This window comes from Paralcaligenes ginsengisoli, assembly GCF_054781135.1.
Genome location: NZ_BAAGUZ010000011.1, coordinates 114,166 through 170,571, shown reverse-complemented (window position 1 = coordinate 170,571; position 56,406 = coordinate 114,166). Strand labels below are relative to the sequence as shown.

At 57.3% G+C, this 56,406-nt stretch carries 54 protein-coding genes and 1 other RNA gene (2 of these 55 cut by a window edge); 43 read left to right on the top strand and 12 right to left on the bottom strand.

What is annotated here, in order from left to right; all coding sequences use genetic code 11:
* Window positions 1-729 carry the 5' portion of an AEC family transporter gene (locus tag ACYVIS_RS08140; RefSeq protein WP_232744116.1) on the bottom strand. The gene continues 168 nt to the left of window position 1, outside the view, so only the first 729 of its 897 coding nucleotides appear in the window; it begins with the start codon at window positions 727-729; its stop codon lies beyond the left edge, outside the window.
* A gap of 151 nt (window positions 730-880) precedes the next feature.
* Here ACYVIS_RS08140 and ACYVIS_RS08135 point away from each other — a divergent pair, with 151 nt between their 5' ends.
* From ACYVIS_RS08135 to ACYVIS_RS08095, 9 genes are all read left to right on the top strand, one after another.
* Window positions 881-1,870: a tripartite tricarboxylate transporter substrate binding protein BugE gene (locus tag ACYVIS_RS08135; protein WP_232744115.1), complete on the top strand. Its 990-nt coding sequence runs from the start codon at window positions 881-883 to the stop codon at window positions 1,868-1,870.
* Window positions 1,871-2,769: 899 nt separating this feature from the next.
* Window positions 2,770-3,537, top strand: coding sequence for a GntR family transcriptional regulator (locus ACYVIS_RS08130; RefSeq protein WP_232744109.1), 768 nt, complete (start codon window positions 2,770-2,772; stop codon window positions 3,535-3,537).
* On the top strand, window positions 3,530-4,297 hold the full coding sequence (locus tag ACYVIS_RS08125; protein ID WP_460873723.1) for an SDR family NAD(P)-dependent oxidoreductase: 768 nt from the start codon (window positions 3,530-3,532) through the stop codon (window positions 4,295-4,297). Before ACYVIS_RS08130 ends, ACYVIS_RS08125 begins: the two co-directional genes overlap by 8 nt.
* 78 nt (window positions 4,298-4,375) lie before the next feature.
* Entirely contained in the window at window positions 4,376-5,308 is a 933-nt protein-coding gene (locus ACYVIS_RS08120; RefSeq protein WP_460873722.1) for a beta-keto acid cleavage family enzyme, read from the top strand.
* Between the two features lie 51 nt (window positions 5,309-5,359).
* Entirely contained in the window at window positions 5,360-6,259 is a 900-nt protein-coding gene (locus tag ACYVIS_RS08115) for a TauD/TfdA dioxygenase family protein (protein WP_460873721.1), read from the top strand.
* 130 nt (window positions 6,260-6,389) lie between these two features.
* A complete protein-coding gene (locus ACYVIS_RS08110; protein ID WP_232744105.1) occupies window positions 6,390-7,376 on the top strand; it encodes a Bug family tripartite tricarboxylate transporter substrate binding protein in 987 nt (328 codons plus the stop codon).
* A gap of 75 nt (window positions 7,377-7,451) precedes the next feature.
* Window positions 7,452-7,838: a carboxymuconolactone decarboxylase family protein gene (locus ACYVIS_RS08105; RefSeq protein ID WP_232744104.1), complete on the top strand. Its 387-nt coding sequence runs from the start codon at window positions 7,452-7,454 to the stop codon at window positions 7,836-7,838.
* A 34-nt stretch (window positions 7,839-7,872) separates the two neighbouring features.
* Window positions 7,873-8,856, top strand: a complete 984-nt coding sequence (locus tag ACYVIS_RS08100) for a Bug family tripartite tricarboxylate transporter substrate binding protein (RefSeq protein ID WP_460873720.1) — start codon at window positions 7,873-7,875, stop codon at window positions 8,854-8,856.
* Between the two features lie 491 nt (window positions 8,857-9,347).
* Window positions 9,348-9,800 (top strand): hypothetical protein, encoded by a 453-nt coding sequence (locus ACYVIS_RS08095; RefSeq protein WP_460873719.1) that lies wholly within the window; start codon window positions 9,348-9,350, stop codon window positions 9,798-9,800.
* 34 nt (window positions 9,801-9,834) lie between these two features.
* On the opposite strand, the gene ACYVIS_RS08090 is transcribed toward ACYVIS_RS08095, so the two are convergent.
* Window positions 9,835-10,581 carry an IclR family transcriptional regulator gene (locus ACYVIS_RS08090; protein ID WP_460873718.1) on the bottom strand — a complete coding sequence of 249 codons (747 nt, stop codon included), beginning with the start codon at window positions 10,579-10,581 and terminating at the stop codon, window positions 9,835-9,837.
* A 143-nt stretch (window positions 10,582-10,724) separates the two neighbouring features.
* Here ACYVIS_RS08090 and ACYVIS_RS08085 point away from each other — a divergent pair, with 143 nt between their 5' ends.
* The 5 genes from ACYVIS_RS08085 to ACYVIS_RS08065 all read left to right on the top strand — a co-directional run bounded on the left by ACYVIS_RS08085 (window position 10,725) and on the right by ACYVIS_RS08065 (window position 15,371).
* On the top strand, window positions 10,725-11,687 hold the full coding sequence (locus tag ACYVIS_RS08085; RefSeq protein ID WP_460873717.1) for a Bug family tripartite tricarboxylate transporter substrate binding protein: 963 nt from the start codon (window positions 10,725-10,727) through the stop codon (window positions 11,685-11,687).
* Window positions 11,688-11,742: 55 nt separating this feature from the next.
* The gene (locus ACYVIS_RS08080; protein WP_460873716.1) at window positions 11,743-12,420 is read left to right on the top strand and encodes an RraA family protein; all 678 of its coding nucleotides are present in this window, start codon (window positions 11,743-11,745) and stop codon (window positions 12,418-12,420) included.
* Window positions 12,421-12,516: 96 nt separating this feature from the next.
* The gene (locus ACYVIS_RS08075) at window positions 12,517-13,557 is read left to right on the top strand and encodes an amidohydrolase family protein (protein WP_232744098.1); all 1,041 of its coding nucleotides are present in this window, start codon (window positions 12,517-12,519) and stop codon (window positions 13,555-13,557) included.
* A 126-nt stretch (window positions 13,558-13,683) separates the two neighbouring features.
* Entirely contained in the window at window positions 13,684-14,004 is a 321-nt protein-coding gene (locus ACYVIS_RS08070) for a helix-turn-helix domain-containing protein (protein WP_232744097.1), read from the top strand.
* The gene (locus ACYVIS_RS08065) at window positions 14,001-15,371 is read left to right on the top strand and encodes a type II toxin-antitoxin system HipA family toxin (RefSeq protein ID WP_232744096.1); all 1,371 of its coding nucleotides are present in this window, start codon (window positions 14,001-14,003) and stop codon (window positions 15,369-15,371) included. The genes ACYVIS_RS08070 and ACYVIS_RS08065 overlap by 4 nt, the downstream gene beginning before the upstream one ends.
* Here ACYVIS_RS08065 and ACYVIS_RS08060 read toward each other — a convergent pair.
* The 3 genes from ACYVIS_RS08060 to ACYVIS_RS08050 form a co-directional block, all read right to left on the bottom strand.
* Window positions 15,322-15,891: a DUF2569 family protein gene (locus ACYVIS_RS08060; protein WP_460873715.1), complete on the bottom strand. Its 570-nt coding sequence runs from the start codon at window positions 15,889-15,891 to the stop codon at window positions 15,322-15,324. The two genes, ACYVIS_RS08065 and ACYVIS_RS08060, sit on opposite strands and share 50 nt — an antisense overlap.
* 36 nt (window positions 15,892-15,927) lie before the next feature.
* A complete protein-coding gene (locus ACYVIS_RS08055) occupies window positions 15,928-16,263 on the bottom strand; it encodes a hypothetical protein (protein WP_460873714.1) in 336 nt (111 codons plus the stop codon).
* 148 nt (window positions 16,264-16,411) lie between these two features.
* On the bottom strand, window positions 16,412-16,843 hold the full coding sequence (locus tag ACYVIS_RS08050) for a DUF6693 family protein (RefSeq protein ID WP_460873712.1): 432 nt from the start codon (window positions 16,841-16,843) through the stop codon (window positions 16,412-16,414).
* 112 nt (window positions 16,844-16,955) lie between these two features.
* On the opposite strand from ACYVIS_RS08050, the gene ACYVIS_RS08045 reads away from it, so the two are divergent.
* Complete coding sequence (locus tag ACYVIS_RS08045) at window positions 16,956-17,159, top strand: hypothetical protein (RefSeq protein ID WP_460873711.1); 204 nt, start codon at window positions 16,956-16,958, stop codon at window positions 17,157-17,159.
* A gap of 82 nt (window positions 17,160-17,241) precedes the next feature.
* On the opposite strand, the gene ACYVIS_RS08040 is transcribed toward ACYVIS_RS08045, so the two are convergent.
* On the bottom strand, window positions 17,242-18,165 hold the full coding sequence (locus tag ACYVIS_RS08040; RefSeq protein ID WP_460873710.1) for a LysR family transcriptional regulator: 924 nt from the start codon (window positions 18,163-18,165) through the stop codon (window positions 17,242-17,244).
* A 110-nt stretch (window positions 18,166-18,275) separates the two neighbouring features.
* On the opposite strand from ACYVIS_RS08040, the gene ACYVIS_RS08035 reads away from it, so the two are divergent.
* From ACYVIS_RS08035 to ACYVIS_RS07995, 9 genes are all read left to right on the top strand, one after another.
* Window positions 18,276-19,793: a CoA-acylating methylmalonate-semialdehyde dehydrogenase gene (locus tag ACYVIS_RS08035; protein ID WP_460873708.1), complete on the top strand. Its 1,518-nt coding sequence runs from the start codon at window positions 18,276-18,278 to the stop codon at window positions 19,791-19,793.
* Window positions 19,794-20,041: 248 nt separating this feature from the next.
* Entirely contained in the window at window positions 20,042-20,884 is an 843-nt protein-coding gene (locus ACYVIS_RS08030; protein WP_460873707.1) for an IclR family transcriptional regulator, read from the top strand.
* Between the two features lie 45 nt (window positions 20,885-20,929).
* Window positions 20,930-21,871, top strand: a complete 942-nt coding sequence (locus tag ACYVIS_RS08025; protein ID WP_370635970.1) for a dihydrodipicolinate synthase family protein — start codon at window positions 20,930-20,932, stop codon at window positions 21,869-21,871.
* 77 nt (window positions 21,872-21,948) lie between these two features.
* On the top strand, window positions 21,949-22,773 hold the full coding sequence (locus ACYVIS_RS08020; RefSeq protein ID WP_232744088.1) for an ABC transporter ATP-binding protein: 825 nt from the start codon (window positions 21,949-21,951) through the stop codon (window positions 22,771-22,773).
* Window positions 22,770-23,675, top strand: coding sequence for an ABC transporter permease (locus ACYVIS_RS08015; RefSeq protein WP_460873706.1), 906 nt, complete (start codon window positions 22,770-22,772; stop codon window positions 23,673-23,675). The genes ACYVIS_RS08020 and ACYVIS_RS08015 overlap by 4 nt, the downstream gene beginning before the upstream one ends.
* A gap of 22 nt (window positions 23,676-23,697) precedes the next feature.
* Complete coding sequence (locus tag ACYVIS_RS08010) at window positions 23,698-24,771, top strand: ABC transporter substrate-binding protein (RefSeq protein ID WP_460873705.1); 1,074 nt, start codon at window positions 23,698-23,700, stop codon at window positions 24,769-24,771.
* A complete protein-coding gene (locus ACYVIS_RS08005) occupies window positions 24,771-25,496 on the top strand; it encodes an SDR family NAD(P)-dependent oxidoreductase (RefSeq protein ID WP_460873704.1) in 726 nt (241 codons plus the stop codon). Before ACYVIS_RS08010 ends, ACYVIS_RS08005 begins: the two co-directional genes overlap by 1 nt.
* A gap of 64 nt (window positions 25,497-25,560) precedes the next feature.
* Entirely contained in the window at window positions 25,561-26,724 is a 1,164-nt protein-coding gene (locus ACYVIS_RS08000; protein WP_232744084.1) for a mandelate racemase/muconate lactonizing enzyme family protein, read from the top strand.
* A 230-nt stretch (window positions 26,725-26,954) separates the two neighbouring features.
* On the top strand, window positions 26,955-27,140 hold the full coding sequence (locus tag ACYVIS_RS07995) for a hypothetical protein (RefSeq protein WP_232744083.1): 186 nt from the start codon (window positions 26,955-26,957) through the stop codon (window positions 27,138-27,140).
* A 15-nt stretch (window positions 27,141-27,155) separates the two neighbouring features.
* Here the strand turns inward: ACYVIS_RS07995 and ACYVIS_RS07990 are convergent, their stop codons facing one another.
* Entirely contained in the window at window positions 27,156-27,650 is a 495-nt protein-coding gene (locus tag ACYVIS_RS07990) for an aminoacyl-tRNA deacylase (RefSeq protein WP_460873703.1), read from the bottom strand.
* 27 nt (window positions 27,651-27,677) lie between these two features.
* Window positions 27,678-28,589 carry a site-specific tyrosine recombinase XerD gene (xerD, locus tag ACYVIS_RS07985; RefSeq protein WP_460873730.1) on the bottom strand — a complete coding sequence of 304 codons (912 nt, stop codon included), beginning with the start codon at window positions 28,587-28,589 and terminating at the stop codon, window positions 27,678-27,680.
* A 271-nt stretch (window positions 28,590-28,860) separates the two neighbouring features.
* On the opposite strand from xerD, the gene modA reads away from it, so the two are divergent.
* The 3 genes from modA to ACYVIS_RS07970 all read left to right on the top strand — a co-directional run bounded on the left by modA (window position 28,861) and on the right by ACYVIS_RS07970 (window position 31,051).
* The gene (gene modA, locus ACYVIS_RS07980) at window positions 28,861-29,589 is read left to right on the top strand and encodes a molybdate ABC transporter substrate-binding protein (protein WP_460873729.1); all 729 of its coding nucleotides are present in this window, start codon (window positions 28,861-28,863) and stop codon (window positions 29,587-29,589) included.
* Between the two features lie 77 nt (window positions 29,590-29,666).
* The gene (modB, locus tag ACYVIS_RS07975; protein ID WP_460873702.1) at window positions 29,667-30,353 is read left to right on the top strand and encodes a molybdate ABC transporter permease subunit; all 687 of its coding nucleotides are present in this window, start codon (window positions 29,667-29,669) and stop codon (window positions 30,351-30,353) included.
* Entirely contained in the window at window positions 30,350-31,051 is a 702-nt protein-coding gene (locus ACYVIS_RS07970) for a sulfate/molybdate ABC transporter ATP-binding protein (protein WP_232744079.1), read from the top strand. Before modB ends, ACYVIS_RS07970 begins: the two co-directional genes overlap by 4 nt.
* A gap of 904 nt (window positions 31,052-31,955) precedes the next feature.
* Here ACYVIS_RS07970 and ACYVIS_RS07965 read toward each other — a convergent pair.
* Window positions 31,956-32,786, bottom strand: coding sequence for a TOBE domain-containing protein (locus tag ACYVIS_RS07965; protein WP_460873701.1), 831 nt, complete (start codon window positions 32,784-32,786; stop codon window positions 31,956-31,958).
* A gap of 136 nt (window positions 32,787-32,922) precedes the next feature.
* Here ACYVIS_RS07965 and ACYVIS_RS07960 point away from each other — a divergent pair, with 136 nt between their 5' ends.
* The 9 genes from ACYVIS_RS07960 (at window position 32,923) to ACYVIS_RS07920 (ending at window position 44,924) form a co-directional block, all read left to right on the top strand.
* Window positions 32,923-35,580: a PD-(D/E)XK nuclease family protein gene (locus tag ACYVIS_RS07960; RefSeq protein ID WP_460873700.1), complete on the top strand. Its 2,658-nt coding sequence runs from the start codon at window positions 32,923-32,925 to the stop codon at window positions 35,578-35,580.
* On the top strand, window positions 35,570-38,902 hold the full coding sequence (locus ACYVIS_RS07955; protein WP_460873699.1) for a UvrD-helicase domain-containing protein: 3,333 nt from the start codon (window positions 35,570-35,572) through the stop codon (window positions 38,900-38,902). Before ACYVIS_RS07960 ends, ACYVIS_RS07955 begins: the two co-directional genes overlap by 11 nt.
* 82 nt (window positions 38,903-38,984) lie before the next feature.
* Window positions 38,985-39,082: signal recognition particle sRNA small type (gene ffs / locus ACYVIS_RS07950), an RNA gene on the top strand.
* A 102-nt stretch (window positions 39,083-39,184) separates the two neighbouring features.
* A complete protein-coding gene (dnaX, locus tag ACYVIS_RS07945) occupies window positions 39,185-41,086 on the top strand; it encodes a DNA polymerase III subunit gamma/tau (RefSeq protein WP_460873698.1) in 1,902 nt (633 codons plus the stop codon).
* Between the two features lie 35 nt (window positions 41,087-41,121).
* Complete coding sequence (locus ACYVIS_RS07940) at window positions 41,122-41,448, top strand: YbaB/EbfC family nucleoid-associated protein (RefSeq protein ID WP_232744074.1); 327 nt, start codon at window positions 41,122-41,124, stop codon at window positions 41,446-41,448.
* On the top strand, window positions 41,448-42,056 hold the full coding sequence (recR, locus tag ACYVIS_RS07935) for a recombination mediator RecR (protein WP_232744073.1): 609 nt from the start codon (window positions 41,448-41,450) through the stop codon (window positions 42,054-42,056). The genes ACYVIS_RS07940 and recR overlap by 1 nt, the downstream gene beginning before the upstream one ends.
* Window positions 42,057-42,285: 229 nt before the next feature.
* On the top strand, window positions 42,286-43,326 hold the full coding sequence (locus ACYVIS_RS07930) for a substrate-binding domain-containing protein (protein ID WP_232744072.1): 1,041 nt from the start codon (window positions 42,286-42,288) through the stop codon (window positions 43,324-43,326).
* Window positions 43,319-44,128 (top strand): ABC transporter ATP-binding protein, encoded by an 810-nt coding sequence (locus ACYVIS_RS07925; protein WP_232744071.1) that lies wholly within the window; start codon window positions 43,319-43,321, stop codon window positions 44,126-44,128. The genes ACYVIS_RS07930 and ACYVIS_RS07925 overlap by 8 nt, the downstream gene beginning before the upstream one ends.
* 1 nt (window position 44,129) lies before the next feature.
* Window positions 44,130-44,924: an ABC transporter permease gene (locus tag ACYVIS_RS07920; protein WP_232744070.1), complete on the top strand. Its 795-nt coding sequence runs from the start codon at window positions 44,130-44,132 to the stop codon at window positions 44,922-44,924.
* 167 nt (window positions 44,925-45,091) lie between these two features.
* Here ACYVIS_RS07920 and tal read toward each other — a convergent pair whose 3' ends face one another.
* Window positions 45,092-46,054 carry a transaldolase gene (gene tal / locus ACYVIS_RS07915; RefSeq protein WP_232744069.1) on the bottom strand — a complete coding sequence of 321 codons (963 nt, stop codon included), beginning with the start codon at window positions 46,052-46,054 and terminating at the stop codon, window positions 45,092-45,094.
* Between the two features lie 166 nt (window positions 46,055-46,220).
* Between tal and carA the strand changes: the two genes are divergently transcribed.
* The 3 genes from carA to ACYVIS_RS07900 are packed head-to-tail and all read left to right on the top strand — an operon-like array spanning window position 46,221 to window position 51,430.
* Window positions 46,221-47,381 (top strand): glutamine-hydrolyzing carbamoyl-phosphate synthase small subunit, encoded by a 1,161-nt coding sequence (gene carA / locus ACYVIS_RS07910; protein ID WP_232744068.1) that lies wholly within the window; start codon window positions 46,221-46,223, stop codon window positions 47,379-47,381.
* Window positions 47,382-47,385: 4 nt separating this feature from the next.
* A complete protein-coding gene (gene carB / locus ACYVIS_RS07905; protein WP_232744067.1) occupies window positions 47,386-50,628 on the top strand; it encodes a carbamoyl-phosphate synthase large subunit in 3,243 nt (1,080 codons plus the stop codon).
* Between the two features lie 43 nt (window positions 50,629-50,671).
* Window positions 50,672-51,430 carry an SDR family oxidoreductase gene (locus ACYVIS_RS07900; RefSeq protein WP_460873697.1) on the top strand — a complete coding sequence of 253 codons (759 nt, stop codon included), beginning with the start codon at window positions 50,672-50,674 and terminating at the stop codon, window positions 51,428-51,430.
* 73 nt (window positions 51,431-51,503) lie between these two features.
* Here the strand turns inward: ACYVIS_RS07900 and ACYVIS_RS07895 are convergent, their stop codons facing one another.
* Complete coding sequence (locus tag ACYVIS_RS07895) at window positions 51,504-51,944, bottom strand: YchJ family protein (RefSeq protein WP_460873696.1); 441 nt, start codon at window positions 51,942-51,944, stop codon at window positions 51,504-51,506.
* Window positions 51,945-52,075: 131 nt separating this feature from the next.
* On the opposite strand from ACYVIS_RS07895, the gene ACYVIS_RS07890 reads away from it, so the two are divergent.
* Entirely contained in the window at window positions 52,076-53,407 is a 1,332-nt protein-coding gene (locus ACYVIS_RS07890) for a solute carrier family 23 protein (RefSeq protein ID WP_460873695.1), read from the top strand.
* Between the two features lie 282 nt (window positions 53,408-53,689).
* Complete coding sequence (greA, locus tag ACYVIS_RS07885; protein ID WP_232744063.1) at window positions 53,690-54,166, top strand: transcription elongation factor GreA; 477 nt, start codon at window positions 53,690-53,692, stop codon at window positions 54,164-54,166.
* A 57-nt stretch (window positions 54,167-54,223) separates the two neighbouring features.
* On the opposite strand, the gene ACYVIS_RS07880 is transcribed toward greA, so the two are convergent.
* Entirely contained in the window at window positions 54,224-54,802 is a 579-nt protein-coding gene (locus tag ACYVIS_RS07880; protein WP_232744062.1) for a YhbY family RNA-binding protein, read from the bottom strand.
* Window positions 54,803-54,819: 17 nt separating this feature from the next.
* Between ACYVIS_RS07880 and ACYVIS_RS07875 the strand changes: the two genes are divergently transcribed.
* Both ACYVIS_RS07875 and ftsH read left to right on the top strand, forming a co-directional pair.
* Complete coding sequence (locus tag ACYVIS_RS07875) at window positions 54,820-55,455, top strand: RlmE family RNA methyltransferase (protein WP_232744061.1); 636 nt, start codon at window positions 54,820-54,822, stop codon at window positions 55,453-55,455.
* Window positions 55,456-55,570: 115 nt separating this feature from the next.
* A protein-coding gene (gene ftsH / locus ACYVIS_RS07870) for an ATP-dependent zinc metalloprotease FtsH (RefSeq protein ID WP_232744060.1) crosses the window boundary here: on the top strand, window positions 55,571-56,406 show its 5' portion. It continues 1,066 nt past the right edge of the window; 836 of the gene's 1,902 nt are visible here — the first part of the coding sequence; its start codon is at window positions 55,571-55,573; its stop codon lies beyond the right edge, outside the window.

The window sequence follows — 56,406 nt, the reverse complement described above, 5'->3', positions numbered from 1 at the left end:
CGCGGGAGGCATATGCAGCACCCAGCCAATAAAAATGGCCGCTATCGGCGTCAGCAGCAGGCGTACGGCGACCATCCAGCCGATCAGTTTCTCCTGGCCCCGGCCGCTGGACAGCGAAAGCGTAGCGCCGACACACATGAGCCCGACCGCAATCGCGCATGCGCCCAGTCTGCCCAGGGTGACGTCTATCGGCTTGGGAATGGGTACGCCCAGCATATTGGCCAGCAGCCCCAGGACGGTGGCAATGATGAATGGGTTGCGAAGAATTTCCTTGAATACCTTGCCGCCATTTTGCCGTGCCAGGGCATGGACCGCAGCCATATTGCTGAACGGCACGGCAATCCCGACGATGACCGCCATAGTGGTCTGGCCTGCTGCGCCGCCCAGGCCGCCCGCCAGCGAAAGCCCTATGAAGGTGTTGAAACGAAAGGCGCACTGCGTGGCCGACGCGTGCGCGACGGGATCGGGGCGCAGCAGCGGAACAGCAAGCCAGGCCATGGCTACGCCAAAGGCCATCACGCTTATCGTGGCCTGGAATAGCAGAGAGGCGCTGCCCAGGCTGAGGGGCGTCTGTGTGATGGAATGGAATAGCAAAGCTGGGAAAAGTACGAAGTAAACAAGCTTTTCGGCATTCTGGAAGAATTCACGCGAGAAATTCAGCTTGTGAAGCAGGGTCCAGCCCAGCGCAATAAGCAGGAAATCGGGCAGTACAAGCGGGATAACGGACATTGAAAGTGGCGTATCTGATGGGTTCTTAGGGTAATTGCGGCGTATCAATATGCATCAATGATGGTATCCTGCTGCCTTTGCTGCCGGGCGCAAGGCAAGAATTTTAACTGCTCGGCAGAATTATAAATATCTACCTTTAGGAGAGCGTTTAATGACTTTGTATTCCTCGAAATTCGCGGCTTTGGCTATCGTAGCCGGATGCGCCTCGGCATTTGCCGCCCCATCCGTCCATGCCGCTGGTTTCCCCGAACACTCCATACGAGTCATCGTGCCCTTTGCTCCCGGCGGCTCAACCGACATCGTCGCACGAATCGTGTCGCAACGCATGAGCCAGGTGCTGGGCCAACCCATGGTGGTAGAAAACAAGGGCGGCGCGGGCGGCGCAATTGGCGCGACCGAAGCCGCGCGTGCCAAACCCGACGGATACACGCTGTCGATCGCCACCGTGTCGACCATGGCGGTCAACCCTGCCTGCCGTCCCAAGGACCTTACCTACAATCCGCTTACCGACTTCCTGCCCGTCACCAATTTTGCCAATGTGCCGAACGTGATCGAAGTCAATCCGAAATTCCCGGCACAAAACTTCAAGGACTTTGTTGCCGTCCTGAAGAAGAACCCAGGCAAATATTCCTTCGGCAGCTCGGGTACATGCGGTGTTCTGCACCTGTTCGGCGAGGCCTTCAAGATGGCTACCGGTACTGACATCGTTCACGTTCCATACAAAGGTTCGGGCCCGGCTGTAACCGATGCCGTCGGCGGCCAGATCGAAATCCTGTTCGACAACATGCCTTCTTCCATGCCGCAAATCCAGGCAGGCCATTTGCGTGCCCTGGCCGTGGCGTGGCCTGAGCGCCTTACTGCGCTCAAAGATGTGCCGACATTGGCCGAATTGGGCTACCCCCAGTTGAATCAGCCAGCCTGGTACGGCTTGCTGGCTCCCAAGGGAACTCCGGTGGAAATCATCAATAAATTGCATGATGCCGCGGTCGTTGCCCTGAAAGACCCCAAAGTCATCGATGCTCTTGAAAAGCAGGGTGCAAAACCCTCGGGCAATACTCCCGCCGAGTTCGCCAAGGAAATCAAAGAGCAATACGATTGGGCCAAAGGTGTGGTCACCAAAGGCCATATCAGCATGAAGTAACACCTGTGCTGCCTGCGGGCCTTGCAAGATCCGGCGTTTTGGCGCCGATTTCGAGGTCCGGTTTTCAGGCTGCCGACAAGCCCCGCTGGTTTCTTGCCGCGGGGCTTGTTTTTGATGGTCTGTTTGGCACCAGCCCAAGACAGCATGCGCTTCTTGCTATACTTCCGCTTTGCATACGTCTCCATAGTTAAATGGATATAACTTTCCCCTCCTGAAATTTTGGGCACCTGGCAGCGAAAGGGCCAGCGTGAATGCGCTTAACGTCGGTGAACCCCCTGTGCAAACGAGGCAATACCGAGCGAAGCCTGCCATGCAGGAACGTGTAGAGACTCGACAGGCGCAACCTGCGGCCAAGGCCATGGTTAAGATAGAGTCCAGACCACAAACCAGACGGGCGATGAAAATCGTAGTGGTATGAAGGGAAGATTGCAGGTTCGATTCCTGCTGGAGACGCCAGATATCGATGTACAGACATCTGCAACCCTATACGAAACCCGCATGCTTATTGGCATGGCGGGTTTTTTATTGTCTGTGATCGTCTGTTTGAATGGGTAGTCGGTGCTGGCATTTAGACGGTACTTTTGGCGGTATCTTCATATAACAGCCGCTAATAGCCTGTCTGTGTGATGGATGTGATCTGAATTTTGTTATAACAATAAAAATCGTTTTTACATGACATTATTTACGATATTTTCTGGATAATGAAATAATTTTTTGGGTTTTTCACAATTATTGTGATACCAATTTAATTTTTAATTATCTAAAATCTTCCTAAATACCCTTAAATTAGAATTTAATTTTTAAATTAATATATTTTTGAAATAAAAATGCATTAAAAGGCCTTGTTTTTGGTCTTTTAGTTCTGTTAGTATTGTTATAACAAAATAAATGGAATTCCTTTGAAGCCCGACTCCAATCCCGTATTTGATCGCAGTCCAGTACTTGGCAGACTGAGCATTACCGAGGGCAACAACACAGAACATGCTCCTGAGTCTCCTGCGCTCGACCGCGAAGGCAATCTCGAAGATGCCGCATACGAGAACATGCGCGAGGCGCTGATGGAAGGTCGCTTTAAGCCCGGCCAGACCTTCACTATTCGTGGCCTCGCTCAAGTATTCGGCACCAGCGTAATGCCGGTGCGAGACGCTTTGAAACGGCTCGTCGCCGAGCGTGCCCTGACACTGCTGCCGAATCGTTCCGTCATCCTGCCGCTGATGTCGCGCGAACGCTTTCAAGAGATTTTGCAGATTAGGCTCAGTCTCGAAACCATGATCACCGAGCGAGCCGCGTTGCTTATCGGCCCCGACATCATCGAAGCCATGGCTCGCGATCACGAAGACATGTGCCGCGCGGCAGCTTCTGGCGAAAAAGAGCTATACCTCTCCGCTAATCGCCGTTTCCACTTCCGTCTCTATGAATCGGCCAAAAGCCTGGTCATGCTGCCTTTCATCGAGAGCCTGTGGATGCAGATCGGCCCATATCTCAACCAGATATTCAAACCTGGCGAGCGCAGCATCGATATCGCCGACCACCACCATACCGACGTGCTGCGCGCACTGCGGCGCCGCGATGGCGCCGCAGCTGCCCAGGCCATATGGCATGACCTATCCGATGCCGCTGATTCGATTCTCGTCACCAACTTGTTTTCTGAGGATTTGCATGGCTAACATTAAGCCCGAAGGCCGGGTCGCCCTGGTAACCGGAGCCGCGCGCGGAATCGGCGCCGCCACGGCCGTGGCATTGGCTCGGCGCGGTATAGCATCTGTGCTCGCTGTGCGAAAACCCGAAGCGGCTCATGGCACCGCCGACGCCGTCGGAAAATTCGGCATTGCATGCCGGGTCGAAACCTGCGATGTAGCCGACCATGCCTCAGTCAAGCGCTGCATCGCCAGCACGCTTGAGGCCTGGGGTAGGCTCGACATAGTCATCAACAACGCAGGCCAGGTCGAACCTCAGGCGCCACTGGCGCAGACCGACCCCGCCGAATGGGAACAGGCCATTTCGGTCAATCTTGTCGGCCCGTATAACGTCATTCACGCCGCACTGCCCGAATTGCTCCGACGTCAGGGCACCATCGTGAATATTTCGACCGGCGCGGCGCACGCACCCCGCGACGGATGGTCAGCCTACTGCAGTGCGAAAGCCGGGCTTTATATGCTGAGCCGCTCGTTGCTCAATGAATATGGCAAACAGGGCCTTTCGGTCTACAGCCTACAACCGGGGCTGGTCGATACCGAAATGCAAGTGCGCATCCGCAACGTGGGTATCAACGAAATCAGCCGCGTGCCGCGGGAAAAGCTGGCGCCGCCGGAGTTGTCGGCCGGTGTGATCGCGTGGCTTGCCGCGACCTCCCCGCACGACCTGATGGGCAGCGACCTGTCAACTGGCGACTCGACGCTGCTCGAACGCGCTTGTGTCGCGGGCTGACTGAGGCATCGAATCTCCAACTATCGTCAATTTCCCTCACGACAATCTCTTCTGCCGGCAACCTATACAGGACATTTCATGGCTAAAAGACGCAAAGTCATCATCAGTTGCGCCGTCACCGGTTCGATCAATACACCTTCGATGTCGCCCCATCTACCAGTGACCCCGGAGGAAATCGCAGCGGCATCCGTTGGGGCCGCTGCCGCCGGCGCCGCTATCATCCATTTGCATGCGCGTGATCCCATCGACGGGCATCCGGTCCAGGAGCCGGAAATGTTTATGCGCTTCCTGCCAATCATACGCGAGTCGTGCGACGCAGTGGTCAACATCACCACCGGCGGCGCGCCGACAATGACTGTTGAGGAAAGACTGCAGCCCGCTTTGCAGTTGAAACCCGAAGTGGCATCGCTGAACATGGGCTCGATGAATTTCGGCCTGTATGAGGTTCTCGATCGCTACAAGACCTTCAAGCATGATTGGGAACGCCCATATCTGGCCGATAGCGATGATCGCGTCTTCAAAAATACCTTCAGAGATATCGCCTATGTGCTCCAGTCATGCAGCGGCAACGGAACTCGTTTCGAGTTTGAATGCTACGACATCAGCCATCTTTATACGGTCGCGCATTTTCTCGACCGCGGACTGATCAACGGGCCGCTGTTCATCCAATCGGTGTTCGGCATACGCGGCGGCATCGGTCCGCATCCGGAAGATGTGCTGCACATGAAGCGCACTGCGGACCGTCTGTTTGGCGATGAGCTGGTCTGGTCGGTGCTGGGGGCCGGACGCAACCAGATGTTCGTCGCCGCGCAGTCAGCTGTCATGGGGGGCAATGTGCGGGTCGGTCTGGAGGATAGCTTGTGGCTCGGACCTGGCACGCTGGCACAAAGCAATGCCGAACAGGTCTCCAAAATCAGGCGCATCCTGGAAGAACTTGGCCTGTCTATCGCTACGCCCGAAGAGGCACGCGACATGCTGGAACTGAAAGGCGCCAGCCATGTCGCCTTTTGATTGGCCCAACTTTCGGGCCCACCCAACTCACGTAGAAAACGAGGTGTTTTGATGAGCAATAGCAACGTGGCCGACCGCGTCGGCGTCGACAAGATCACCACCTATATCGGTGCCGAAATCTCTGGTGTCGATCTATCCAAGCCGCTCGATGACCCAACCTTCCAGGCCATCCATAATGCGCTAATGGACAATCTGGTCATTTTTTTCCGGGACCAGGTGATGGCTCCGGAACAGCAAAAGGCATTCGGCCGTAGATTCGGCGAACTGCATATCCACCCGGGCGCACCCATTTTGCATGAGGAAGAAGAGGGCCGGCCACGCCTAGGCGAACTGACCCATATTCCCTATGCATATGGCATAGAAGGGCACCCCGAGGTGCTTGCCATCTATGCCGATGAGAACTCCAAGCGCATCGCGGGCGAGGAATGGCATTCCGACGTTTCCTGCGAAGCCGAGCCGCCGATGGGAAGCATCTTGCGTCTTACCCAGGTACCGCCTAGCGGAGGCGACACACTGTTCTCCAGTATGTATGCCGCCTACGATGCGCTGTCCGAGCGTATGAAGGATTTCCTTGGCGGACTTACGGCCTCGCACGATGGCGCAACTTATGGCAAGAATTTCGAAAACCGGGCGGGTAAAACGCATCCGCACGCCGAGCATCCCATCGTTCGCACACATCCCGTGACGGGACGCAAGGCCTTGTTCGTGAACCGAACTTTCACCACACGCATCGTTGAGTTGAACAATGCGGAAAGTGACGCCTTGCTGCAGATGCTGTTCCGCCATTGCGAAAACCCGGTATTCCAGTGCCGTTTCCGCTGGAGACCGAATTCGGTCGCATTCTGGGATAACCGCTGCGCCATGCACAACGCCATGTGGGACTACTACCCGAACCGTCGCCATGGTTATCGCGTGACCATTCAGGGGGATCGCCCGTTCTACAGAGCGTAGAAGATAGAACAGTACAAGGTGCGCACCCTATGGTCAATCCATGTGCCACGGCTGGATTGGAATGCAAGCCACTACTAGTAAAGGTCTGCGCTCGAGACGGGCTTGGTGGCTATAAAAAAGGAGATAAGGCATGAAGAAATCGTTATTCTGTTCCATCGCCACCGCAGCCATAATTGGCGGTGCTTTTGTTCCAGCACACGCCGAAAGCGCCTATCCCGTCAGGCCAATTCGCCTCCTTGTCGGATTTGCGGCGGGCGGTCCGACAGACGTCATAGCCCGAGTCCTGGCCAAGGATATGTCAGTAACCTTGAAACAAAACATTTATGTTGAAAACAAGGTGGGCGCAACGGGCATGATTGCGATCCGGGAGGTAAAAAATGCCGCTCCAGACGGCTACACACTGCTTTTTTCAGCTCCCGGGCTGAATGTCGATCCACTCATCATGGGCAAGAAAGCAGGGTTCGACCCGAAGACTGATTTTGCTCCAATTTCCAATGCCGCCACGCTGCCTATGGTGATAATCAATGCGTATAGTTCGCCGATCAAGACTCTACCGGAGCTGCTCGAGCAAGCGCGCACGAAACCGGGGACAGTCAGTTTTGGCTCTTCAGGCATAGGCGGCCCCGGGCATCTTGCGGGCGAATTGCTTGCCACGCGGGCCAAAGTCAAAATGATGCATGTGCCGTTCAAAGGCAATGGGCCCGCATTATTGGAAGTAATGGCTGGACGGGTGGATTTCATCTTCTACCCGATGCTCGGCATTCCCAGCAATGTTGCCGCCAAGCGTATCAAGATCCTGGCGGTCGGTACCCCAAAAAGGCTTCCTCAGTTCCCCGATGTGCCGACGATGTCGGAAGCGGGCTTTCCTGGTTTTGAGGAAACCGCGCCATGGGTCGGCATGCTCGCTCCGGCCCACACTCCTCCGGCCATTATCAATCGTCTGAACGAGGCCATGGTGAAGGCGCTGGCCAAACCAGATGTGAAGGCGCAGCTGGAAAATCTGGGCGCTGTGATCGTGGGAGATACACCGGCCGAATTCGCTTCCTACCTCAAGCGCGACTATAGCCGTTGGGAAAGCGTCATCAAGGCGGCGGCAATCAAGCCAGAAGACCACTGAGCCCACCTTGTTCCAAACTCCATCCAAGCTGGCCGGTGCTATTGAAATAATCCATGCTGAAAAAAGGAAGCCCACATGAAAACGCAAAGAACCTCTGATTCAACCCCGCTATCCGATGACCATATGGCGCGCGGCGATTGGAATCCGCTATGGGACCAGTTACGCGCGCTTGATCCGGAATTCATGGAGGCCTATCTGGCCCTGCGCAGCGTGCCGATTCGCAACGGTCCGCTGCCAGCCAAGTTCAAAGAGTTGATCCTGGTTGCCATCAATGCGGCAACCACTCACCTGTATGCCCCGGGTGTACGCCGACATATGCGCAATGCATTGAAACTTGGCGCTACGCCGGAGGAAGTGCTGGAAGTGATCCAGTTAACCACTTTGCTGGGCGTCCATTCTTGTAATCTGGCCATTCCAATCCTGATGGAAGAAGTAGCCAGCAATTCAAAAGAAAATAGATAAAACATAGCGCTATATAGTAGCCAGGAGACATATCATGACTGTCCGCCGTACTTTGCTGAAATCAGCCGTATTCTTTTTTGCCTTCCCTGCTCTGGCGCTTGCGGGGAACCCGGAGCCGAGCTATCCGTCGCGGTCCGTCACCATCATCGTGCCTTTCGCGCCGGGGCAATCCGGCGATATTCTTGCCCGCGTGCTTGGCGAATGGCTGGGCAAACTGTGGGGCAAGCCTGTGCTGGTCGAGAACAAGGGCGGCGTGGGCGGCTCAATCGGCAGCATAGCCGCAGCGCATGCCGCAGCCGATGGCTATACCTTATTGATGGGCTCCACAGGCCCGACCGTGATCTCGCCGCAGCTGTTGAAAAGCGCCCACTACGATTCACGCAAGGACTTCACGCCTATCATCGCCGTAGCGGGTGTACCGCAGATGATGCTGGTTGCCGCCAAGTCGAAATACAAAACCATGCAGGATGTGATTGATGATGCAAAGAAAAATCCCGGCAAGCTCAGCTACGGCTCAGGAGGCAACGGCTCGCTGGCACAATTGACCATGGAAATTTTCAAGCATCGCGCCGGGGTTGATATTACCCATATTCCATACAAAGGTGCGGCCCCGGCTTATACCGATCTGCTCGCCGGGCGCCTTCAAGTTATGTTCGATACCACTCCAGCCGCGATCGGCTTTGTCAAATCTGGGCAACTGCGATTTTTGGCCGCATCGACGTCGAAGCGGACACCTGCGGCTCCGGATGTTCCAACAGTCAGCGAAGCCGGCCTGCCCGGTTTCAATGTGCTCGGATGGCTAGGAATTCTGGCGCCCGCCGGTTTAAAGCCGGAACTACAGCAGCGGCTGAATCATGATTTCCAGAAGGCGCTGGATGATCCGGGGGTCAGGCAGAGGCTGCACACTCTGGGGATGACACCGATAGGAGGCAGCGCGAACGAGTTCAAGAAGTTTATCGATGATGAATATGAGAAGTTTGGCAGTGCGATCAAGGCTGCGAACATACGACTCGAGTAATGTGGCAATTGGGTGAGCGTTTATCGGCTCGATCAGTTCAGGGGCTGCCGAAAAACTCGCCCGGCGTCGCGGCTAAGTGCTCGCGAAAAGATGCCATGCCATTTACGGATGAGGGCATGCGCACGACGTGCAGATCGTGGAATATTACTGAGGGAGTTGATGATGGTTCGTGAAATTGCTTCAGTGACCCCGGGGAGCTGTTGCAAGAAGAGTTTTTGACTCCGATGGGCATCAGTCAGTACCAACTGGCCAAAGAGATTGGCGTGTCGGCGCGGCGCATGACACAGAGATCGCCAAGGACGCGCTGGCCGATGTGCTGGCCAAGATTCGACCGCTGGAGCATGCCTAAGCAAAGAAAGACCCGCCGGAGCGGGTGTCGGTTTGATTATGGTTGCAATTGGCTATAAGCATAATTGAGTTAATCGAAGAACGTTTAGACGGCCGCACATTGCCTCGAGTAAACTAGCGCTTCTGCTTTCCGAGGAGCTCGCATGAAAAAGACAGGATGGTTCGAGGCGCAAGAGAAACCTTGCCATGTGGGCTTTTATGAAGCCAAATATCCGGATGGGCGCGTCAAGCGCATCCGGTTTTCCAAAAATAAATGGGCGAGTAGCGGATTCACGCATTGGCGCGGCCGAACAGTGATATTGGCTGATGAAAAAAGAGATGAACTTCGGGCGCGATTGAGCCCAGCCCCGGACTCGGTACGATCCAAAAAGGTTGCCAGCGCTGCTAAACGGCTGGCCCGCCATTACGTAGGAATTGAAAGCAAGGGTATTGATGTTGTCTTTTTCTATCAAATAGCCCTGGCGCGAGGCGCAAAATTATTGCTTGCGGACAAAAAGGCGCTTAAGCGAGCGGTGGAAAAGCTTACAAGTAATGACAGAATGAACGTAGAGAAAAAATTAAGCGGGCTAGGTATAAGTTCGTTGAAAGCATCTTAAAACCAATTCATAGTTCGCCGTCTGCCGGCTTGGCCTACGGATGCCAGGTTGCCCGTGCCTTGATAAGCCGCTGTGCCGCCCCATCACTTTCATAGCTCAGCGCGGCCGACAGTGCTTGGGCTGCACGCTTAAGCTGTGGCGCAAAGCCGGCAAGCTTGGTCTCGACGCCGGCTTCCGCCGGCGCGCCTATGCATAGTGCCCCGATTATCCGCCACCGACTCCCAAAAACGGGTACTCCAATACTTGCGGAGGTCACTTTCGCCTCGCCGACGGTGACGTGATAGCCACGAGCCCGGATCTCGTCATAAAGCTTTCCCTGCTGTCCCGCCGCGGCGAGTATCACTTTTCCCGCCGCGCCCCGATCCAGCGGCATTGATTCACCCACTGTCGCACGATTATGTTGAGCGTCCGGATACTGAACCTTGACCAATCGAATGCGCCGGCCGCCGTCTCGCACGAAGAAGGAAGTGTCCTCTCCAATTGAGTCGGAAAGCCTGCGCAGCGCAGGCTCGATGTTTTCTCGAATGTCGAATGCTATTTGATAGCGGGCGCCAAGCGATGCCGTGGCTGGACCCAGCCGCCACTGTGCGTTGTCGTTCTGGACGGCATAGCCGCTGGACTCCAGGGTTTTGAGCAGCCGTAGCGTTGTTGATTTCGCAAGCCTGACCCGCCGTGCAATTTCGCTTAGCCCGAGATGAGGTTCTTCCATCGTGAAAATATCGAGGATGGCCAGAGCGCGTGTTGCGGCAGTAACCAGGGTTGATTCAGGGTTTGCACTCATTTCCAGATACCTATCGGTCCATCAGACGGAACGATATTGTAATGCCTTGGCCTCGGCCCTAAGCTTCGTTTTCAGAGCAAGGGTCGGAAGGATTGCTTGCTTTAAAGAGCCTGGCATCAAGGTTTAATTATCAAGGAGACAATATGAATCGACGTTTTGTACGACTGGCGCTTGCCGCCGTTGGGCTTTGGGGGGCCCTTATTGGTACCGCGGCTGCCAAATATCCGGACAAACCCCTGCGTATGATTGTTCCCTATGCCGCGGGCGGCGGAGTGGACAATATAACGCGAGTCGTGGCCAAAGGACTGGGCACTCGACTTGATCAGTCTATTGTCGTGGATAATCGCCCCGGTGCAAGTGCGAATATCGGCGCCAATATGGTTGCCAAGGCCTCTGCGGATGGCTACACCTTGCTGATCGGCGCCACGTTTCTTGCGTTCAACCGGGCTACGACGACAAACTTGCCCTATGACGCGGCCAAGGATCTCATCCCAGTGGCGCGTTTGGGCAAAGCGCCTTTTGTGCTCGTAGTTCCTGCTGTCTTGCCGATCAAGACGGTGGCGGAACTCGTGGCATATATGAAAGCGAATCCGAACAAAGCCTCGTATGGCGCTGTGGGCGCCGGTTCTCCGACGAACTTGATTTTCCCGAAGAATACGAACACCCAGCCCATTCAGATTCTTTACAAGGGAGGTGCTGCCGCCATGCCTGACCTGATCGCGGGCCGGCTTACTTTCATGATTCAAACCGCGAGCGAGGTGTTGCCGCTTATCCGCAGCGGGAAGCTGCGCGCCTTGGCTGTTACTGGTTTGACGCGCTTCAATCAACTTCCCGACGTTCCGACCATGAAGGAGGCGGGTGTTCCCGATCTGGAGAGCACGGGCTGGTGGGGTGTGTTTGCTCCCGCGAAGACGCCCGCGGCTATCGTTAAACGGCTTTCAGACGAGGTTCAACTCGTCATGAAGCAGCCAGATGTGATTGCCGCCCTGTACAAGATGGGCATTGAATCCGCGCCTATGCCGAGCTCTGAATTCCGGCCATTTTTTGATCAGGAATTAAAGAGTTACGCCGATGTCGCACGCCAGTTCAACCTGACGGTCAATTAGCGGCATTCATTCTCCGGGGCTCTCAGGAACCCCAGTCCTTTATTAAGGAATTCTCATGCAGGCAGGTTTTCAGGTTCTTAAGCGTCGTAGCGCTGTTGGTAGCGAGTGGGCAGACAAATTTTCCGCGATTCCTGTGGCTAATATTAGCGATTCGATGTCACGCTTGAATTCCGGTGGTGCTGCGCTGCGCCCGCTCCATGCCGGTGGAGTGCTGTGCGGGCCGGCATTGACGGTAAAGAGCTGCCCCGGCGACAACCTGATGACACACATGGCGTTGAACCTGGCTGTGGCAGGTGATGTGATTGTCGTGGATGCGGGCGGCGACCTGAGCAACGCGATCATTGGAGAGCGGATGCTTGCATACTGCATCGCCAAGAAGTTTGCAGGCATTGTCATCAATGGCGCAGTACGTGACTTCGGCTGGATTCGCCGCCAGAGTTTCCCTGTGTATGCTTGCGGCATTACCCATCAAGGCCCCTACAAGAATGGGCCGGGTGAAATCAACACCCCGGTTTCGATCGGTGGAATGGTGGTCGTCCCTGGAGATCTGATGGTGGGCGACGACGACGGGCTGATCTGCATCCCACAGGCGAATGTGGCGGATGTCTACGCCAAGTCAGCCGCCAAGTTCGAACACGAGAGTCGAACTTTCGCCGCCATCGGGCAAGGGGATAACAATGCCGATGGCTATCGTGCCCAGCTCATGAAACTCGGGTGCTATTTTGAGGAGTAGGGCTCTGGTGGAGCAAGCGCGTCAGGCGCTCTGAAAATGCGCGACTGCGTACAAACTACATGGCATCCAGCCACCCGTTTCAGGACATAGATAAACATGATCATAGATTGCCACGGCCACTACACTACCGCCCCTGCGGCGCTGAAAGACTACCGGGCCCGCCAGACTGCCGCATTTGATGTGGGCCAAGTACTTGCGCCCGATTTTACGATCAGCGACGATGAAATCCGAGAATCCCTGGAAAAAAACCAGTTGCGCATTCAGCGCGAGCGCGGCGTGGATGTCACGCTGTTCTCTCCTATTGCCGGCGCCATGGCACACCATGTCGGGGACGCGGCGACCAGCCAGCACTGGACGCGCGCCTGCAATGACCTGATTCACCGGGCGGTGGAACTGTATCCCGACCAGCTCGTGGGGGTATGCCAATTGCCTCAATCGCCGGGCGTCGGCCCGGCAAACTGCATTGAGGAACTGGTACGTTGCGTGGAGGAGCTGGGTTTTGTTGGCTGCAACCTGAATCCCGATCCAACCGATGGGTATTGGACTGATCCGCCCCTGACTCAACGACATTGGTATCCGCTGTTCGAGAAGCTGGTGGAACTCGACGTACCCGCAATGATTCACGTAAGCTGCTCATGCAATCCCAATTTCCATCACACGGGAGCACACTATCTGAACGGCGATACCACGGCATTCATGCAGTTTCTACTGTCGGATATTTTCAAGGATTTTCCGACATTGCGATTCATAATCCCTCATGGCGGCGGCGCGGTACCCTATCACTGGGGGCGCTATCGTGGCCTGGCGCAGCAACTCAATCGACCGCTCCTGGAAGAGATGATGAGTAATGTGTTCTTTGACACCTGCGTGTATCATCGGCCCGGCATCGAGCTGCTGCTTGATGTGGTGCCGGCCGACAATGTGCTGTTTGCCTCCGAGATCATTGGTGCAGTTAAGGGTATAGACCCGCGCACGGGATATCACTATGACGATACCAAACGGTATATCGATGCGGTGACTTGGCTGGCACCGGAACATCGCTCCAAGGTCCTGGGTGGGAATGCATTGCGGGTCTATCCGCGCCTGGCGCAACGTTTGCGCGCGCGCGGACTTTTAAGCGCCCCGTCGCAAAGCTAATTCTTTAATCAATATTTGCCTATTAAAATAGGTAATTTGCTAAATATCCTACTTTAATAGTATTTCCTATTGATTTTAAGCGCCTGCTAATGTAGGATATTTAATAATTATCCTATTTTATCAGACATGACCACGCTTCTTCAGCTTTCCATCTGGCTTCGCCAACAGTTGTCGCGCTATGGCGGCACGCAAGAGTCTTTGCGTCTCGATGCAGGCATCTCGCGTCAGACGCTGACTAATGTACTGAGCGGCGCCGTTGATTACAAGGTGACGACGCTGCTTGCCGTTGCCGACCGGCTTGGCCTCGATGTGGTGCTGGTGCCCAAGGGCGCCGCCGCGGGCCTTCAACTCACCCCGCCCGATGCCTCGCCGCTTGTGAAGACCGGTGTTCAGGCTGCTCTTGAAAAGCTTCGCGCCGGTGCGGGCCACCAGGAGAATGGGTCGTGAATGTCAAAGCCTTGGAAATCCGTATTGGCGCCCTGCGGGTAGGCGTGCTTTTTCAGTATGCGCAGGAAGGGGCTCCAGTGGTCAATAGGTTTGTGGCAGATCCGGTGTTTATCGAGACTCGCGAACCGCCGCTGGTGTCATTAGCGTATCTGGCGGCAACCCCCCAGGAACAGCCGCTCCTTTGGCGCGATTATCGCAGCGCGCGATTCAACGGACAGCTCTCGAAAGATGGGCGCTCCTGGCTTTTGCCGGCATTTTTTCAGAATCTGCTGCCCGAAGGCGTGTTTCGCGACCAGATTGCGAAACTTCGTCATTGTGAAAAAGATGATCACTTCGAACTGCTGGCGGCCTGCGGCAAGGATTTGCCCGGCAATGTCTACGCCTTGCCTACGCAAATGAGCCGCGAGGAACTGGGGCACTATGTCACGCAAGACGCCGATGCGCTGGAGATGACCGTGACGGCCGACCCTCTGGAAGAAGGTGTATCGCTTTCCGGGGTGCAGCCCAAGCTGGGGGTCATCAAGGACGGCGACCGGTATGTGGGGCGCACCAAAGACCAGGACACTCACATTATCGCCAAACTGCCGGTGGTGGCTTATCCTTTGCTGCCCGAGGTTGAAGACCTCTCCCTGCGATTGGCCGCGGCAGCCGGTGTTCGTGTGTGCGACGCGTACCTGGAACCGCTGGGCCGGCTGGCCGCTCAACATCATTACGATCTGGGCGAGCCCGACAAAAAAACGAATTTTCTGGCAGTCGTGCGTTATGACCGCCAGCCGGGTGCGCGAACGCATTGCGAGGACTTCGCCCAAATACTGGGGGTCATGCCGGAGGACAAGTATTCGCTCGATTACTCCTATCTGGATATCGGCGCCACGTTTCTCGCCTATCCGAGTCTGGGCGAGGCGGCGGTGCACGAGCTGTTGCGCCGCATAGTGGTCAACGAGATGCTGGGCAATCCGGATATGCATCTGAAAAACGTGGGGCTATGGTACCCGGACGGGAAAACCCCTGAATTACCCCCGGCCTACGACATAGTGGCGCACATCGTGTACACCCCGCTTCAGGGGCATGGCCTGCGTATACTGCCGGCAGACTACGCCGCTCAGCTGCCAAAAAAGGATCAGGCCGCCACCCCCCCACGCAAGCTGGCCATGTCGCCAGCCGTGTTGCGCAAATTTTGCGACGCACTGGGGATTGCGGAAAAGCCCGCCGCAACGGCGGTGGCCAATTGCGTCAAACAAGCGTACGAGACATGGCCCGCGCTGATCGACGCTTCTTTATTGACGTTAATGCAGAAAGAAAAATTGGCTTCTCATTTCAGAGCGCACCCTCTTGTGGCCGGGTTGTTTCGCCGTAGGTATTCTTGACCCGTCTGGATACCAGCAAATAGCAAGTCCAGGTGGCTGCGAAGAGGGTGGTGGCGGCCAACGATGAGTAGTCTTGTTCCAGCAAATACTCGCCAAAATACGAATTCGCCATGGCCAGCTCCGCACTGGCGGATACAGGGCCCGCAATCCACAGCGCGGCAATAACTGCCTTTATGGTGCTTGCAGTTTCGCGCCTGACGAGCAGGAATACACAGGCGAGCAGCAATAATGTTTCAAACCAGGCCATGCTCATGGCGTAGCGCATGTATTCGTGATATTTGGGATTGCCCAGCGCGGAGGGGACAAGCGTCTCTATTTGACCTTTGACACGATAGAATTCGCCGAGCTCTTGCGCGCCCCAAAAGATCAAAAAAACAGACAATACGATCAACCATCCGCCATAGCCGGCAATGGCCGCTCTTTGGCCAGGATTCTTTTTATCGGCCGATCTGGCGTTCAGGACACCCAGGCCGGCGACGGCGATAAAAACAACAAAATGCCAAATATTCCACGTTCCCATTTCATCCTCTTTCACTATGAAACCAAGTAATTTGCCCTAAGGCTTATTTTGTATCGACGGATTGCCAGTATTTGAATGGGCTCCTGCCGCAGGCGATTCGCCGTACGAGTCGCCGGATTGGCCATGTTGGTACGTTGGCGAATTGCCGTATTTGTCGCGCTGGCCGTTGGGCTTGTCGGTAGGCGTGCGGTCGTGCCTGTCTTGCAGAGAGTCATAGTTGGGCAGGCGGATCGGGCCGGGATTGCTATCCATTGGCGGCTGCCCGTAGCCGCCATGGTTATCGGAGTAGTTTGGAAGCCGGAGTTGCCCTATTGCAGGGACGGTCATGGCCAGGGTCGCCAGGGCAAGCAGCAATTGAGCGATAGTTTTCATTTTTTCGTTTCTTTTTATGGCAAGGGCCGTAACGTTGGTACTTTATTACGAATTATGTGCATGTGTTTGTAATGCTGTCTGGAAAAAGTATCAAGCTATTTGATAGCCTTGGGCATGCCGGCAGGCAAATTCTTTTCCGGTACATGGTTTACAAGGAGTTCACCGCCACGATTTTGGTGTGCGTCATGCAGTGTGCGTTGATTTTGTATAAAAAAACGAAATAGCCTATGCCCAGGGTAACGATACTGATCAGGATCCAGAGCAGGATGTTGCCTATGATGCTGGTCAGGTCGATAGTGCAGACCAGGCGGCCGATTTTTTTCCCGGCTCCGTCGTAGGCGTATGTTTTTCCGATGATGAACTTCTGCATATAGTAGGGAAAAACGAACAGGGCGATGCCGAACGTTACAAGGGTCAAAACAATCCATATGATCAGATGCCCGATGACGTCCATGAAGCCCAATTCCGACTTCAGTTGCAGATTCTGGAATCCATGGGCTACCGGGGATTTTGGTGCGTCATGCGGCTGTGCGCTTGGCGCCTTGGGTGCCGCCGCGTCGAAGTGCTGTTGGTAGGACATGGGTGAAGCCTCTTGAAGAAAAGTTTATGCATAGTGAGATGCCCGTGCGTGGGTGTGCTCTCTGGGCCGGGATGTGTTACGGTGGTCGGCAGGTCATCAACAGGAGGCCGCCATGAAGCAGCTCATGCTATACCGGCAGATCAATCAGCGCCGTATGAGTGCATTTTATCTTTCACCGCAACACGGCAGTGAAGCGAAGCCGTTCTCGCAGGACCAGCTTGTTCTCGACACGCATGTCCCCACCGAAGACCGCCCTCGATCATTGCGGGAAATGTTCGCGGATATTGAATACGACAATGAGGATGACGGCCTTTAAGCCATTGATGTGGCCAAGAGCCACACCATATATTGCTTTGAGGAACCTTGACAAGGTGGTGCATGATGGTTGTGGCCTGTTGCTACATCTTGGCAAATGCTGTTTTCAAATAGTCGACAAACACGCGTACTGCTCGCGGCACATAGGCGCTGTAGGGGCGTATGGCGTAAATGGCATCGCCAAATACGCCTACTGGCTTCCAGTCGGGCAATAAATGAGTCAGGCGCCGCGCGGCCAGGTCTTGCAGCGCGCTGAAGTCGGGCAGCAGTGCGATGCCCTGGCCGGCCAATACGATTTCACGCAGTGCTTCGCTGTTGTTGGCGCAAAAATTGCCGCGTATTGCCACGCTGCGTCGCTCTTTTTTGCGTTGGCCCGACTCGAAAAGCCATGTTGGCGATGTCGCCGCACGTAGATAATACAGGCAGTTATGGCTGCTCAGGTCTTCCGGTTTTTTGGGTGTACCTTGTTTTTTCAGGTAAGCCGGGGTTGCCACCAACAGGGTTCTTGAAGGCCGCAATAGCCATGCCACGTGGGTTTCAGGCACATTGGTGGTGTGGCGTATGGCTAAGTCGAAACCTTCTTGCGTCAGCGAGCTCAGGTGATCGGACAGTTCGATTTCCAGGCGTATGTCCGGGTAATCTTGCAGGAATGCATTGATCAGGGGAATGATTTTCTGCCTTCCCAATGCTACAGGCGCGGTAATACGCACGACACCGCTAGGCACGTCGGCCAGGTCTTTGATGCTGGCGAAGCCTTGTTCGATGGCGTCGAAACTGTGCCGTGTGTTCTTCACCAGCGCTTCGCCGGGTTCGGTGAGCCGCACGCTGCGCGTGGTGCGGCGTACCAGCGCAACGCCGGCAAATTGCTCCAGTTCCGCAATGCGCAGGCTGACCGCAGCTTTGCTGACGCCGAGGCGTTTTGCCGTGGCGGTATAGCTGCCGGTGGTTGACAGCATGGTCAGCCAGTAAATGTGCGACCACATCAGTTCGTTTTTATGTTCTTTCATATATGTATTGTCTATTATTTTAAACAATGAATCCAGTAATCTGGCCTTGTTTGGGTGTAATGATCTGCCTATACTTGGCTCATCACTACCCCTACATCCATGGAAAACCTGTGAGCACTCCCCAAGCCTATACCGATCGAAATGATGTCGTGAATTTTATAAATGGCGCTGCCGTTGCCGGCACCAGCCAGCGCAAGCAGGACGTATTCAACCCGTCCACAGGCGCGGTGGCCCGCCAGCTTGTGTTGTCCTCGACAGACGATGTCGCCGCCGCGGTGGCAGCCGCCAAGGCCGCGTCACAGGGCTGGGCGAATACGCCTCCGGTCCGCCGCGCGCGCATCATGAATAAATTCCTCAACTTGATGAATGAGCACACCGATGCGTTGGCCGCCATGATTACGGCCGAGCACGGCAAGGTATTCACCGATGCGCAGGGCGAAGTGGCTCGAGGCATCGACATTATCGAGTTTGCCTGCGGCATTCCGCAGTTGTTGAAAGGAGACTACACCGAACAAGTCTCCAACGGCATCGATAACTGGACCATGCGCCAGCCTTTGGGCGTGGTCGCCGGCATTACGCCTTTCAATTTTCCATGCATGGTGCCTTGCTGGATGTTTCCGGTTGCCATTGCAGCGGGCAACACTTTTGTTCTGAAGCCCAGCGAGCGCGATCCAAGCGCTTCCCTTTATATGGCCAGGCTGCTGAAAGAAGCCGGTCTGCCCGATGGTGTCTTTAACGTCGTGCAGGGCGATAAGGCCGCGGTGGATGCCTTGCTGGAACATCCCGATGTTGCGGCAATCAGCTTCGTGGGTTCGACGCCGATCGCCCATTACATTCATGAACGCGGCGCGCATTTCGGCAAGCGCGTGCAGGCACTGGGCGGTGCCAAGAACCATATGGTCGTCATGCCCGATGCCGATATCCCGCGTACGGTAGATGCTCTTGTTGGTGCGGCTTACGGGTCGGCCGGTGAACGCTGCATGGCGATTTCCGTTGCGGTTATGGTGGGCGATGTGGGAAAGAAAATCATGCCTTTGCTCGAAGAGCGCGCCAAAACATTGAAGATAAAAGACGGCATGAACCTCGACGCTGAAATGGGCCCGGTGGTTACCCGGCAAGCCAAGGAGCGCATCGAGGGCTATATCGAAGCCGGCGTGAAGCAAGGCGCCAGGCTGGTGGTCGATGGCCGGGGCCATAAAGTAAACGGTCACGAAAACGGTTTCTATGTGGGCGGCACATTGTTCGATGACGTAACGCCCGACATGACGATTTATAAAGAAGAGATCTTCGGGCCTGTCCTGGCGTGCGTGCACGTGCACGATTTTGGCGAAGCGGTCGATCTCATCAATAAACATGAATTCGGCAACGGGGTTTCATGCTTTACCAGCGACGGTCATATTGCCCGCGAGTTTGCGCGCCGTATTCAGGTTGGCATGGTGGGCATCAACGTGCCTATTCCGGTTCCCATGTCATGGCACGGTTTTGGCGGCTGGAAGCGCAGTCTGTTTGGCGACACGCATGCCTTTGGCGAAGAGGGCGTCCGCTTTTATACCAAGCAGAAGTCGGTCATGCAGCGCTGGCCCGAAAATATCGACAAAGGCAACGAGTTCGTGATGCCGACGGTATAGCATCGGATCCGGGTTGTTCTGCGGTATGGGGCTTCGGCCCCATTTTTGTTTGGGCCGGGCACAAATGAAAGTAAATGTAATTTAATTTGCCGTAAACCGAGACTTTCCTTAGGATTCTATAAATATTTTAAAAATAAAAGTTCGCAATACGAATATTTAGGAGTTCATGGAGATGAAAATAACGATCCGCCTCTTGGTTTCTTCAGTAATAAAATAAAAATTCGTAATCCGAATAAAAGGAAACCGCTGTGAAATCGACCAAACCCGGGGCGCTTAAGGCTGACGACGATCGTTCCTCGTCGAAGAATACGGTTATGTCGCTCGCCAAAGGCTTCAAGATTCTTGAGGCCTTCACCGCCGCTCAACCTGATCTGACCATGGCCGAGGTAGCCAGGCGGGCAGGTATCGATAACGCCACGGCATTCCGTTTTTTAAATACGCTGGTCAATCTGGGTTATGTAGAAAAGGTTGCCGATACCCGCTTGTTCCGCTTGTCATTCAAGGTGTTGGACCTGGGTTTCAATGCTATTGCGCATTCCGACTTGCGCACCAATGCCCGTCCGATCCTGAGGAGCCTGGTTGGCGAGGTGCGCGAGGTTGCCTCCATAGGCGTGCTTGAGGGCTCCGAGGTGCTTTATGCGGAGCGCGTCCAGGCGGGGCTTACCCGGCTGGGTGTCGATATACGGATAGGTAGCCGGGTTCCCGTTTATTCCTCGGCGATAGGTCATGCCATTCTGGCGTGGTGCCCAAGGGAATTTCAAATTCAAGTCCTTGAAGGGGCGCCAAGAAAACAGCTTACGACAACCACATTGGTTGACCTGGGCGAATTGATACGGCGCCTCGAAGAAGTCAGGAAGCAGGGCTATGCCGTGTCCAATCAGGAAACCGTGTCTGGCCTGTATGTCGTGGCGGCGCCGATTCTGGATATCGATGGCGTGCCCCTGGCCGCATTGAGCGTGGCGACACCTGCCTTTAACACGACCCTGAGCCAATTCAAGAGCGACGCAATCGGCCCGGTGACGGATGCGGCGAAAAAATTATCGAAAGCATTGCAAACCAATGGCGGTTTTACCTTGTCGAGTCACGCATAAGCGCAAGACAAAGCCGGCCGAATCAGGATTTAAAAAGGAGACATCGTGTCAAACGTAAATTTTCACGGAATTATTCCGGCCATTGCGGTTCCATTCAACGACGATTTCAGCATTGACGAGCCCGAGCTGCGTCGTTTTGCGCGCTGGCTCGCCCAGCAAAAAGGCGTCACGGCGCTGATGACCAATGGCCACACGGGCGAGGTGTTTTCCTTGACTGCCCGCGAACGGGCGCAAGTAACCCGGATTACGGCCGATGCGGTCAAAGATATATGTCCCGTCGTTTCTTCTATCGTCTGCGAAGGAATCAGCGAGGCCAAGGAACATGTGGCGATGGCGAAAGAGGCAGGCGCGCAGGCCCTGGATGTCATGCCGCCTCATCACTGGTTGCGCTTCGGCTTCAAACCCGAACATTGCATCGACTATTTCACGGCGATCGGCGAGGCCAGCGGGCTTCCGCTGGTTGCCCATATCTACCCGGCCTGGACTCGCGCCTCCTTCCCCAGCGCGTTGTTGGCGGAATTGGCAAAGCTTCCGTATGTTCACGCGTTCAAGATTGGAACGCGCGAAATGAATAAGTATGCCCGCGATTTGAAGGCAATCAGGGAAGCCGATGCTTCCAAGGCACTTTTGACATGCCATGACGAATATCTTCTGGCTTCGATGGTTCAGGGTATAGACGGTGCTCTGGTCGGCTTTGCGTCGTTGGTGCCAGGCCTTATCTATGAGTTATTGCAGGCGGTGAAAAAAGGCGATCTTACTGAAGCGATGAAAGTGCAGGCGCTGATCGATCCCTTGAAAGATGCCGTGTACGGTGCGGGAGAACCTACCGGCGAGGCGCATGGCCGCATGAAATCGGCCATGGCGCGAGCCGGGATCATACGCAGCGACACGGTCAGACCGCCTACCCATTCTCCGTCTGTGGCCGAAATGAAGGCCATCGATGCCGCACTGTTGAACGCGGGGCTGTTAAAGAAAAATGCCGCGTGATTTTCAGCTCTGGTATGGCTGATCGGGCTGGCTGATGGAAAGTCCGAGTATGCCGATTGATAAGATTGGAGACATAAATGGCTGTTCTAATGGAGGCGCCCCAGCAAAGCGCAACAGCGGATCGATCCGCGGCTGACCCGATTATCGAGATCAGGAATTTAAGCAAAACATACTATACGCAGTCGGGCGATGTAAAAGCCTTGAACAACATTTCCCTGAATATTGCCAGCGGCGAATTCGTCACGATTGTCGGTCCTTCGGGTTGCGGGAAAAGTACATTGCTGCGCATGCTGGCGGGGCTTGAGGATTGCGAGGAGGGGGTTCTCGCCCTGGACGGAAAACAAATCAAGGGCTCGTCGCATGATGTCGGCGTTGTGTTCCAGGCGGCCAATCTGCTGCCCTGGTTCACGGTGCGGCAGAATGTGCTGCTGCCTACGCGGGTTGGGAAGCGGGGCAGCGAGGGCTATACCGACGTCGATGAGCTATTGGAAATGACAGGCCTGGCCGATTTCGGCAATAAATATCCCTATGAGTTGTCGGGCGGGATGCAGCAGCGCGCGGGTATTTGCCGGGCTCTTGTGCGCAATCCCCGGATATTGTTGATGGACGAGCCTTTCGGTGCCCTGGATGCATTGACACGCGAGCGCATGAACCTCGAGCTCCAGCGTATTTGGCGGGCAAGCAATAAAACGGTCATCCTGATTACCCACAGCATTTCAGAGGCAGTGTTTCTTGGCGATCGGGTCATTGTGATGTCGTCGCGGCCAGGCACCATACTGCAAGATTTGAAAGTCGATATCGACCGCCCAAGGGCCTTCGACACCATCCTCAACTACCCGAGCTATGCGGAATTATCGCGCGAAATTCGCGGGCTCCTGAATGCCGAAGGAGGTATCGAATGAATACGGCTCTATCTCAATCCGGCGCCCATTCAGCGTCTCCGGTTCTGTCCATGACTCAAGGCCGCGATATGGCTCCAGCTTCAAGCAAAAATACGGCTGTCGGTGTGCAGAAACGTCGTAAACAGAAAGGCATAAACGGTCCGCTCATAACGACTATTGGCCTGATCGTGATAATAATTATTTGGGATCTGAGTGTGCGTTTTTTGCATGTTCCCAAATATATTCTCCCTTCTCCCGAGTCGGTCGCCTATGCCTTGTGGTCGGGCCTGGCTGTGTCGGTTACCAACCCGGTGGGCTTCTACGTACCCTTGTGGAGTACCTTTTCGAACGCGGCCATAGGGTTCTTTTTCGGAACGGCGGCGGGCTTGGTTCTGGGTTCGTTGATGGCTGAAAGCCGCACCGTTGAAAAACTGGTGATGCCATACGCCTTTGCCCTGCAGAGCTTGCCGAAAGTAGCCATTGCGCCGCTTGTGGTGATTTGGCTTGGGTTCGGCGACGGTTCGAAAATCGCCATTGCCGCGCTGCTGGCTTTCTTCCCTATCCTGATCAACAGCTTTACCGGTTTGCGTTCAACAGAACCGGAGCGGATCGACCTGATGAAATCCCTGTCCGCATCGGCCTTTGAAACATACCGGTTGGTGAAACTGCCCAATGCCGCGCCCTATATTTTTGCGGGACTGGACATGGCTGTGGTGTATGCCTTGCTGGGCACTATCGTGGCCGAATTCCTGGGCGCTCAACAAGGGATGGGTGTTGTCATTACACAGGCCCAGGCCGTGACCGATGTGGCCGGTGTTTTTGCCGCACTGATCATTCTGGGAGCGATGGGCATTGGATTGCATGCCCTGGTGCATGGAGCGGAAAAACGCATTGTCCACTGGACAGAACGCAACAAAAACTAAAGTGTATTTAAAGGAGAGAGACATGAAAATTTCACGTAGAGAGTTTGTGATGGCGTCGGGGGCATTTGCCGCCAGTTTGGCGGTAAGCCCGAAAATAGCGCTGGCCGCGGCAGATTTACCGAAATTGAAGTTGGGTGTGGGTTTGAAAGCCATGAGTCCGATCGTGATTAATCTGGTCATAGGCGAAGTGCTTGGCTATAACAAGGCCGAAGGCTTTTCGGTTGTCGCTCAGGTATTGGGATCGAATGCGAACGTCCAGGTCGCGGTCGATCGCGGCGAAGTTGATTTCGGCGTTGGCGTGCCTTCGTTCGGCCTGCCGGTATTGGCGCAAGGAGAATGGAAAAAATCCATCAACTTTTATGAATACACCTATCCGTATAAATGGGATATCGCGGTCCTGCCGAAATCCACCATCAACAGCTACGAAGATCTGAAAGGCAAGCGAATAGGTGTGTCTGGGTTCGGCGCTACCGATTATCCCGTCACCAAGAACGTTCTGCAGTCGCTTGGCTTCGACCCCGACAAAGACTTCAAATGGGTTGCCGTGGGCGGCGGCGTGCCCGCGGGTGTCGCCCTGGAGCGCGGCCAAATCGATGCACTGGCCTACTATGACGTGGGATTCGGCCTGATCGAAGCCGCGGGCCTGCCGTTCAGGCTGGTGCCGCGTCCACCCAAGCTGCCGCTGATCGGCGGACAATTCCTGGAAACTCAGGTGGATCGGCTGCGAAAGAACAAGGCCCAGGTCATTGGTTTGGGCCGTGCTGTTTGCAAGTCTTCGAATTTCATTCTTGCCAATCCCAAGGCAGGAGCTCTGGCATTTCTGCGCATGTACCCGGAGGCTGCGCCGCGGGGAAGCTCACAGGAGAAGGCGGTCGATTCGATTTATCACGCCATTGACCGGCGGATAAAACTGTATTCTCCGCCTTATCCCGGCGCAAAAATGGGCAGTATCAATGTCAAAGAACTGCAGACCGAAGCGGCAATGAATCACTGGAATATTTCCGACTATGGTCCCTTCTATACGAACGATCTGATTGATGAGATCAACAACTTCGATCTTGAAAAAATCCGTCGCCAGGCCAAGGAATACAGCTAGTGAGCGCAGCAGAAGGAGGGCGCGAAAATGACGAATCCTCCAGAACCAGGCATGCCATTGTCACCGGAGCCAGTTCGGGAATAGGCGCGGCCATAGCCCAGTGTCTGCTTGCGCACGGCTGGCGGGTTACCGGGCTTGACCGTCAGGAAACTCCTGGCGGGCCTAAGCCCGATGGCTATGAATTTGAACGCATCGACCTTTCCGACACCGGCGCTATCGCCGCCTTGTTCTCCGGATATCGGGCGGTCGATGCATTAGTCCATGCCGCCGGCTTTATGCGTGTCAATCCGGTCGGTGCGTTGAACATGCAAGATGGCGAAGCCATGTGGCGTGTTCACGTCCTGGCTGCCGAAGCCATGATCAACGCAATGGCTCCAGGTATGCCCGATGGAGGAAGAATCCTATTGGTAGGAAGCAGGACCGCGATGGGAGCGGCGGGCCGCAGCCAGTATGCGGCGACCAAGGCGGCCTTGCTTGGACTGACCCGGTCCTGTGCCCTGGAGTTGGCTTCCCGAGGCATTACGGTTAATGTAATCGCTCCGGGAGCCACTGAAACACCTATGCTGCACGACCCCGCTCGCCAAGGGACCCCCCCAAGGCTGCCGCCGATCGGGCGATTCATCCAGCCGCGCGAGATAGCGGAGTTGGCGGCTTATTTATTGGGCCCGTTCGGCGCAGCGATTACGGGTCAACAAATTACCATTTGTGGAGGAAGCTCTCTTTGAGCGGCCGGTGGGCCGATTATTGAATCATCAGTATTCCCCTGAGCAATTCAAAGAGATGGACGATATGAAAATACTTGAAATTCGTGAAGTCACCAAGCCGATCGCTTCACCGATCCGCAATGCCTATATTGATTTTTCAAAAATGACGAGCAGTCTTGTCGCCGTTATTACCGATGTGGTCAGGGACGGCAGGCGGGTTGTAGGCTACGGGTTCAATTCAAACGGCCGCTACGGGCAGGGCGGCCTGATTCGCGAGCGCTTCATGCAGCGGATAGCCGATGCCGATCCAGTGTCTTTACTGAACGATGAGCACGATAATCTGGACCCCGACCGGATATGGTCGACCTTAATGACCAACGAGAAGCCGGGTGGGCATGGTGAGCGGTCCGTGGCGGTGGGAACCATCGATATGGCGGTTTGGGATGCCGTGGCAAAAATCGCGGGCAAGCCTCTGTTTCGCTTATTGGCGGAGCGCCACAAGCATGAGGCCAACCCGAAGGTGTTCGTGTATGCGGCAGGCGGCTATTATTATCCGGGCAAGGATCTGTCGGCGCTGCGGTCAGAGATGCGCAGCTATCTGGACCGCGGCTACAACGTCGTCAAGATGAAAATTGGCGGAGCTTCCGTATCCGACGATGCGAAGCGAATAGAGGCCGTATTGGCCGAGATCGGCGGCCAGGCGCAACTGGCTGTGGATGCCAACGGACGCTTCGATCTGGATACCGCGATCGACTACGCCAAGATGCTCAGAGCCTATCCCTTGTTTTGGTACGAAGAAGCGGGGGATCCTCTCGATTACCGTCTGCAGGCCGTGCTGGCCGACTATTATCCCAATCCGATGGCGACAGGCGAAAATCTCTTCAGTCATCAGGACGCCCGCAATCTGCTGAGGTATGGCGGGATGAGGCCGGACCGGGATTGGCTGCAGTTCGATTGCGCGCTGTCGTACGGCCTTTGCGAGTACCTGCGTACGCTGGAAGAGCTGAAAATCGCAGGATGGTCTTTCGACCGATGCATTCCGCACGGTGGGCACCAGATGTCCCTGAATATTGCTGCGGGCCTGGGTTTGGGCGGCAATGAAAGTTACCCGGATCTGTTCCAGCCTTATGGCGGCTTTCCCGATGGTGTCGCGGTCGAGAACGGCCATATCGTCATGCCCGAGCTGCCAGGCATAGGGTTTGAAGGAAAGCAGGCGCTATACCAGGAGATGCGCAATCTGGCGCAATGACGCGTATCAAGGCGTGTCGTGTCTTGCACGGGGCCGATGGCCCCATTTTTCTTTCCGCGGGCGCCTGTAACGCAGCGAAATAACTACTTTCCACAAGACTCTCTCAGTCTCCATCCAAAGGCTTATGATGCTCACGTCACGCACTTGAGCATCGTATTCAGGTGTCCCGCACAGGCGCGTGGCGGCTCCCGGAAGCTCACGTCCTGGGAGAAAATGTTGGAGTTCATCTCATGAAAAAAGCAGTGGTGTCCGCAGCCTTGTTTTCCTTGTTTTTGGGCGGCTGTGTTGCCTATGTGCCGGCGCACAGAAGAGTCGTCGTCGAACATCCCCGCGTCGTGGAAGTTCGCCCCGCGCCGCCTCCAGTCATTGTGGTGCAGCCTCGGCGCAGATACTATTACGGCGGCCCGTCTTATTAGGAAAGTCGATGCTGCTCAGCCTTTGGGCAGATTGACCTGTACCGGTTTGGCTTGCAGCAGGCGGGCCAGGGTGTCCGAGGGCAGGCTGATGATATAGCCGCGGCGCCCGCCGTTCAGATAGATCGTCGGATAATCGAGCAGGCTGGCTTCCACCCAGACCGGCATTTTCTTGCGCGTGGCAAAGGGCGAAGTGCCGCCTACCTGGTAGCCCGAATGCTTTTGCGCAACATCGGGTGCGCAGGGGCCGACTTTTTTGACACCGATCTGGCGCGCCAGGTTTTTGGTCGACACCTCGCAATCGCCATGCATGAGAACAACCAGGGGATGGCCGTGTTCATCTTCCATGATCAGGGTCTTGGCCATGGCGTGCGGGTCGATGCCCAACTGTCTGGCTGCTTCCGGCGCTCCGCCGTGATCGATATATTCATAAGAGTGCTCGGCGAAGGCAACGCCATTTTTTTTCAGGAATTGCGTGGCCGGGGTTTCCGAGACGTGTTTGGCTTTGGACATGGCGTGTGATGGCGGGAATAAAAAGGGTCAGGCGCGCGGGTGGTGCTTGGCATGCAAAGCCTTGAGCCGCTCGCGCGCGACGTGAGTATAAATCTGGGTGGTCGAGATATCGGCATGCCCCAGCAGCATTTGAACGACGCGCAGATCGGCGCCATGATTGAGCAGGTGGGTGGCAAAGGCGTGCCTTAAAACATGGGGCGACAGCGGAGTGTGTATATCGGCCAGCAAGGCGTATTTCTTGACAATCAGCCAGAACGACTGGCGTGTCATGGCAGCGGCCCTGGCGGTGACGAACAAGGCGTTGCAGCTGCGGCGCCCAAGCAGCGCGGGGCGCGACTGCTGCAGATATAGATCGATCCAGTGCGAGGCCTCGGCGCCCAATGGGACCAGGCGGTCCTTGCCGCCTTTGCCCATGATGACTCTTACCACGCCTTCGTTAAGACTGACGTCGAGCAGACTCAAGTTGACGAGTTCGGACACTCGCAGGCCGGTGGCGTACAGCGTTTCGAGCATGGCCCGGTCGCGTCGTCCGAGGTCGCTGCGTTCGTCGGGCGCGTCCAGTAATTGCTCAACCTGGTTTTCCGATAGGGTTTTGGGAAAGCGCGCAGCCTGTTTGGCGGCATGCAGGGTCAGGCAAGGGTTGCCGTCGGCTCGTCCCTGGCGCAGGGCCCAGATGTAATAGCGCTTCAAGGCCGCCAGGCGTCGATTGGCCGTGCTGGCCTTGGATGTGGCATGGCGTGCCGCAAACCAATCCTGGATATCGGCTGCCTGGGCCTGATCGAGGTTTTTTTTTGTCTTGCCGTCGAGCCACTGGGCAAAGGCGGTGAGATCCCGGCGGTAGGCAGCCAATGTGTTCTCGGCCAAACCGTCTTCGAGCCAGACGGCGTCCAGGAACGTGTCTATCGAAGCGGGCGCGGAAAAAGTCAAGATGCTGGCCAAAAAGGTGGGTTCATGCATGAACAGGGTGTCTGGCTTTTATTCTATACGACACGCATCAGGGCTTGTGAAGAGGGATGCGGATTGGGATGCTGACAGAGCGATTCCGTCCATCAGGGTTTGACTATCGTTATATACCTATATATATTTCGATACGGTGCCGCTGGAAGCTGCGGTGATCGGCCATGTTGGGCCAGCGCCGTCCCGGTCGGCCGCTTGCCAGCCGAAATTGAAAAAGGAGAGCGCAGTGAAAAAATGGTTGCCCGCAGCGGCTATGGCCTTGAGTGCCCTGCTTTGCATGCCGGCCGCGTCGGCCGATGAACTGGTGATATCGGCAGCGGCGAGCTTGACCAATGCATTCAAGGCCGTGGCCCAGAAATTCGAAAGCCAGAATCCCGGCGTGCATGTGCTGCTGAGTTTCGGCGCGTCGGACGTAGTCTTGCAGCAGATCATCAACGGGGCTCCGGCCGACATATTTGCCTCCGCGGATCAGAAATCCATGGACAAGGCGGTTGCCGCCAAAGTCGTCGATCCGGCTTCACGGCGCGATTTTGCACGTAATGAAGTGGTCTTGATTGTGCCGGCCGATAGCGCGCTGGGCTTGCATTCGGCCAAGGATTTGACCAAGGCCGGCGTCAAGCGCGTGACATATGGCAATCCTGCTTCGGTTCCGGTGGGGCGTTATACCCAGGCGGCGCTGAAGAGGGTGGAATTGTGGGAACCTTTGCAAGGCAAGGCGGTGCTGGCGCAAAACGTGCGCCAGGCACTGGATTATGTAGCGCGCGATGAGGTGGACGCGGGCTTTGTGTTTGCCACCGATGCGGCCATAATGCCCGACAAGGTCAAGGTGCTTCAGTCCCTGGCCACGCCCGAGCCGGTACTGTATCCGATTGCCCTGACTGTGCGCGAACATCGCAGCTCCCATGCGCAGGCGTTCCTCAAGTTCGTACTGTCTCCCGAAGGCCAGGCGATTTTGGCGCGCTACGGATTCAGGCAGCCGTGACGCCATGGCAGCGCGCGCTGGGCATCGGCCCGGCGCCGAATCGGAAATAGAACGGCTCAAGCCCTATTCAAATAGCCATGAACGGATTCAGTGTCCCATTATTGCTCTCGCTCAAGGTTGCGGGCTGGGCAACTTTTTTTGCAACAGTGCTGGGTGTGGGCCTGGGTTTCGGGCTGTCTCGCTGGCGTTCGCAGTGGTGCGATTTTGTTGATTCGGTGTTGACGCTGCCCATGGTTCTGCCGCCTACGGTCATGGGTTATTACCTGTTGGTGCTGTTTGGTCGCCGTGGCTGGCTGGGCGAAGTCCTGGCCCGATGGGGCATAGACCTTGTGTTTACCTGGCAAGGAGCGGTGATGGCCGCGACGGTGGTGGCGTTTCCGATGGTGTTGAAGTCGGCGCGCGCGTCGTTTCAGGAAATCGACCCGCAGCTCGAAAACGCGGCGCGCATTCTGGGGGTAAGCGAGGCGGCGTTGTTTTTCAGGGTGATGCTGCCGCTTGCTTCACGGGGTATTTTTGCCGGCGTTCTGCTGGCATTTGCGCGTGCCCTGGGCGAATTCGGCGCAACCTTGATGATAGCGGGCAGCATTCCGGGGCGAACCCAGACCTTGTCGATCGCCATTTATGAAGCGGTACAGGCCGGCGATGATAGCCTGGCGAACATACTGGTACTGATTACCTCTTTGACGTGCATAGTGGTGCTTTGGGCCGCAAGCCGCCTTTTGCCGGCCAATTCGCGCAAAACGGTCCGTCGGATGCGTTCATGAGCATCAGCATTCAAATTGCCCGTCGGCTCCTTGCCGGCGATCGCGAATTCTCGCTGGATGTGGCCTTCGACACAGACCAGCGCCGGATCGCCCTTTTTGGTCCGTCCGGGGCCGGGAAAACTTTAACGCTGCAATCGATAGCGGGTTTGATGCGGCCCGATAGCGGACGTATCGTTCTCAACGGCAGGACGCTTTTCGATTCGGACAAGCAGCTTTGCCTGATGCCTCAGGCACGCAGGGTAGCGTATTTGTTTCAGGACTATGGCTTGTTTCCGCATTTGACGGTGCTGCAGAACATTTGCTTTGGCCTGAGCCGCGGCTGGCGCAATCCCGGGCGCCGTATTGTTCCGGAGGCGGCCGGCAAGTGGATAGCGGCCTTTGAGCTGGAGGCCATTATTCACAGCTATCCGGCGGAAATATCGGGTGGGCAAAAGCAGCGGGTGGCGCTGGCGCGTGCGCTTGCCGTCGAGCCCGAGATATTGCTGCTCGATGAACCCCTGGCTGCGCTGGACGCCACTTTACGGAAGAAAATGCGCATCGAGCTGTCGGCTTTGCAGCGGCGGCTCGATATACCCATGATAGTCATCACGCACGATCCGGACGATGTGCGGGAATTGGCCGATCATGTCTACGAAATCCGGGATGGAAAAATCACAGGCTCGGCCAGCCCTTTGGAATTGCTTGCGCGCAGCGTGTAATGCTGCGTCTGTTGACTAGAGCGTTTTTGGTTCGAGTGGGTTACGGCGTTTATGGCGTTCGACGTTTTGGTCGCTTTGGTATTTGCGGTTTGGTATATAAAGCCGCCGTCTATCGGGGCTTGGGGTCAGGGCCGGCACGGCGTGCTTGATCCGGATCTACCTCGTCCAGGCGGGCGTCGGGCCAAACTCGCTACGCCGCTGGCGCGGCTACGCTCAAACATGGCCCGCCGAAAGCCCCCGCCTTCCCTACGGTAGCATCCGGCGCACGCCTTACGCCGGCCCTGACCCCAAGCCCCGATAGACGGCTCACGTTGCGGCATGCCTGGAATTGCATCATGGGATGCCCGGGATTTACGTGCTTGCGCCCACCGTTAATGGGCCTGCACTCATAGAACGGTTAACATGCCTGCACTCATGCCTCCATCACGTCGCCACATCTACCTCGATTGACGACTCGATGGATTGACGACTGGGTGTACTAAAAGCAACCACCGCCTCAACGTAGCCTGTGATTGGCTAAACGCGGCTTCCCCAATGTATACCTCGAGGCATTGCCTCAACGCAAGCCGCAGGGTGGGCGGTGCTGTGTAGTCCGGCGGTAGTCCAGCGCCGGGTGCTGACGAAGGGAAGGCGGGGGGTGTCGGCGGGCGCTGTCTGAGCCCGGCCGGGCGAGTTCGCCCGACGCCCGCCTGGACGAGGCAGACCCGGGCAGTCGGATAGCGCAGCTAGCCGACCGCTGGACGTGCCGGACTACACAGCACCGCCCACCCTGCGGCGTCTTTATAGAATTAACCGCCGCCTACACAGCAACGCACAGATCAAAGTCACGACCCAAGCCTAAAAACAGCTCAAAACGAAAGTCGCTGAAACGCGCCCAGCGTCGTAAACACTCAAACCAAAATCGTCAGTCTGTCACCCCCAGCATCACGCTGGAGGCTTTGAAGACGGCAATGGCCGGATCGCCTTCCTTCAGATTCAAAGACGAGACGCTTTCCAAAGAGACTATCGCGGCAATGATACTGCCCTGATCGAGCTCAATGCACACTTCGGCATTGACGGCCCCGTTGACAATGCGGCTGATGCGTCCCTGCAATTGGTTGCGGGCCGACAGCCTCAGCCCTGCGCCCGGCAGCCCGACGATGACCGACGAGGCCTTGATGAAAGCCAGGGCCCGCTTGCCGGGTGCGAGTTCGAGGTTCTGCACGCTTTCTTTGGTAATCGATGCCACCAGCTCGTAGCCCTTGCCGAGATCGAGAATCACTTCGTCGTTGACAGCCCCCGATTTGATCTGCCTGATGCTTGCTGCCAGTTTGTTGCGGGCGGATGTTTGAATCATCATGTGCTGGATCAGTTCGAGGTTGTGGGCGGATTGCCGGCCCGCCTTGGCTAGAATAGCCATGAAACGCTGGTGCTCGGCATTGAGCGTCTGGTAGATTTGAATCAGTTCCAGGGCACGTGCAGTCAGACGCGCGCCGCCGCCTCGCTGGCCACCGGTATTGCGTAGCACCAAGGGTTCGCCGGCCAGATTGTTCATGGTATCGACAGCATCCCAGGCGGCCTTGTAGCTCAAGCCGATTTTTTTTGCGGCGGCCGTAATCGAACCTTCCTGGCCTATGGCGTCAAGCAAGGCCATGCGCTTTTGATTTCCCCAGCTCTGGGTGCCCGAACGAAATGAAATCGAGCCAGTAAGTTCTACCGGTTCGGGCATCGGGGGATTTTTGCGTGGGCTGCTCATGCTTCCAGTGTAATGGCGCTGCGGCTAGGGCGGCAACCTGCTTTAATATGCAGACACGCGGCAGCGGATTATTTGTGCCTGGCTATCGCCGCTGCTTGACCATCATGGCTTGTGGCCTGGGAAAATGCAAAAAACAATGAATGCTATGCATGCTCCAATTTCTTTAATTGATCTGGCCGGCCTGCCCAGCACCGAAACGCTGGTGCTGACGGTCAACAACCGGTATGCGCGTCGCATGATTTCAGAGTTGTCCGCCGGGCTCGGGGCCGAACGCGGGGTCATGGCGCTGCCCGATATTTTGCCTTTGGGCGCCTGGCTGAAGCAGGCCGACGATCAATTGGCTTTCGCGCCCGAGAAGGCGCTGCCTTCCTATGCATTGGATGCCTTTGGCGCGCGGCAGCTATGGCAGAGAACCATTGCGGAAGCCGAGTCGAACCATGTTTTACTGGATGTGGCGCAGGCGGCGCGCCTGGCTATGGAGGCTGACCGGCTGCTGTCGGAGTGGCGCATAACCGTGAGCGTGGAGAACGAAACCAGCGATTATCAACGCTTTCATGTCTGGCGGGACCTGTACCGGGCTCGCCTGGTCGGCCTGGATGCCGAAGATGGCAACCAGGCGTACGAACGCATCCTGAAAGCCATTGAGGCAGGGCGTCTGGCAGCGCCTTTTCGTATTTTGATCCTGGCGGGTTTTAACGAGCTGTCACCGCGGTTCTCAAGTTTGCTGCGGGGTTTGTCGGAACAAGGGGTAGAGATCAGGAGCTTGCAGGTCCGGCAAGTCTGTGCCGATCGGATTGCGCGTATTCAGGCATCGGACCCGGATTCCGAATGGCGTTTGGCGGCCCAGTGGGCCGCAGACAGTTTGCGTCAGAATTCGCAAGGGCGTTATGCCATTGTCGCCGCCCGGCTCGAGACGGATGTGGCGCTGGCCCATCGGGTGTTGCGCGAGGCCCTGGGAGAGACGCAGACCGAGACTGCCGCACCTTATAACGTGGCGGTGGCCCGTGCCTTGTTCGAGTGGCCTTTGGTGCGTGCGGCTTTAGCCTGGCTGGAAATAATTGTCACCTACGCGCGAAAGAAATATTGCACGCCCGAGTTATTGGGGCAAGCGCTGCTGGCGGGGTACTGCGAGGCGGATTTTCCGGAATCGTCGGGGCGCGCCATGATCGATGCGCTGTGGCGCAAAAAAGCGCGGCTCAGGGTGTCGAATGCGGCGTTTGGCGAGTTGCTCGTTCAATTTGCGCCTCGCCTTGCGCAGGCATGGCAGGCTTTGACGGATGATGCGGCGCGCGATACCGGGCGTGCCGCCGTCGATACCTGGGTGCGGCGTTTCCGAAGCATGTTGCAAGCCTTGGGGTTCCCTGGAGACGCAGCGCTGGATAGCCATGCCTATCAGGTCATGGAGGCGTTTGATGTGTTGCTGGCTCGTTTGGGCAAGCAGGCGCCGGTACTGGGAGACATCGATTTCCCTGTCGCCTTGGGCCTGCTCAGGCAACTGGCCATCGAAACTCCATTTCAGCCGCAGCGCGACCCCTCGGCTCGCCTCGACGTTCTGGGGTTTCTCGAGGCGGAAGGAGGGAGCTGGGATGGGTTATGGATATTGGGCTTGAGCGATGAGGTCCTGCCGGCATCCTCCAAACCCAATCCGTTCATTCCGCTGGCCGCTCTGCGTCAGGCCAATGCCCCACGAGCCACGCCGGAGCGGGAATTGCAGTGGGCGGGTGATATGTATGAAGCCTTGTTGTGCTGCGCGCCGCAAATCTGGCTTAGCCATCCCCAGCACGAAGGAGAGCGTGAGCTGCGGCCGAGCCCCTTTATAGCCGAGCTTGCTGCGCAAGTGTGCACGTCGCATTTGCCCGAGCAGGCTCCCGCACTGCTCGAAAGCCTGGCCGACGATCAGGGGCCGGCGCTGGGGGCCGGCGGCGCGACCAAGGGCGGCATCGGCGTTATCGACACACAGGCGCGCAATCCCTTATGGGCGTTCGTCAAATATCGTCTGGGTGCGAGCCAGCTCGGCAATTATGCCGAAATCGCCGATCAGAATGCGCGAGGCCTGTTTTTACACCGCGCCATTGAACTGGTGTGGCACATGATCGACAGCCAGGCTGCATTGCAGCGCTTGCAGGCAAGTGCGCGCTTGCGGGAACTGGTGGAAGAATCCGTGGGGCAGGCCGCGGATGAATGCCTGGCCGACTATGGCCGGGTTCTTAAAGGCCTGGAGGTCGAGCGCGGCATCAAAGTGTTGCACGCATGGCTTGAGCTGGAACTGGCGCGCACGCCTTTCAGCGTGCGCGATGTCGAGCAAACCTACAATTGGTCGCACGGCGCCCTGGAGCTGAGCTTACGCCTCGACCGTATCGACCAGCTTGCCGACGGGCGTCTGGCGATTATCGACTACAAGTCGGGTGCGGCGCGGATCGACCCGAAAAGCAGCTGGATGCGGCCGCGACCGGTCGACTTGCAGTTGCCGTTTTATGCGGCTGTACTGGCCCATGAAGACAGCCGGGTTGCGGCGCTGATTCTTGCCAGGCTGCATGCAAAGCAGATCGAGGTCAAAGGCCTGGCCGATGGCGATTACGGTTTTGAAGGCTTGGGCGGCCTGGGCGATTGGCCGGCGTTTTCAGATTATTCGTGGGAGAGGTTGATGAACGAGTGGCGACTGGCCATAGAGAGCCTGGCCCAGGAATACGCGATGGGCGTTGCTCATAATCAGATTGCGCGTCCGGCCGACCTCGATTATTGCGATGTACTGCCTTTCTTGCGCTTGGGCGAGGAGATCAAGCATGTCGGTTAAGCTGCCCAGTGACAGTGGGGTGCGCGCCGCGGCCATCGATCCCTCCCGTTCTTTTCTTATCCAGGCGCCGGCGGGATCGGGTAAAACCGAGTTGCTGACGGACCGTATCCTGGCTTTGCTGGCCACTGTCAAACGGCCGGAGGAGATCGTGGCGATTACGTTTACGCGTAAAGCGGCCTCGGAAATGCATGCCCGCGTACTGGCCAAGCTGCAGATGGGCCTTGGGGATGCTCCGGCCGAAGCCCACAAGCAGCGCAGCTGGCAATTGGCTCGTGAAGCGATGCGGTGCGATGCGGAACAGGGATGGAATCTGCTGCAGTATCCGGCCCGCTTGAGCATACGCACGATTGATTCCTTCTGTACCTATCTGGTTCGAGCCATGCCGTGGTTGAGCTCGTTGGGGGGCCTGCCGTCGATTACCGATGATGCGCGCGAGCATTACGAAGCAGCGGCGCGGGCAACCCTGGAGATGGTCGACGAATCCGAGCCGGTGGCAAGGTTGGTCGCTCATCTTGATGTCGATACGCGGGCGGCGGAAAGCCTGGTCGCCGATATGCTGGCCAGCCGCGATCAATGGCTGCCTTTGCTGGGCAGCGGCGCCGACGCGCAGCAGTTGCTTGATCACCTGAATGAGGCGCTTGAAGAAGACTTGACACGCCTTGCCTCGCTCATGCCTTCGGGTTGGTCTGAGGCACTGGCTCCTTCGGTATCGCGCGCCGCGGCAAACCTGGCCGCCGGCAGCGAAGCCATGGATCTAAGTGCCTTGCAGGACTGGCAGGGCGAGCCTCTGGGAACCAGCGCCCATGACCTTGAGCAATGGCAGGCGCTGGCCCAGGTATTGCTGACTTCGACCAATGCCCTGCGCCGTACGGTGACCAAGAAACAGGGTTTCGAGGCCAAGTCCGACTACAAAGAGAATTTTTTGCGTTGGCTTGAAGGCGTCGATGCGCAGGAACCGTGGCTGTCCGCCCTGGCCGATGTGCGGCAGGCTCCGGCGCATGGCTATAGTCCCGATCAGATCGAAATCCTGCGCGCCTTGATTCAGGTTTTGTGGCTGGCTTCGGCCCAGCTTACTTTGCGTTTTACCGAGAAAAGCGAGATCGATTTTATTGAAATTTCCCAGCGAGCCCTACTGGCCTTGGGTCAGGCCGACGACCCCAGCGACCTGCTGCTGAAACTCGACGCGTCGATCAGGCACCTGCTGGTGGACGAGTTCCAGGACACCAGCCAATCGCAAATCGATCTGCTGGAGCGCCTGACCGCGGGCTGGAACCAGGGCGACGGTCGTACGGTATTTCTGGTGGGCGATCCCATGCAGTCGATTTACCGTTTTCGCAAGGCCGAGGTGGGCTGGTTCCTGAAAGTGCAGGAGCGCGGTTTGACCAATGTCCCGCTTACCGCCCTGAAGCTGACGAATAATTTCCGGTCCCAGGCGAACGTGGTCAAATGGGTCAATGACGTTTTTGAGCCGCTTTTTCCGCCGCAGGCCAACTCCGCCATGGGGGCAATTCCCTATACGCCGTCGGTTGCGTTCAATGGCGGACTGGCGGGCGATGCCGTCGTATTCCATCCTGTGTGGGATACGGCTGGCGAGGAATCCGCAGAGATGGAAATTTCGTCCGTTGCCGCGGAGTCGATCGCGATCCGACTGGCCGGCGAAGCCCTGGCACGCAATCCCGATAGTGAGCATCCGGTGGCGATTCTGGTCAGAGCCCGTTCTCATCTTGATAATCTGGTGGGGCGGCTGGCACAGGAAGGCATTCCATGCCGCGCCGTCGAACTGGTGTCGCTCAAGTCCCGCCAGGTAGTCAGCGACCTGGTGCAACTGGCGCGAGCCCTGCTGCATCGCGCCGATCGACTGGCCTGGTTATCGGTCTTGCGCTCACCTGTCTGCGGCTTGACGCTCACCAGTTTGCATACCCTGTTCGGAAGCGACCATTCCCAGGCCGCTCCCGTGGTGTTGTCGGCGTGGCTGAAACTCGATGCGCAAGGCAAGACGGGCCTGGAGCCTGGCGAAGCCAGGCGTTTACGCAGGGTGGCGTCAATTTTGCTTGACCAGGGCAATCGCTCCGGCAGCGTGCCTTTTGCGGCGTGGCTCGAGCGCTGCTGGCAACGTCTTGGAGGGCCGGCTGTGTATCCCGGCGCAAGCGACCAGGCCGATGCGGAGCGAGTCTTCCGCCTGATCGAAAAGCTGGCGCCTTACGGTGCCCTCGATCCGGCCGACCTGGACCTGCATCTGGATCATTTGTACGCTGCGCCAAATAGCGCCGGCCACGCGGTCGAAGTCATGACCATACATAAATCCAAGGGCTTGCAGTTCGACACGGTTATTTTGATGGGTCTGCACCGCCGGCCCCGTCCCGAGGCCCAGAAGCTGGTTCGTTTCGAGCAAAGCGAAGGGCGTCTCTTGTTGGGGCCGATCAGGCACCGCGCCTCGGATGAGCCGGATCCTGTGTCGTCCTATCTGGCCGAGCGCGAAAAGAAACGCGCCAGCTACGAGACCGATCGCCTGTTGTATGTGGCGGTGACGCGCGCGCGCGAACAGTTGCATTTGATAGGGATGCTGGGATTGGACGATAAAAAAGAGGGGCGTACGATCAAGGCGCCGGCAGCGGGCAGCTTGCTGGGACGCTTGTGGGAACATATTCAGCAGCCCGCCGCGCCGTCTCTGGTAGAGCGGACTGACCCCATCCCGCCGTTGGCGCCGGTGGCGGCCTCGCGCCGGCTTGTGCGTGTGGGCGAGAACGATCTGCCGGCTGTCGAGCCGCCACGCGTTGCGGTGCAACGCGGCGCGGCCTGGCAATGGCAGGAGGAATCCGGCGACGAGGCGGCCATAGGTACGGTGGCGCATGCCTGGCTGGAGCACATCGGCAAGGAAGGCCTCGAACAGTGGCCCGCCCAGCGTGTCGACGACAGCGTGGAAATCATGAGGACCCAGCTCGGCCGTGCCGGTGTGCCGCGAACTGCGCTGGATGCGGCTGCGGATGCCGTTCGCCAAACCCTGGTGGCGACGCTGGCGAGCAGCCGCGGACAATGGCTGTTGCGGGCGGCAAGAGCCTACCGCGAATGGTCTCTGCTGGATGCGGCCGGACGTGTGTCGGTGATCGATCTGGCTATTTCGGAAGAAAAAGGCTGGCTGGTGGTCGATTACAAAACCGGAATACCCTGGCCGGACGATACGCCGGACACATTCGCCGCCCGCATGCGCGAGCGTCATGGCGCGCAGATACAGCGCTATTGTTCGCAGGTGTCGGCGCTGGACGGCCGCCCGGCGCGAGGGGCGCTTTATTTTCCGCGGGCGGATATCTGGGTGGAGTGTTAAAAAGCCGTGTGGAATCATCATTTTGCGATTCAGGCCGGCCGTGCGCCCAACCCTGCAGGCAACTCCTGTTAAACTCTCAATCGGCGGGCCCCTTCGCATGGTTCGGCGGTGAACCTGGTCAGGTCGGGAACGAAGCAGCCATAGTCGCTTAGGATCAGTGCCGAAGTCAGGCTCGCCTTTCTTGCTTTAGTCTCGTTTGTCCTTCAAATACCCCCCAAGCCCCCTCGAATCCGGTAAACTTTTCGTTTATCTTTAAATAGTCTCAGGGCTTTACACTCTCGCATGACTTATTTGGTACTGGCGCGTAAATGGCGGCCTCGTTCGTTTGACACCCTTATCGGGCAGGACCATGTGGTCCGGGCGCTGACGCATGCGCTGTCGACCCAGCGCCTGCACCATGCGTGGCTGTTCACGGGAACCCGCGGTGTCGGTAAAACCACCTTGTCCCGCATTCTGGCCAAATCCCTGAATTGTGAAACAGGTATTACGGCAACGCCCTGCGGCGTATGCCGCGCCTGTACCGAGATCGATTCCGGGCGCTTTGTCGATTACCTGGAGCTCGATGCCGCTTCCAACCGCGGCGTCGACGAAATGACGCAACTGCTCGAGCAGGCGGTGTACTCGCCCAGCGTGGGTCGCTTCAAGGTTTACATGATCGATGAAGTGCACATGCTTACCGGGCATGCGTTCAACGCCATGCTCAAAACGCTTGAAGAGCCGCCGCCTCACGTCAAGTTCATTCTGGCTACAACCGATCCGCAAAAGATCCCGGTCACCGTGCTGTCCCGCTGCCTGCAGTTCAATCTGAAGCAGATGGCATCCGAGTCTATCGTCGATCATTTGCAAAGCGTACTCGGACAAGAGGGCATTGCTTACGAGAAACCCGCTTTGCGTTTGCTGGCCCAGGCCGCATCGGGGTCCATGCGCGATGCCCTGTCGCTGGCGGATCAGGCGATTGCCTACAGCGCGGGCCATCTCACGACCGAATCCATTCAGGGCATGCTGGGTACGATCGACCAGCGCCATTTGCTGCGTCTGTTGCAGGCTCTGTCGTCCGCCAGCGCCAAAGAGGTTCTGCTGGTGGCCGACGAACTCGCCACTCGCGGCTTATCCTATTCCGGGGCCTTGGCCGATTTGGCCGTGCTGTTGTCGCGCATCGCCATCGAGCAGCGCGTTGGCGGCACGATCCCCGACGACGATCCCGTTGCCGGTGATGTCATGGCCTTGGCCCGCGGCATGCATCCGGATCTGGTGCAGCTGTTTTATTCCGTCGCGGTGCATAGCCGCCACGAGTTGGCGCTTGCTCCAGACGAATATGCGGGATTTGTGATGGCCTGCCTGCGCATGCTGGCCTTGGCGCCCACCTCCGGTGAAAGCGACGCTCAATCGATTCCAGCGCCGGCTCCGGCTAATATTCCGAAGCCTGTGCCAGCGGTTTCGGAGCCTGTTGCGCCTCGAGTCGCCGCTCCGGAGGCAGCCAGTGGCCCCGTTCACTCCGCCACGGCAACGGAGCCTTTGCCTGTCGTCCCGGCGGCTCCGCCTGTTGAAACGCGTGTCCCGACTCCGGAGGCATCGCCGCCTGACTTCCCGGCCGAGCCGGAGCCCTACGATCCCGGCGACATTCCCGCCTGGGAGAACGAACCTCTCAGCGATCCCTCCGGGTTCGAAGCAATCGATCAGACAAGCTTCGATAATGCCGATCCCGAAACGTTTCTGGACGCCGGCGCTCAGGCCGCACCGGTATTTGTTCCAGAACGATCCAAGACGAAATCGCCCAGGCTGCGCGACATGACCGCCGCCGCCTGGCCGGCATTGGCGGCGCGCCTGCCCTTGAGCGGCCTGGCCGCCGAACTGGCGCGCCAGAGCGAGTGGCTGGGGTCGCAGGGCGATCAGGTCAATCTGCGTGTGGCCATCCGCTCTTTGGCGGAAAGTCCGGGCAAGTCCCGTCTGTGCACGGTGCTGTCCGAGCATTTCGGCACGGTAGTTTCCGTCGACGTGGAGTACGGCCAGACTGGCGACGAAACGGCGCATGCGGTGGCACAGGCGCATCGCGCGGCACGTCAGCAAGAGGCCGAGCAGGCGGTTCAAACCGACTCGCTGGTGCAATCGCTGATCAACGATTTTGGGGCAAGGGTGGTACCGGGATCGGTCCAGGCCGCGCCCATTACACCCAAGGCAGCTTAAGCCGCCTTTATCTTTTTTATTCAGGACAGTTCATTATGATGAAAGGCCAGATCGCCGGCTTGATGCGTCAAGCTCAGCAGATGCAGGAAAACATGAAAAAGGCTCAGGAAGCCTTGGCGGAAATCGTGGTGGAAGGCGCTTCCGGCGGCGGCCTGGTCAAAGTCTCCATGAGCTGCCGGCACGATGTAAAGCGGGTCACGATCGATCCCAGCCTGCTGGCCGACGACAAGGACATGCTCGAAGACCTGGTTGCCGCGGCATTCAACGATGCGCTGCGCAAGGCTGAAGCCACTTCGCAGGAAAAAATGTCGGCTGTCACGGCCGGCATGCCTATGCCTCCCGGGATGAAACTGCCGTTCTGATGGATGCTCCGCTGCCCGAACCCGAACCGCTCAAGGCGCTTATAGAGGCGCTGCGCCGCTTGCCTGGCGTAGGGGTGCGCTCGGCACGCCGCATGGCTTACCACCTGCTGCAGCACGATCTGGCTGGAGCCGATTTGCTTAGCCGTGCCTTGGCGGGCGCTGCGCAGGGGCTGCGCCATTGCGCGCGCTGCAACAGTTTTACCGAAGATGAAGTTTGCGCCACGTGCCTCAATCCCAAGCGCGATCAGGCTGTGCTGTGCGTGGTGGAGACGCCCGCCGATCAGAACATGATCGAATCAAGCCACGGATACCGGGGCCTGTATTACGTGCTGATGGGCCGTTTGGCGCCGCTTGAAGGCGTGGGGCCGCAGGAACTGGAGTTCGACCGTTTGCTGCAGCGCGTCGGCGACGGAGTGGTGCGTGAAGTCATCCTGGCGACCAACTTCACGGCCGAGGGCGAGACCACGGCTCATTATTTGTCCGAATTGCTGCGCTCCAAGGGCTTGGCTGTGACGCGCCTGGCCAGAGGCGTTCCGGCCGGCAGCGAGCTTGAATACGTGGACGCCGGCACGATTGCATGGGCCCTCATGGAGCGCCGCGTCACTTGACGGTTTTTTGATGCGGCTTGAAGTATCGTCAATGAAATGTAGTGAAATACCCGATTAGCCGGGCTTGTGTTCTCGGGTAATATCTGGAAACTATAAGCCAGACGCGGCCTTTGTAAGGTGTTTCAGGCAAGCAGGCTCCACGCGCTGCATGTCACTTGCTGCTATCTGATACATGAATGCCGGCTTGCCCGGTTTGTTTTTATTCGATGGACAACTCAGGAGGTCACTTATGTCTATATCTCGTCGTGATTTACTAAAATTGGCGGGTGTTGCAGGTGCTGCGACGATCGCTCCAGGTCTGGTGCGCGCCCAGGGAATCGAGAAGAAAGATGTGCAAATCGCCGTAGGCGGCCAGGCTCTCATTTATTATCTGCCCCTGTCCATCGCCGAACTCAAAGGCTATTTCAAGGATGAAGGCCTGAACGCCAAGGTCATCGACTTTGCCGGTGGCTCCAAAGCCTTGCAGGCCGTGGTGGGGGGCAGCGCCGATGTGGTGTCGGGCGCCTTCGAACATACCATTCTGCTGCAATCCAAAGGGCAGTTCTATCGCACTTTTGCTCAGCAGGGGCGCGCTCCCATGATTGTTTTGGGGGTATCCACCAAAACCATGGCCGGCTATAAAACCCCTGCCGACCTCAAGGGCAAGAAAATCGGTGTTACCGCACCGGGCTCGTCCACCAACATGATGGCCAGCTTCTTCCTGGCCAAGCATGGCCTGAAGCCTTCCGATGTTTCTTTTATCGGCGTGGGCGCGGGCTCCGGCGCCATCACGGCGCTGCGCACCGGACAGATCGATGCCATAGCCAATCTCGATCCGGTCATCAGTACGCTGGTGCATGCCAAAGAATTGAAGATCATCGCCGATACGCGTACGCTCAAAGACACCAAGGAAATCTTCGGCGGCAATATGCCTTCCGGTTGCCTGTACACCTCGCAGGCCTTCATCGATAAAAACCCCAACACGACCCAGGCGCTGGCCAACGCCATTGTGCGCGCCGACAAATGGATACAGGCGGCCAGCTTCGACGACATCGCCAAGGTTGTGCCTAAGTCTTATTTGCTGGGCGACCCCGATCTATACAAGCTTGCCTTGCAGGGCAATAAAGAAGCGCTCTCGCCCGACGGCATGGTTCCGTCCGATGGCCCGCAAACGGCCTTGAAAGCCCAGGCTGCCTACATCGCGAATTTCGCCGCGGACAAAATCAATCTCTCCAAGATCTGGACGAACGATTTCGTCATCAAAGCCAACAAGAAATATCCTCATGCCTGACGCAGCGCTTTTACTGGATAACATCACCTGCACTTTTGTATCGCGCGAGGGTGATCAGCAGCGCTACACGGCTGTCAAGGAGTCTACTCTGGCCATTGCACCGGGCGAGTTCGTCTCGGTCGTGGGGCCAACGGGCTGCGGCAAGTCGACCTTGCTCAACGTGGGGGCCGGCTTGCTTGCTCCTTCGTCGGGGCAGGTCAAGGTCTTCGGAGAAACCTTGGCCGGCATCAATCATCGCGCCGGGTACATGTTTCAGGGCGAGGCATTGCTGCCCTGGCGCAATGCGCTCGACAACGTGACGGCGGGGCTCGAGTTCGCGGATGTGCCACGCGCCGAGGCCCAGAGCAGGGGCAATGAATGGCTGAAACGTGTAGGCCTGGGAGGCTTTGAAGACCGTTACCCACACCAGATGTCCGGGGGGATGCGCAAACGCGTGATGCTGGCCCAGACACTGATACGCGACCCCGACATCATCCTGATGGATGAGCCGTTTTCCGCGCTCGACATTCAAACCCGGCAGCTCATGGAAAACGAGGTGCTCGATTTATGGATGGCCAAGCGCAAGGCGGTCTTGTTCATTACTCACGACCTCGATGAAGCCATCGCCATGAGCGATCGGGTCGTGGTGTTGTCGGCGGGCCCGGCCACTCATCCCATAGGTGAGTTCGATATCGATATTCCCCGGCCGCGCGATGTGGCCGAAGTTCGAACCAATCCCCGGTTCGTGGAACTGCACCAGGCGATCTGGGATGTTCTGCGTGAAGAAGTACTCAAGGGCTATGCCCAACAGAAGCGGGCCTGAGATGTCCAAGTTATTCAAATTCAACTCTTCAGCCATGCGTTTTTGGCAACTGCTGCTACTGACGGTAATTCTTGTCAGCTGGTATTTTGCGTCGCAAAACGTGAATTTCGCATTTTTCTTCGGCCAACCCGTCGAGGTCGTCAAGATCATCTGGGCCTGGTTCGTGGTCAATGGCGATATCTATCAGCATCTTGGCGTTACCCTTACCGAAACCGTGCTGGCATTTTTCATCGGAACGATTTCGGGCCTGGGAGTGGGGCTGTGGCTGGGCCTGTCGCGAGGTGCCAGCGCCATTCTCGATCCTTACATCAAGGCGGCCAACTCCATGCCGCGGGTCATCCTGGCTCCTATCTTCGGCATGTGGTTCGGCCTGGGCATATGGTCCAAGGTGGCGCTGGCGGTAACCCTGGTGTTTTTCATCGTGTTTTTCAACGTATACCAGGGTGTGCGCGAGGTCAGCAGCACCTTGCTCGACAATGCGCGCATGCTCGGTGCGAACCGCAAGCAATTGCTGCGTCATGTGTATATTCCGTCTGCAACAAGCTGGGTGTTTTCAAGCCTGCATACCTCGGTGGGGCTGGCCTTTGTAGGGGCGGTCGTCGGCGAATACCTGGGTTCGGCCAGCGGCGTAGGCTATCTCATCCTGCAGGCCGAAGGCACTCTGGATGTGAATACGGTATTTGCGGGGATCGTGGTGCTCACCGTTTTTGCGCTGGTACTCGATGGCATCGTGACCTTCGTGGAACAGCGACTGCTGGTCTGGAAGCCTCAGTCAGGGGAAACCGAAAAGCTGTAGAGGCTTGAGGAAGGCCGGCATGGTGGTAGATACTGTCTTGGACGTCAATAGACGGTAGCGTAGAGAGGGCCCTCGTGGCCGTCATTCGGCGTTCAGAAAACCGCTCCCTTGTTTTCCGACACAGGCTTGGGCCGCTACACCTGCCCGTATGAGCCCGTCCGTTCAATTTAAAGACACTGGCGCGCCTGCTCGATGAGTGCATCCAGCTTGACGGCATCGGCGGCAAACAGGCGTATGCCTTCGGCCAGCTTTTCGGTAGCCATTGCATCTTGATTGAGTTCCGTGCGGAAGGCGATTTCGTTGCTGATAGCCAGCGGTGGCGGGTTCTTCCTGGATTGTGCGGCATCGAGCTGCGGTGTAACCGGTTCATTGCTGCCGGCCAGCAGGCCGAGCAATTCCGGGCTGATGGTCAGGAGGTCGCAGCCGGCCAGCGCCAGGATCTGGCCAAGGTTGCGAAAGCTGGCCCCCATGATTTCCGTGGCAATATCGTGGGCCTTGTAGTAATCGTAGATTTGGCTGACCGACTGTACGCCCGGATCGTTCTTGCCCGAGTTGGCTGCCTCGTCCCAGTGTTCGCCGGCGGCTTTTTTGTGCCAGTCGTAAATTCGGCCGACAAACGGCGAAATCAGCTGGACCTTGGCGTCGGCGCAGGCGTAGGCCTGGGGCTTGGAGAACATAAGCGTCAGGTTGCAGCGGATTCCCTCTGTTTGCAGTATCCGTGCCGCCTGTATTCCTTCCCAGGTAGCGGCGATTTTGATCAAGACCCGTTCGCGCGGAATGCCCGCCAGGCGATACAGATCGATCAGGTGGCGGGCGCGTTCGAGGGTGGCCTTGGTATCGAAGGAAAGCCGGGCATCCACCTCGGTTGAAACACGTCCGGGCACTATATTGAGGATTTCCAGGCCAAAGGCCACCAGCAGGCGATTGCCTTGTTCGGTAACCGAGGCGCTCGGGTGATCGGTGACCACTTTGTCGAGCAGCGGCCGGTAGGCGTCTTTCTGTATGGCTTTGAAAATCAATGACGGATTGGTCGTGGCATCGGTCGGCCGATGCTTGCTCATGGTTTCAAAGTCGCCGGTATCGGCAACTACCGTGGTGTAAAGACGCAAGGAATCGAGTTGGCTTGGCATATTTATGAGAGTAGACGGTAAAAAGGCGCTGCGGCCATTGTGGGTGATTTTCGGTTACTGCTCAATATAGCAATACAGGCCCTGTTCGGACCTCGATTGTCGCCCAAATCGTGTCTCAAGGTATAATCCCAAGGTTTACTTATTGACTTTATAACCGGGGTTTACTGTGCTGCCGTCACTTTTTCCCGAGGGATCCGCTGCGTTTCCTCCTGCAATCCTAGCTTTGGCGGACGGTACCATCTTCAAGGGTGTCTCTATCGGCGCCGATGGCCATTCCGTCGCCGAGGTTGTTTTCAACACCGCCATGACGGGTTATCAGGAAATCCTGACCGACCCCAGCTACAGCGGCCAAATTGTTACCTTGACTTACCCTCATATCGGGAATACCGGCGTGAACGCCGAAGACGTCGAGTCGTCCCGTGTTCACGCCGCGGGCCTGGTGGTTCGGGACTGCTCCCTGCGGGTTTCCAGTTTCCGGGCCACGCAGTCCCTGCCCGATTACCTGAAAGCGCAGGGCGTCGTGGCGATCGCGGGTGTCGATACCCGCAAACTTACCCGTATCTTGCGCGAGGGTGGTGCGCAGGGCGCATGCATCCTGGTGGGATCCGACGCGGAACGCGCAGTCAAGCTGGCGCAGGGGTTTCCGGGCATGTCCGGGCAAGACCTGGCCAAAGTGGTTTCCATAAAAAACTCCGAACCGTGGCAAGAAGGCACCTGGCAGCTTGGGCAGGGCTTTAGCCGACCCGCATCCGGCAAATATCATGTGGTGGCTTACGATTTCGGCGTTAAAACCAATATCTTGCGCCTGATGGCGGATCGGGGTTGCCGCATTACGGTCGTGCCCGCTCAAATGCCCGTGGCCGATGTGCTGGCGCTCAAACCCGACGGACTGTTTTTGTCGAACGGGCCTGGCGATCCGGAGCCCTGCGACTATGCCATTGAAACGACCAAGGCTGCATATGCCAAAAAGATCCCCTTGTTCGGAATCTGCCTCGGCCAGCAGATCATGGGCCTGGCACTGGGCGGCAAAACCATCAAAATGAAAACAGGCCACCATGGCGCCAACCATCCAGTCCAGGAATTGAGCTCCGGCCGTGTGTTCATTACCAGCCAGAATCATGGCTTTGCGGTTGATCCCGCTTCCTTGCCGGCCAATGTGCGCGTTACCCATGTATCGTTGTTCGACGGCACGCTGCAAGGCTTCGAGCTGACTGATTGCCCTGCATTCTGCTTCCAGGGCCATCCCGAAGCCAGCCCCGGCCCCCACGATATTGTGGTGTTATTCGATAAATTCATAAGCCTTATGGCCGGACAGAACCAGATCTAGCATTATGCCCAAGCGTACAGACATACAAAGCATTCTTATTATTGGCGCCGGCCCGATCATTATCGGCCAGGCCTGCGAATTCGACTATTCAGGGGCCCAGGCCTGCAAGGCCCTGAAAGACGAGGGTTATCGCACCATACTGGTGAACAGCAATCCTGCCACCATCATGACCGACCCTGAAACCGCCGATGTAACCTACATCGAGCCCATCACGTGGCAGGTGGTCGAAAAAATCATCGAACGCGAAAAACCCGATGCTCTGTTGCCCACCATGGGTGGGCAAACGGCCTTGAATTGCGCGCTCGACCTGGCACGCCATGGGGTGCTTGAGAAGCATGGGGTCGAACTCATCGGCGCAAACGAGCACGCTATCGAGAAAGCCGAAGACCGTCAGAAATTCAAGCAGGCCATGACCTCCATCGGTCTTGAGTCGGCCAAGTCGGGTGTGGCTCATTCCATGGATGAGGCCTGGGAAGTGCAGCGCCGCATTGCCATGGACGCCGAAACCTCGGGTTTTCCGGTGGTAATCCGCCCGAGCTTCACAATGGGCGGATCCGGGGGCGGAATTGCCTATAACCCGGAAGAGTTCGAAACGATTTGCCGTCGCGGCCTGGAAGCCTCGCCTACCAATGAGCTCCTGATCGAGGAGTCCTTGCTGGGCTGGAAGGAATACGAGATGGAAGTCGTGCGCGACAAGGCCGACAACTGCATTATTGTCTGCTCCATCGAAAACCTGGACCCCATGGGCGTGCACACCGGCGATTCGATTACTGTGGCCCCGGCGCAAACCCTGACTGATAAAGAATATCAAATCATGCGCAACGCCTCGATCGCGGTGCTGCGCGAAATCGGCGTCGATACGGGTGGCTCCAACGTGCAGTTTGCCGTCAATCCGGAAAACGGCCGCATGATCGTGATTGAAATGAATCCGCGTGTGTCCCGTTCGTCGGCGCTGGCCTCGAAGGCCACCGGCTTTCCGATCGCCAAGGTTGCGGCGCGGCTGGCCGTGGGTTATACGCTGGACGAGCTCAAAAATGAAATCACGGGCGGAGCTACGCCTGCGTCATTCGAGCCTTCGATCGATTATGTGGTCACAAAAGTGCCGCGCTTTGCGTTCGAAAAATTTCCCCAGGCCGATTCACGCCTGACGACGCAGATGAAGTCTGTGGGCGAAGTCATGGCGATTGGGCGTACGTTCCAGGAGTCTTTCCAGAAAGCGCTGCGCGGCCTGGAAGTCGGCGTGGACGGCTTGAATCAGAAAACCACCGATCGTGAAAAATTGCAGGTCGAGCTGGGCGAGCCCGGCCCCGAGCGGATCTGGTACGTGGGCGATGCATTTGCGCAAGGCTTCAGCCTGGAAGAAGTCCATGCCCTGACCCGTATCGATCCGTGGTTTTTGGCCCAAATCAAGGAAATCGTCGATATCGAACTGGCGCTTGAACAGAAAACACTGGCTGAACTCGATCATCAAACCATCCTGGAACTTAAACGCCATGGTTTTTCCGATCGCCGTTTGGCATTTCTGCTCGATACGTCCGAGGCTGAGGTACGCAAGCTGCGTCACCAGTTGGGTGTACGTCCCGTGTACAAACGGGTGGATACCTGCGCCGCCGAGTTTTCAACCCGTACCGCGTACATGTACTCCACCTATGAGGAAGAGTGCGAAGCGGCGCCTACCGATCGCAAGAAAATCATTGTGCTGGGCGGCGGCCCGAACCGGATCGGACAGGGCATCGAGTTCGACTACTGCTGCGTCCATGCCGCGCTGGCACTGCGTGCGGACGGCTATGAAACCATCATGGTCAACTGCAATCCCGAAACCGTATCGACCGATTACGATACATCGGATCGCTTGTATTTCGAGCCCTTGACGCTCGAAGACGTGCTTGAAATCGTGCACAAGGAAAATCCCGTGGGCATGATTGTCCAGTACGGCGGCCAGACGCCGCTCAAGCTGGCGCGCGCCCTCGAGGCCAATGGCGTGCCTATTATCGGCACCAGTCCGGAATCGATCGATGTTGCCGAAGATCGCGAGCGGTTCCAGAAGCTTCTGACCAAACTGGGCTTGCGTCAGCCGCCCAACCGTACGGCACGCACCGAAGGGGAAGCCCTCGCGCATGCGGCGGAAATCGGCTACCCGCTGGTCGTACGCCCCAGTTATGTGCTGGGCGGCCGTGCCATGGAAATCGTGCATGAACAGCAGGATCTTGAGCGTTACATGCGCGAGGCGGTGAAGGTCAGCAACGATTCTCCGGTGCTGCTGGATCATTTCCTGAACAATGCCACCGAGGTCGATGTCGATTGCCTGGCCGATGACGAAGGAGTATTCATTGGCGGCGTGATGGAACACATCGAGCAGGCGGGGGTGCATTCGGGCGATTCGGCTTGCAGCCTGCCGCCTTATTCTCTGTCGCAAGAGGTCATCGCGGAGATCAAGCGCCAGACCTCGCTGATGGCCCGGGCGCTCAAGGTCAAAGGATTGATGAACGTTCAGTTTGCCATTCAGGATGGCGATGTATATGTGCTGGAAGTCAATCCTCGCGCTTCTCGCACGGTGCCTTTCGTGTCGAAGGCAACGGGCTTGCAGCTGGCCAAGATTGCGGCGCGCGCCATGGCCGGCAAGACACTTGCCGAGCAAGGCGTGATCAACGAAACCAAGCTGCCTTATTTTGCGGTCAAGGAAGCGGTATTCCCCTTCGTCAAGTTCCCCGGCGTCGACACCATTCTCGGGCCTGAAATGAAATCGACCGGCGAAGTAATGGGCGTAGGCGAAAGCTTTGGCGAGGCCTTCGTCAAATCGCAGTTGGCGGCAGGTGTGCAATTGCCCGAATCCGGCGTGGTGTTCATTAGCGTCCGCACACAAGACAAGCCTCGTGCGGTCGAGGTTGCCCGCGGCCTGGTCGAGCTGGGTTTCAAAGTGGTTGCCACGCGCGGTACGGCGGCGGCCATTGAAGCCGCGGGCCTGCCGGTGCAAGTCGTCAACAAAGTCACCGAGGGGCGCCCTCACATCGTCGATATGATCAAGAACGGCGAAATCTCGCTGGTCATCAATACTGTCGAAGAGCGCCGCAACGCGATTGCCGATTCACGCATGATACGTACTCATGCGCTGGCGTCGCGGGTAACGTTCTTCACGACAATCGCCGGGGCCAGCGCCGCCGTCGAGGGCCTGCAGTACATTCGGCGCGGCGGCGGGCTGAAAGTGTATTCCCTGCAGGATCTGCACGCCTCGTTGCGGACTCATTGATGAATGCGGCCCGGTGCGTGCGGGCCGTTGCAGCGGGTGCTCGATGACTCGCGTGTTCATCACCGGCGCCAGCAGCGGCATAGGAGCTGCGCTGGCTTCGGTCTATGCGCATCGCGGGGCGCAACTGGCCTTGCTGGGCCGCCGGGAAGATGCCTTGCAAGCCCTCGAGGCCTCTCTGCCGGGCGAGCATCGCATCTATGTGCTCGATGTTCGCGACCGGCAGGCATTGCATGCTGCGGCGATCGATTTTCTGGCGGCCGGCGATGTCGATGTCGTGATAGCCAGCGCGGGAATCAGCGTCGGCACCTCAACGGAAGAGCTGGACGACTACCAGGTCTTCGAGTCGATTATCGCCACCAATCTGAACGCCACCGTGGCGACTTTCGAGCCGTTTATCGCTTCAATGAAAAAGCGCGGCCAGGGACGGCTGGTAGGCGTTGCCAGCGTGGCCGCGGTACGCGGCTTGCCGGGGGCCGGTGCTTACAGCGCGTCGAAAGCGGCGGTTAGAAATTACTGCGAAAGCTTGAGGGTCGAGTTGAGCCTGTCGGGGGTCAAGGTGGTCACCCTGGCCCCGGGCTTTATCCAGACGCCCATGACGGCCCATAATCCGTACAAAATGCCTTTTTTGATGCCCGTGGACCAATTCGCCCGGGAAGCCGTGCGGGCTATCGATCGGGGCCTGTCTTATATTGTCATTCCATGGCAAATGGGCTGGGTGGCGCGGCTCCTGCGCGTCGTGCCCGATCGTCTGTACGATTATTTTGCGGCGCGCCGCAAGCGCAAGCCGCGACAAACCCGGTAAACGGAAAATTACGTTTGGCGCCTCGTGCCGGGCGCCTGAGTCGAGTTTTTTGTTTCCGTTCGGATCTGTCGGTTCAGGATCCGGGATCGGGCTCTATTTCGCCGTCGACATAGAACCACTGCTGGTTCTCTCGCACAAAACGGCTTTTTTCTTTGAGGCGATGGGCCCGGCCGGCTTCGCGATAGCGCGCCGTGAACTCCACCTGCGACTGATTTTCGCTGGGCTGGCTATGGTTGTGTACCGTCAGGCCAAGCCAGCGTACCCCATGAGGAGCCCCGGGTGGCTCCAGATCGAGTTGCCGTGGACGCGTGGACTCATGCCAGGTGGACAGGATATAGGCTGCCTCGCCGAGCGTATATGCCGTATAGCGCGAGCGCATCAGTTGCTCGGCGGTGGGCGCGTGACGAGTGCCGTCGATATAGGGTTGGCAGCACTGGGCGTAAGCGGCGCTTCCATTGAATCCGCCGCAAGGGCAGGTGCTTGGCGCCGATTTGATTGTTGAATGTTTTTTCATCGGGTTTCGTGAGATTGTAAACGGCCGATCTGGGTGGCTGCCGTGTAAATCATATAAATCTTGCCGCCGGGGGCGTGCGAAACGTACACTCTCGCCTCAGTGAATCCTTTAAATCCTTACAAGGCTGCGACATGTTCAATTCGTACTTTCCCCGTTGGCGTCAAGTGCCCGGCGGCTCCCAGGGCCTGGTGGTACAGCCCGACGAGCGATTGTCGTGGACTCAAAGTATAGCCATGGGTGCGCAGCACGTGGTGGCGATGTTCGGTTCGACCATCCTGGCTCCTTTGCTCATGGGGTTCGATACCAATGTTGCCATCCTTATGTCGGGCATAGGCACGCTGGTGTTCTTTTTATTCGTGGGCGGGCGGGTTCCCAGCTATCTGGGGTCGAGCTTTGCATTCATTGGCGGGGTGATCGCCGTGACCGGCTACGCCGGGGCAGGCGCCAACGGCAATATTGGCCTGGCTCTCGGTGCAATCATCGCCTGCGGCCTGGTCTATACCCTGATAGGCTGCCTGGTCTGGTGGCTGAATGTCCGGTCTGGCGGAGGTGCCGGCTGGATCGACGCCTTGATGCCGCCTGTGGTCACCGGTGCGATTGTGGCCGTGATCGGATTGAACCTGGCTCCTATTGCCGCCAAGGGCGCCATGGGCGGCAGCACTTTTGATGCATTGATGGCGCTGGTGACGGTTCTGTGTGTGGGGGGAGTCGCCGTATATGCCCGCGGCACCATGCAGCGACTGCTGATTCTGGTGGGCTTGCTGCTGGCATGCGCGCTGTATGCCGTGTTGACCAATGGCCTGGGTTTTGGGCGCCCGATCGATTTCAGCGCCGTGTCCGCGGCGGCATGGTTGGGCTTGCCCCGGTTTCAGTCGCCTGTGTTCAGTGTTCATGCCATGAGCGTGATTGTGCCGGTCGCCGTGATATTGGTGGCGGAAAACCTGGGGCACATCAAGGCGGTCAGCGCCATGACGGGTAAAAACCTGGATGTTTACCTGGGCCGGGCATTCGTGGGAGACGGCGTGGCAACCATGATTTCCGGAGCGTTCGGAGGCACGGGTGTGACGACCTATGCTGAAAACATTGGCGTGATGACCGTGACGCGAATTTATTCCACACTGGTATTCGTGATCGCGGCCGTCGTGGCCATTTTGCTGGGTTTTTCGCCCAAATTCGGTGCCTTGATTCAAACCATACCTGGCCCGGTTCTGGGCGGCATGTCGGTCGTGGTATTTGGCCTGATCGCTATTGCCGGAGCGCGGATCTGGGTCGTGAATCAGGTCGATTTCAGCGATAACCGCAACTTGATCGTCGCTGCGGTTACCCTGATTCTGGGGGCGGGGAATTTTTCCCTGCAATTCGGCGCTTTCAGGCTCGATGGCATAGGCACAGCCACCTTCGGCTCCATCATTTTGTATGCATTGCTGAAATTGGGGCATGGTCGAGGGTCGAAAAAAGCCTGAAAACTTGTTTTTTTTCATGATCTTAGGTATATTTATAAGGGAAAACCCTTATAAATAGATGGTGGAGCTTGCAATTTACTCCAACATTGCCGACAATAGCTTCACATCCCCGGTTCTACCGAGCCGGGGATTTATTTTGAGCCGAGTCAAAGCTGCCATAGCTAAAAAACCAGCACATCTTCCCGGCTCGTAAATCGGTCAGTCTGTAGCTGCCCACGTATTTATTACTAATTAGGCGCTCCTATGTGAGGAGCGTCTTTTTACTTTTTATTCAGGAAAATTATGTCTGCGATCCCGTTAACCGCTCGCGGCGCTGAGCGCTTGCAAGTAGAATTGCATCGTTTGAAAACTGTCGAGCGTCCCGAGGTTATTAATGCCATTGCCGAAGCGCGCGCGCAAGGCGACCTCTCCGAAAATGCCGAGTACGATGCCGCACGCGAACGCCAGGGCTTCGTCGAAGGCCGCATTCAAGAGCTCGAAAGCACCTTGTCCAATGCGCAAATCATCGATCCATCCGCGCTCGATGTAGAAGGCAAGGCGGTGTTCGGCGCTACCGTTGAAATCGAGGACCTCGCATCCGGCGAACGGGTGACCTATCAAATCGTGGGCGATGTCGAAGCCGATATCCGTTCCAACCTGATTTCCGTTTCCAGTCCGGTCGCGCGTGCCCTGATCGGCAAGGGTGAAGGCGATGTGGTCGAAGTCAAGGCGCCGGCCGGCATTCGTGAATACGAAGTTTTGGGGGTCAGCTACCTCTGATGCGGGGAAGGGCCGCTTTGTCGCGGCCATTGGCGCCTGGCGCTGCGATTGCCGCGTTTAGCGTTTGTCTCCGCGGCCGGCAGTTCGTCGCGCACCCGCGCGCAGCGACAAGGCGCTTCCGCTGCGGCGAGGGATGCCATGCGCGGGTTTGTCACCCGCTATGACCGCGGCGGCACGGCGCGCCCGTGGCGAGACTGTATTATTGTCGCGCTCTGCCTTTTTGGCGGCGCGTTCGGCTTTTTCGGTGCGGCGCGTACGTGTAACGCCCGATGCGGCCTGTTTCTTAGGGGTGTGTGGCTCTGACGGCTTGCGTCGCGCACGTGTGGCATTGACCGCGTCGGCCTGGGCGCGCATGGCTTCTACGTCGGGGCGGTAGATAATCAGGGTTTTGCCCAAATGGTGCACCGGGGCGCAAGACAAGGATTCGCAAATCGCCTCGAGCATGGTTTCGCGCGCGTCCCGCTCTTCTCCGCCGACACGCACCTTGATAAGATGATGGGCGCTCAGGTTGCGATCGATTTCTTTGAGTACGGATTCAGACAAACCCCGGTCTCCGATCAGGACGACGGGGCGCAGTGGGTGGGCGGCGGCGCGTAAGGCGCTACGCTCTTGAGATGATATGTCGAGTTTTGGCATAATGAGATTGTACGGGAATGGCCAAAAAAAAATTTTCAAAAGAATGGATACAACAACATATTAACGATCCTTACGTCAAAATGGCGCAACAAAAAGGATATCGGGCGCGGGCTGCCTTCAAATTGGCCGAAATTCTCGATACCGAAAAATTGATGCGCCGCGGTAATATCGTGGTTGATTTGGGCTCGGCGCCCGGAAGTTGGTCGCAGATAGCGCGTGAGCGCCTGCTCGGCGCGGGCGGAGTCATAGACGGCCGCATCATTGCGCTGGACCTGCTGCCCATGGAGCCCATAGCGGGAGTCGAGTTCATCCTGGGAGATTTCCGCGATGACGCGGTGCTGGACCAGCTAAAAAAACTGGTGGGCGACCAGCAAATCGATCTTGTAATCTCGGATATGGCCCCCAATCTATCTGGGGTAGGCTCGGCCGATTCGGCGCGAATCCAGCATGTTTGCGATCTTGCCCTCGAATTTGCCTGCCAGCATCTCAAACCGGACGGCGCTCTTATAGTCAAAGCGTTTCATGGCAGTGGCTTTTCCCAGATTGTGGAGTCGTTCAAACAGCATTTTCAACGGGTAGTCGAACGTAAACCCAAGGCATCACGCGATAAATCCTCGGAAACTTTTCTGGTTGCCCGCCGGCTCAAGTCCTGATGATTCCTAAACAAGATTTTTTCTATCGGGTTAGAATGAATCATTGACATACTTGTCTGGCTGCCGTAAGTGCGGGGGCGCTCGACAAGTCGAAGTTACACGTAGGAGGTTGGCTTTGAACAACTCGTTTTCCAAGGTGGCGATCTGGATGGTGATCGCTCTGGTGCTGTTTACGGTTTTTAAGCAGTTCGACGGGCGTGCCGCCTCTACCGAGACGGTCACCTATACTCAATTCATGAGCGACGCGCAAGCCGGGCGCATCAGCAAGGTCGACATCCAGGGCGATACGCTTTATGTGACTCCCGATGCCGGGCGTCCCTATAATCTGACCTCGCCGGGCGATCTCTGGATGGTACCGGAGCTGGTCAAATATGGCGTTCAGGTTTCGGGCAAAGCGCGCGAAGAGCCCTCGTTCCTGACCAGCCTGTTCATTTCCTGGTTCCCCATGCTGCTCCTGATCGGTGTATGGATATTCTTCATGCGCCAAATGCAGGGGGGAGGCAAGGGCGGTGCGTTCAGCTTTGGCAAATCGCGCGCGCGCATGCTCGATGAAAACACCAATAACATTACGTTTGCCGATGTCGCCGGGTGCGACGAGGCCAAAGAAGATGTGCAAGAGCTGGTCGATTTCCTGCGCGACCCGACCCGGTTCCAGCGCCTGGGCGGGCGTATTCCGCGTGGCGTGCTGATGGTGGGCTCGCCCGGTACGGGTAAGACCCTGCTGGCCAAAGCCATTGCCGGTGAAGCCAAGGTGCCGTTCTTCAGCATTTCGGGTTCGGATTTCGTTGAAATGTTCGTGGGCGTGGGCGCGGCCCGCGTGCGCGACATGTTCGAAAATGCCAAGAAGCAGTCTCCCTGCATTATTTTCATCGATGAAATCGATGCCGTGGGTCGCCAGCGCGGCGCCGGCCTGGGTGGTGGCAACGACGAACGCGAGCAAACGCTTAACCA

Bases quoted from the DNA above. Each gene is read 5' to 3' on its own strand.
- ACYVIS_RS08135 (WP_232744115.1), top strand. From the start codon at position 881: ATGACTTTGTATTCCTCGAAATTCGCGGCTTTGGCTATCGTAGCCGGA.
- ACYVIS_RS08125 (WP_460873723.1), top strand. From the start codon at position 3,530: ATGGCTAACATTAAGCCCGAAGGCCGGGTCGCCCTGGTAACCGGAGCC.
- ACYVIS_RS08120 (WP_460873722.1), top strand. From the start codon at position 4,376: ATGGCTAAAAGACGCAAAGTCATCATCAGTTGCGCCGTCACCGGTTCG.
- ACYVIS_RS08115 (WP_460873721.1), top strand. From the start codon at position 5,360: ATGAGCAATAGCAACGTGGCCGACCGCGTCGGCGTCGACAAGATCACC.
- ACYVIS_RS08110 (WP_232744105.1), top strand. From the start codon at position 6,390: ATGAAGAAATCGTTATTCTGTTCCATCGCCACCGCAGCCATAATTGGC.
- ACYVIS_RS08105 (WP_232744104.1), top strand. From the start codon at position 7,452: ATGAAAACGCAAAGAACCTCTGATTCAACCCCGCTATCCGATGACCAT.
- ACYVIS_RS08100 (WP_460873720.1), top strand. From the start codon at position 7,873: ATGACTGTCCGCCGTACTTTGCTGAAATCAGCCGTATTCTTTTTTGCC.
- ACYVIS_RS08095 (WP_460873719.1), top strand. From the start codon at position 9,348: ATGAAAAAGACAGGATGGTTCGAGGCGCAAGAGAAACCTTGCCATGTG.
- ACYVIS_RS08090 (WP_460873718.1), bottom strand. From the start codon at position 10,581: ATGAGTGCAAACCCTGAATCAACCCTGGTTACTGCCGCAACACGCGCT.
- ACYVIS_RS08085 (WP_460873717.1), top strand. From the start codon at position 10,725: ATGAATCGACGTTTTGTACGACTGGCGCTTGCCGCCGTTGGGCTTTGG.
- ACYVIS_RS08080 (WP_460873716.1), top strand. From the start codon at position 11,743: ATGCAGGCAGGTTTTCAGGTTCTTAAGCGTCGTAGCGCTGTTGGTAGC.
- ACYVIS_RS08075 (WP_232744098.1), top strand. From the start codon at position 12,517: ATGATCATAGATTGCCACGGCCACTACACTACCGCCCCTGCGGCGCTG.
- ACYVIS_RS08070 (WP_232744097.1), top strand. From the start codon at position 13,684: ATGACCACGCTTCTTCAGCTTTCCATCTGGCTTCGCCAACAGTTGTCG.
- ACYVIS_RS08060 (WP_460873715.1), bottom strand. From the start codon at position 15,891: ATGGGAACGTGGAATATTTGGCATTTTGTTGTTTTTATCGCCGTCGCC.
- ACYVIS_RS08055 (WP_460873714.1), bottom strand. From the start codon at position 16,263: ATGAAAACTATCGCTCAATTGCTGCTTGCCCTGGCGACCCTGGCCATG.
- ACYVIS_RS08050 (WP_460873712.1), bottom strand. From the start codon at position 16,843: ATGTCCTACCAACAGCACTTCGACGCGGCGGCACCCAAGGCGCCAAGC.
- ACYVIS_RS08045 (WP_460873711.1), top strand. From the start codon at position 16,956: ATGAAGCAGCTCATGCTATACCGGCAGATCAATCAGCGCCGTATGAGT.
- ACYVIS_RS08040 (WP_460873710.1), bottom strand. From the start codon at position 18,165: ATGAAAGAACATAAAAACGAACTGATGTGGTCGCACATTTACTGGCTG.
- ACYVIS_RS08020 (WP_232744088.1), top strand. From the start codon at position 21,949: ATGGCTGTTCTAATGGAGGCGCCCCAGCAAAGCGCAACAGCGGATCGA.
- ACYVIS_RS08015 (WP_460873706.1), top strand. From the start codon at position 22,770: ATGAATACGGCTCTATCTCAATCCGGCGCCCATTCAGCGTCTCCGGTT.
- ACYVIS_RS08010 (WP_460873705.1), top strand. From the start codon at position 23,698: ATGAAAATTTCACGTAGAGAGTTTGTGATGGCGTCGGGGGCATTTGCC.
- ACYVIS_RS08000 (WP_232744084.1), top strand. From the start codon at position 25,561: ATGAAAATACTTGAAATTCGTGAAGTCACCAAGCCGATCGCTTCACCG.
- ACYVIS_RS07995 (WP_232744083.1), top strand. From the start codon at position 26,955: ATGAAAAAAGCAGTGGTGTCCGCAGCCTTGTTTTCCTTGTTTTTGGGC.
- ACYVIS_RS07990 (WP_460873703.1), bottom strand. From the start codon at position 27,650: ATGTCCAAAGCCAAACACGTCTCGGAAACCCCGGCCACGCAATTCCTG.
- modA (WP_460873729.1), top strand. From the start codon at position 28,861: ATGGCCTTGAGTGCCCTGCTTTGCATGCCGGCCGCGTCGGCCGATGAA.
- modB (WP_460873702.1), top strand. From the start codon at position 29,667: ATGAACGGATTCAGTGTCCCATTATTGCTCTCGCTCAAGGTTGCGGGC.
- ACYVIS_RS07970 (WP_232744079.1), top strand. From the start codon at position 30,350: ATGAGCATCAGCATTCAAATTGCCCGTCGGCTCCTTGCCGGCGATCGC.
- ACYVIS_RS07965 (WP_460873701.1), bottom strand. From the start codon at position 32,786: ATGAGCAGCCCACGCAAAAATCCCCCGATGCCCGAACCGGTAGAACTT.
- ACYVIS_RS07960 (WP_460873700.1), top strand. From the start codon at position 32,923: ATGAATGCTATGCATGCTCCAATTTCTTTAATTGATCTGGCCGGCCTG.
- ACYVIS_RS07955 (WP_460873699.1), top strand. From the start codon at position 35,570: ATGTCGGTTAAGCTGCCCAGTGACAGTGGGGTGCGCGCCGCGGCCATC.
- dnaX (WP_460873698.1), top strand. From the start codon at position 39,185: ATGACTTATTTGGTACTGGCGCGTAAATGGCGGCCTCGTTCGTTTGAC.
- ACYVIS_RS07940 (WP_232744074.1), top strand. From the start codon at position 41,122: ATGATGAAAGGCCAGATCGCCGGCTTGATGCGTCAAGCTCAGCAGATG.
- recR (WP_232744073.1), top strand. From the start codon at position 41,448: ATGGATGCTCCGCTGCCCGAACCCGAACCGCTCAAGGCGCTTATAGAG.
- ACYVIS_RS07930 (WP_232744072.1), top strand. From the start codon at position 42,286: ATGTCTATATCTCGTCGTGATTTACTAAAATTGGCGGGTGTTGCAGGT.
- ACYVIS_RS07925 (WP_232744071.1), top strand. From the start codon at position 43,319: ATGCCTGACGCAGCGCTTTTACTGGATAACATCACCTGCACTTTTGTA.
- ACYVIS_RS07920 (WP_232744070.1), top strand. From the start codon at position 44,130: ATGTCCAAGTTATTCAAATTCAACTCTTCAGCCATGCGTTTTTGGCAA.
- tal (WP_232744069.1), bottom strand. From the start codon at position 46,054: ATGCCAAGCCAACTCGATTCCTTGCGTCTTTACACCACGGTAGTTGCC.
- carB (WP_232744067.1), top strand. From the start codon at position 47,386: ATGCCCAAGCGTACAGACATACAAAGCATTCTTATTATTGGCGCCGGC.
- ACYVIS_RS07900 (WP_460873697.1), top strand. From the start codon at position 50,672: ATGACTCGCGTGTTCATCACCGGCGCCAGCAGCGGCATAGGAGCTGCG.
- ACYVIS_RS07895 (WP_460873696.1), bottom strand. From the start codon at position 51,944: ATGAAAAAACATTCAACAATCAAATCGGCGCCAAGCACCTGCCCTTGC.
- ACYVIS_RS07890 (WP_460873695.1), top strand. From the start codon at position 52,076: ATGTTCAATTCGTACTTTCCCCGTTGGCGTCAAGTGCCCGGCGGCTCC.
- greA (WP_232744063.1), top strand. From the start codon at position 53,690: ATGTCTGCGATCCCGTTAACCGCTCGCGGCGCTGAGCGCTTGCAAGTA.
- ACYVIS_RS07880 (WP_232744062.1), bottom strand. From the start codon at position 54,802: ATGCCAAAACTCGACATATCATCTCAAGAGCGTAGCGCCTTACGCGCC.
- ACYVIS_RS07875 (WP_232744061.1), top strand. From the start codon at position 54,820: ATGGCCAAAAAAAAATTTTCAAAAGAATGGATACAACAACATATTAAC.